The organism is Oceanobacillus limi (genome assembly GCF_900111445.1).
GTDB classification, from domain to species: domain Bacteria; phylum Bacillota; class Bacilli; order Bacillales; family Amphibacillaceae; genus Ornithinibacillus; species Ornithinibacillus limi.
The window spans coordinates 897-58,567 of record NZ_FOHE01000018.1 but is presented as its reverse complement, the minus strand read 5'-3'; the positions used below and the strand labels follow the sequence as shown (position 1 = coordinate 58,567).

Annotated in this window: 65 protein-coding genes and 1 pseudogene; 19 read left to right on the top strand and 47 right to left on the bottom strand. The window is 37.2% G+C overall.

All coding sequences use genetic code 11. The features are described 5' to 3' along the window. Positions 1-167: 167 nt before the first annotated feature. From BMX40_RS15940 to BMX40_RS15905, 8 genes are all read left to right on the top strand, one after another. The gene (locus BMX40_RS15940) at positions 168-629 is read left to right on the top strand and encodes a GrpB family protein (RefSeq protein ID WP_244513617.1); all 462 of its coding nucleotides are present in this window, start codon (positions 168-170) and stop codon (positions 627-629) included. A 197-nt stretch (positions 630-826) separates the two neighbouring features. Next, positions 827-1,300 carry a GNAT family N-acetyltransferase gene (locus BMX40_RS15935; RefSeq protein ID WP_090871750.1) on the top strand — a complete coding sequence of 158 codons (474 nt, stop codon included), beginning with the start codon at positions 827-829 and terminating at the stop codon, positions 1,298-1,300. 62 nt (positions 1,301-1,362) lie between these two features. Further along, positions 1,363-1,554 carry a hypothetical protein gene (locus tag BMX40_RS20390; protein ID WP_170840823.1) on the top strand — a complete coding sequence of 64 codons (192 nt, stop codon included), beginning with the start codon at positions 1,363-1,365 and terminating at the stop codon, positions 1,552-1,554. A gap of 246 nt (positions 1,555-1,800) precedes the next feature. Further along, the gene (locus BMX40_RS15925; RefSeq protein ID WP_244513615.1) at positions 1,801-2,148 is read left to right on the top strand and encodes a MazG nucleotide pyrophosphohydrolase domain-containing protein; all 348 of its coding nucleotides are present in this window, start codon (positions 1,801-1,803) and stop codon (positions 2,146-2,148) included. A 303-nt stretch (positions 2,149-2,451) separates the two neighbouring features. Further along, positions 2,452-3,144, top strand: a complete 693-nt coding sequence (locus BMX40_RS15920) for a response regulator transcription factor (RefSeq protein ID WP_090871745.1) — start codon at positions 2,452-2,454, stop codon at positions 3,142-3,144. 103 nt (positions 3,145-3,247) lie between these two features. Continuing rightward, on the top strand, positions 3,248-4,171 hold the full coding sequence (locus tag BMX40_RS15915; protein ID WP_090871743.1) for an ABC transporter ATP-binding protein: 924 nt from the start codon (positions 3,248-3,250) through the stop codon (positions 4,169-4,171). Then, on the top strand, positions 4,164-4,907 hold the full coding sequence (locus tag BMX40_RS15910) for an ABC transporter permease (protein ID WP_090871742.1): 744 nt from the start codon (positions 4,164-4,166) through the stop codon (positions 4,905-4,907). Before BMX40_RS15915 ends, BMX40_RS15910 begins: the two co-directional genes overlap by 8 nt. Before the next feature lie 18 nt (positions 4,908-4,925). Continuing rightward, positions 4,926-5,822 carry a sensor histidine kinase gene (locus BMX40_RS15905; RefSeq protein ID WP_090871739.1) on the top strand — a complete coding sequence of 299 codons (897 nt, stop codon included), beginning with the start codon at positions 4,926-4,928 and terminating at the stop codon, positions 5,820-5,822. Positions 5,823-6,054: 232 nt separating this feature from the next. Here BMX40_RS15905 and BMX40_RS15900 read toward each other — a convergent pair whose 3' ends face one another. The 3 genes from BMX40_RS15900 to BMX40_RS20960 form a co-directional block, all read right to left on the bottom strand. Next, complete coding sequence (locus BMX40_RS15900) at positions 6,055-6,456, bottom strand: hypothetical protein (protein ID WP_090871737.1); 402 nt, start codon at positions 6,454-6,456, stop codon at positions 6,055-6,057. Positions 6,457-6,576: 120 nt separating this feature from the next. Next, positions 6,577-6,930 carry a MerR family transcriptional regulator gene (locus BMX40_RS15895; protein WP_090871735.1) on the bottom strand — a complete coding sequence of 118 codons (354 nt, stop codon included), beginning with the start codon at positions 6,928-6,930 and terminating at the stop codon, positions 6,577-6,579. Positions 6,931-7,598: 668 nt separating this feature from the next. Continuing rightward, positions 7,599-7,679, bottom strand: a complete 81-nt coding sequence (locus BMX40_RS20960) for a putative holin-like toxin (RefSeq protein ID WP_425287866.1) — start codon at positions 7,677-7,679, stop codon at positions 7,599-7,601. Positions 7,680-8,031: 352 nt separating this feature from the next. On the opposite strand from BMX40_RS20960, the gene BMX40_RS20385 reads away from it, so the two are divergent. Continuing rightward, positions 8,032-8,199 carry a hypothetical protein gene (locus BMX40_RS20385; protein WP_170840822.1) on the top strand — a complete coding sequence of 56 codons (168 nt, stop codon included), beginning with the start codon at positions 8,032-8,034 and terminating at the stop codon, positions 8,197-8,199. 144 nt (positions 8,200-8,343) lie between these two features. On the opposite strand, the gene BMX40_RS15890 is transcribed toward BMX40_RS20385, so the two are convergent. Beyond that, positions 8,344-8,451 carry a YjcZ family sporulation protein gene (locus BMX40_RS15890; RefSeq protein WP_090871733.1) on the bottom strand — a complete coding sequence of 36 codons (108 nt, stop codon included), beginning with the start codon at positions 8,449-8,451 and terminating at the stop codon, positions 8,344-8,346. A gap of 231 nt (positions 8,452-8,682) precedes the next feature. On the opposite strand from BMX40_RS15890, the gene BMX40_RS20870 reads away from it, so the two are divergent. Continuing rightward, positions 8,683-8,922 carry a Parvovirus coat protein VP1-like protein gene (locus BMX40_RS20870; RefSeq protein ID WP_090871730.1) on the top strand — a complete coding sequence of 80 codons (240 nt, stop codon included), beginning with the start codon at positions 8,683-8,685 and terminating at the stop codon, positions 8,920-8,922. A gap of 504 nt (positions 8,923-9,426) precedes the next feature. Here BMX40_RS20870 and BMX40_RS15880 read toward each other — a convergent pair. The 11 genes from BMX40_RS15880 to BMX40_RS15830 all read right to left on the bottom strand — a co-directional run bounded on the left by BMX40_RS15880 (position 9,427) and on the right by BMX40_RS15830 (position 21,015). After that, positions 9,427-11,169 carry an acyl-CoA dehydrogenase family protein gene (locus BMX40_RS15880; protein WP_244513614.1) on the bottom strand — a complete coding sequence of 581 codons (1,743 nt, stop codon included), beginning with the start codon at positions 11,167-11,169 and terminating at the stop codon, positions 9,427-9,429. Positions 11,170-11,347: 178 nt separating this feature from the next. Then, on the bottom strand, positions 11,348-12,232 hold the full coding sequence (locus tag BMX40_RS15875; RefSeq protein WP_090871728.1) for a 3-hydroxyacyl-CoA dehydrogenase family protein: 885 nt from the start codon (positions 12,230-12,232) through the stop codon (positions 11,348-11,350). Positions 12,233-12,325: 93 nt separating this feature from the next. Continuing rightward, positions 12,326-13,927: a long-chain-fatty-acid--CoA ligase gene (locus BMX40_RS15870; protein ID WP_090871726.1), complete on the bottom strand. Its 1,602-nt coding sequence runs from the start codon at positions 13,925-13,927 to the stop codon at positions 12,326-12,328. A 105-nt stretch (positions 13,928-14,032) separates the two neighbouring features. Further along, entirely contained in the window at positions 14,033-15,007 is a 975-nt protein-coding gene (locus BMX40_RS15865) for a quinone oxidoreductase family protein (protein WP_090871724.1), read from the bottom strand. A gap of 20 nt (positions 15,008-15,027) precedes the next feature. Next, positions 15,028-15,783, bottom strand: a complete 756-nt coding sequence (locus BMX40_RS15860) for a 2-phosphosulfolactate phosphatase (protein ID WP_244513612.1) — start codon at positions 15,781-15,783, stop codon at positions 15,028-15,030. Positions 15,784-15,789: 6 nt separating this feature from the next. Continuing rightward, positions 15,790-16,857 (bottom strand): phosphotransferase family protein, encoded by a 1,068-nt coding sequence (locus BMX40_RS15855; protein ID WP_090871719.1) that lies wholly within the window; start codon positions 16,855-16,857, stop codon positions 15,790-15,792. A 20-nt stretch (positions 16,858-16,877) separates the two neighbouring features. Then, entirely contained in the window at positions 16,878-17,261 is a 384-nt protein-coding gene (locus BMX40_RS15850) for an acyl-CoA thioesterase (protein ID WP_244513610.1), read from the bottom strand. A 32-nt stretch (positions 17,262-17,293) separates the two neighbouring features. After that, complete coding sequence (locus BMX40_RS15845; protein WP_090871715.1) at positions 17,294-17,857, bottom strand: TetR/AcrR family transcriptional regulator; 564 nt, start codon at positions 17,855-17,857, stop codon at positions 17,294-17,296. A 58-nt stretch (positions 17,858-17,915) separates the two neighbouring features. Beyond that, complete coding sequence (locus BMX40_RS15840) at positions 17,916-18,686, bottom strand: SDR family oxidoreductase (protein WP_090871713.1); 771 nt, start codon at positions 18,684-18,686, stop codon at positions 17,916-17,918. A gap of 15 nt (positions 18,687-18,701) precedes the next feature. Next, positions 18,702-19,922: an acyl-CoA dehydrogenase gene (locus tag BMX40_RS15835; protein ID WP_090871711.1), complete on the bottom strand. Its 1,221-nt coding sequence runs from the start codon at positions 19,920-19,922 to the stop codon at positions 18,702-18,704. A gap of 175 nt (positions 19,923-20,097) precedes the next feature. Beyond that, on the bottom strand, positions 20,098-21,015 hold the full coding sequence (locus tag BMX40_RS15830; RefSeq protein ID WP_090871709.1) for a hypothetical protein: 918 nt from the start codon (positions 21,013-21,015) through the stop codon (positions 20,098-20,100). A 254-nt stretch (positions 21,016-21,269) separates the two neighbouring features. Between BMX40_RS15830 and BMX40_RS15825 the strand changes: the two genes are divergently transcribed. Further along, a complete protein-coding gene (locus BMX40_RS15825; RefSeq protein ID WP_090871707.1) occupies positions 21,270-21,509 on the top strand; it encodes a hypothetical protein in 240 nt (79 codons plus the stop codon). A gap of 149 nt (positions 21,510-21,658) precedes the next feature. Here the strand turns inward: BMX40_RS15825 and BMX40_RS15820 are convergent, their stop codons facing one another. Next, the gene (locus BMX40_RS15820) at positions 21,659-22,027 is read right to left on the bottom strand and encodes a hypothetical protein (RefSeq protein WP_090871705.1); all 369 of its coding nucleotides are present in this window, start codon (positions 22,025-22,027) and stop codon (positions 21,659-21,661) included. A gap of 297 nt (positions 22,028-22,324) precedes the next feature. On the opposite strand from BMX40_RS15820, the gene BMX40_RS15815 reads away from it, so the two are divergent. From BMX40_RS15815 to BMX40_RS15800, 4 genes and pseudogenes are all read left to right on the top strand, one after another. Beyond that, entirely contained in the window at positions 22,325-22,684 is a 360-nt protein-coding gene (locus tag BMX40_RS15815; RefSeq protein WP_090871703.1) for a hypothetical protein, read from the top strand. Between the two features lie 220 nt (positions 22,685-22,904). Next, positions 22,905-23,720, top strand: coding sequence for a pentapeptide repeat-containing protein (locus tag BMX40_RS15810; RefSeq protein WP_090871701.1), 816 nt, complete (start codon positions 22,905-22,907; stop codon positions 23,718-23,720). Between the two features lie 262 nt (positions 23,721-23,982). Then, positions 23,983-24,315 (top strand): annotated as a pseudogene (locus BMX40_RS15805) (GNAT family N-acetyltransferase); the annotation flags it as partial. Positions 24,316-24,410: 95 nt separating this feature from the next. Then, entirely contained in the window at positions 24,411-24,623 is a 213-nt protein-coding gene (locus BMX40_RS15800) for a hypothetical protein (RefSeq protein ID WP_090871699.1), read from the top strand. A gap of 88 nt (positions 24,624-24,711) precedes the next feature. On the opposite strand, the gene BMX40_RS15795 is transcribed toward BMX40_RS15800, so the two are convergent. The 9 genes from BMX40_RS15795 to BMX40_RS15755 form a co-directional block, all read right to left on the bottom strand. Further along, complete coding sequence (locus BMX40_RS15795; protein WP_090871697.1) at positions 24,712-25,392, bottom strand: DUF3888 domain-containing protein; 681 nt, start codon at positions 25,390-25,392, stop codon at positions 24,712-24,714. 99 nt (positions 25,393-25,491) lie between these two features. After that, positions 25,492-25,845 (bottom strand): hypothetical protein, encoded by a 354-nt coding sequence (locus BMX40_RS15790; protein WP_090871695.1) that lies wholly within the window; start codon positions 25,843-25,845, stop codon positions 25,492-25,494. 680 nt (positions 25,846-26,525) lie between these two features. After that, entirely contained in the window at positions 26,526-28,127 is a 1,602-nt protein-coding gene (locus BMX40_RS15785; protein ID WP_425287865.1) for a ribonuclease J, read from the bottom strand. Between the two features lie 171 nt (positions 28,128-28,298). Further along, positions 28,299-28,850, bottom strand: coding sequence for a hypothetical protein (locus tag BMX40_RS15780; RefSeq protein ID WP_090871690.1), 552 nt, complete (start codon positions 28,848-28,850; stop codon positions 28,299-28,301). 52 nt (positions 28,851-28,902) lie between these two features. Then, a complete protein-coding gene (locus BMX40_RS15775; RefSeq protein ID WP_244513606.1) occupies positions 28,903-29,472 on the bottom strand; it encodes an alpha/beta fold hydrolase in 570 nt (189 codons plus the stop codon). Positions 29,473-29,523: 51 nt separating this feature from the next. After that, positions 29,524-30,285, bottom strand: coding sequence for a hypothetical protein (locus BMX40_RS15770; protein WP_090871686.1), 762 nt, complete (start codon positions 30,283-30,285; stop codon positions 29,524-29,526). Positions 30,286-30,323: 38 nt separating this feature from the next. After that, entirely contained in the window at positions 30,324-30,920 is a 597-nt protein-coding gene (locus BMX40_RS15765) for a hypothetical protein (protein ID WP_090871684.1), read from the bottom strand. A 226-nt stretch (positions 30,921-31,146) separates the two neighbouring features. Next, positions 31,147-31,647 carry a DUF2798 domain-containing protein gene (locus BMX40_RS15760; RefSeq protein WP_090871681.1) on the bottom strand — a complete coding sequence of 167 codons (501 nt, stop codon included), beginning with the start codon at positions 31,645-31,647 and terminating at the stop codon, positions 31,147-31,149. Between the two features lie 256 nt (positions 31,648-31,903). After that, positions 31,904-32,281, bottom strand: a complete 378-nt coding sequence (locus tag BMX40_RS15755) for an SET domain-containing protein (protein ID WP_090871679.1) — start codon at positions 32,279-32,281, stop codon at positions 31,904-31,906. A gap of 232 nt (positions 32,282-32,513) precedes the next feature. Between BMX40_RS15755 and BMX40_RS20805 the strand changes: the two genes are divergently transcribed. Beyond that, complete coding sequence (locus BMX40_RS20805) at positions 32,514-32,636, top strand: hypothetical protein (protein ID WP_280139682.1); 123 nt, start codon at positions 32,514-32,516, stop codon at positions 32,634-32,636. Positions 32,637-32,646: 10 nt separating this feature from the next. Here the strand turns inward: BMX40_RS20805 and BMX40_RS15750 are convergent, their stop codons facing one another. From BMX40_RS15750 to BMX40_RS15725, 6 genes are all read right to left on the bottom strand, one after another. Beyond that, positions 32,647-33,150, bottom strand: coding sequence for a phosphoribosylanthranilate isomerase (locus tag BMX40_RS15750; RefSeq protein ID WP_090871677.1), 504 nt, complete (start codon positions 33,148-33,150; stop codon positions 32,647-32,649). Between the two features lie 37 nt (positions 33,151-33,187). Continuing rightward, on the bottom strand, positions 33,188-33,394 hold the full coding sequence (locus BMX40_RS15745) for a hypothetical protein (protein ID WP_090871675.1): 207 nt from the start codon (positions 33,392-33,394) through the stop codon (positions 33,188-33,190). Between the two features lie 63 nt (positions 33,395-33,457). Further along, complete coding sequence (locus tag BMX40_RS15740) at positions 33,458-33,943, bottom strand: AAA family ATPase (RefSeq protein ID WP_090871673.1); 486 nt, start codon at positions 33,941-33,943, stop codon at positions 33,458-33,460. A gap of 24 nt (positions 33,944-33,967) precedes the next feature. Continuing rightward, a complete protein-coding gene (locus BMX40_RS15735; protein ID WP_244513604.1) occupies positions 33,968-35,017 on the bottom strand; it encodes a serine hydrolase domain-containing protein in 1,050 nt (349 codons plus the stop codon). A gap of 173 nt (positions 35,018-35,190) precedes the next feature. Then, a complete protein-coding gene (locus tag BMX40_RS15730; protein ID WP_244513603.1) occupies positions 35,191-35,664 on the bottom strand; it encodes a GyrI-like domain-containing protein in 474 nt (157 codons plus the stop codon). A gap of 199 nt (positions 35,665-35,863) precedes the next feature. Then, positions 35,864-36,778: a class I SAM-dependent methyltransferase gene (locus BMX40_RS15725; RefSeq protein WP_090871669.1), complete on the bottom strand. Its 915-nt coding sequence runs from the start codon at positions 36,776-36,778 to the stop codon at positions 35,864-35,866. A 408-nt stretch (positions 36,779-37,186) separates the two neighbouring features. On the opposite strand from BMX40_RS15725, the gene BMX40_RS15720 reads away from it, so the two are divergent. Continuing rightward, entirely contained in the window at positions 37,187-37,477 is a 291-nt protein-coding gene (locus tag BMX40_RS15720) for an RNA polymerase alpha subunit C-terminal domain-containing protein (RefSeq protein ID WP_090871667.1), read from the top strand. 491 nt (positions 37,478-37,968) lie between these two features. Here the strand turns inward: BMX40_RS15720 and BMX40_RS15710 are convergent, their stop codons facing one another. The 7 genes from BMX40_RS15710 to BMX40_RS15680 form a co-directional block, all read right to left on the bottom strand. Beyond that, positions 37,969-38,760: a formate/nitrite transporter family protein gene (locus BMX40_RS15710; protein WP_090871663.1), complete on the bottom strand. Its 792-nt coding sequence runs from the start codon at positions 38,758-38,760 to the stop codon at positions 37,969-37,971. Between the two features lie 18 nt (positions 38,761-38,778). Further along, positions 38,779-39,756: an L-lactate dehydrogenase gene (locus BMX40_RS15705; protein ID WP_090871661.1), complete on the bottom strand. Its 978-nt coding sequence runs from the start codon at positions 39,754-39,756 to the stop codon at positions 38,779-38,781. A gap of 185 nt (positions 39,757-39,941) precedes the next feature. Further along, complete coding sequence (locus BMX40_RS15700; protein ID WP_244513601.1) at positions 39,942-42,524, bottom strand: heavy metal translocating P-type ATPase; 2,583 nt, start codon at positions 42,522-42,524, stop codon at positions 39,942-39,944. 15 nt (positions 42,525-42,539) lie between these two features. Beyond that, the gene (locus BMX40_RS15695) at positions 42,540-42,860 is read right to left on the bottom strand and encodes an ArsR/SmtB family transcription factor (protein ID WP_090871659.1); all 321 of its coding nucleotides are present in this window, start codon (positions 42,858-42,860) and stop codon (positions 42,540-42,542) included. 219 nt (positions 42,861-43,079) lie between these two features. Beyond that, complete coding sequence (locus BMX40_RS15690; RefSeq protein WP_090871657.1) at positions 43,080-44,000, bottom strand: cation diffusion facilitator family transporter; 921 nt, start codon at positions 43,998-44,000, stop codon at positions 43,080-43,082. Between the two features lie 93 nt (positions 44,001-44,093). Continuing rightward, positions 44,094-44,420, bottom strand: a complete 327-nt coding sequence (locus tag BMX40_RS15685) for an ArsR/SmtB family transcription factor (protein ID WP_090871655.1) — start codon at positions 44,418-44,420, stop codon at positions 44,094-44,096. A 355-nt stretch (positions 44,421-44,775) separates the two neighbouring features. Further along, positions 44,776-45,669, bottom strand: a complete 894-nt coding sequence (locus tag BMX40_RS15680; protein ID WP_090871653.1) for a 3-hydroxyacyl-CoA dehydrogenase — start codon at positions 45,667-45,669, stop codon at positions 44,776-44,778. Between the two features lie 146 nt (positions 45,670-45,815). Here BMX40_RS15680 and BMX40_RS15675 point away from each other — a divergent pair, with 146 nt between their 5' ends. Then, complete coding sequence (locus tag BMX40_RS15675; RefSeq protein WP_090871652.1) at positions 45,816-46,901, top strand: LuxR C-terminal-related transcriptional regulator; 1,086 nt, start codon at positions 45,816-45,818, stop codon at positions 46,899-46,901. Between the two features lie 468 nt (positions 46,902-47,369). On the opposite strand, the gene hmpA is transcribed toward BMX40_RS15675, so the two are convergent. The 6 genes from hmpA to BMX40_RS15645 all read right to left on the bottom strand — a co-directional run bounded on the left by hmpA (position 47,370) and on the right by BMX40_RS15645 (position 52,098). Continuing rightward, positions 47,370-48,647 (bottom strand): NO-inducible flavohemoprotein, encoded by a 1,278-nt coding sequence (hmpA, locus tag BMX40_RS15670; protein WP_280139681.1) that lies wholly within the window; start codon positions 48,645-48,647, stop codon positions 47,370-47,372. A gap of 543 nt (positions 48,648-49,190) precedes the next feature. Next, the gene (locus BMX40_RS15665) at positions 49,191-49,379 is read right to left on the bottom strand and encodes a DUF4177 domain-containing protein (RefSeq protein WP_090871648.1); all 189 of its coding nucleotides are present in this window, start codon (positions 49,377-49,379) and stop codon (positions 49,191-49,193) included. A 161-nt stretch (positions 49,380-49,540) separates the two neighbouring features. Beyond that, on the bottom strand, positions 49,541-50,290 hold the full coding sequence (locus tag BMX40_RS15660; RefSeq protein WP_090871646.1) for an ABC transporter permease: 750 nt from the start codon (positions 50,288-50,290) through the stop codon (positions 49,541-49,543). Then, positions 50,280-51,053, bottom strand: a complete 774-nt coding sequence (locus BMX40_RS15655) for an ABC transporter ATP-binding protein (RefSeq protein ID WP_090871644.1) — start codon at positions 51,051-51,053, stop codon at positions 50,280-50,282. The genes BMX40_RS15660 and BMX40_RS15655 overlap by 11 nt, the downstream gene beginning before the upstream one ends. 366 nt (positions 51,054-51,419) lie before the next feature. Continuing rightward, positions 51,420-51,758: a DUF1048 domain-containing protein gene (locus tag BMX40_RS15650; protein ID WP_090871642.1), complete on the bottom strand. Its 339-nt coding sequence runs from the start codon at positions 51,756-51,758 to the stop codon at positions 51,420-51,422. A gap of 1 nt (position 51,759) precedes the next feature. Then, positions 51,760-52,098 carry a PadR family transcriptional regulator gene (locus tag BMX40_RS15645; RefSeq protein WP_090871640.1) on the bottom strand — a complete coding sequence of 113 codons (339 nt, stop codon included), beginning with the start codon at positions 52,096-52,098 and terminating at the stop codon, positions 51,760-51,762. A gap of 291 nt (positions 52,099-52,389) precedes the next feature. Between BMX40_RS15645 and BMX40_RS15640 the strand changes: the two genes are divergently transcribed. Further along, the gene (locus BMX40_RS15640; RefSeq protein WP_090871638.1) at positions 52,390-53,136 is read left to right on the top strand and encodes an SDR family NAD(P)-dependent oxidoreductase; all 747 of its coding nucleotides are present in this window, start codon (positions 52,390-52,392) and stop codon (positions 53,134-53,136) included. Between the two features lie 212 nt (positions 53,137-53,348). Here the strand turns inward: BMX40_RS15640 and BMX40_RS15635 are convergent, their stop codons facing one another. The 3 genes from BMX40_RS15635 to BMX40_RS15625 form a co-directional block, all read right to left on the bottom strand. After that, entirely contained in the window at positions 53,349-54,524 is a 1,176-nt protein-coding gene (locus BMX40_RS15635; RefSeq protein WP_090871636.1) for a sugar ABC transporter permease, read from the bottom strand. Positions 54,525-54,537: 13 nt separating this feature from the next. Then, positions 54,538-56,058 carry a sugar ABC transporter ATP-binding protein gene (locus BMX40_RS15630; RefSeq protein ID WP_090871633.1) on the bottom strand — a complete coding sequence of 507 codons (1,521 nt, stop codon included), beginning with the start codon at positions 56,056-56,058 and terminating at the stop codon, positions 54,538-54,540. An 80-nt stretch (positions 56,059-56,138) separates the two neighbouring features. Further along, complete coding sequence (locus BMX40_RS15625; RefSeq protein WP_090871631.1) at positions 56,139-57,239, bottom strand: sugar ABC transporter substrate-binding protein; 1,101 nt, start codon at positions 57,237-57,239, stop codon at positions 56,139-56,141. Between the last annotated feature and the right edge of the window lie 432 nt (positions 57,240-57,671).

The window sequence follows — 57,671 nt, the reverse complement described above, 5'->3', positions numbered from 1 at the left end:
AGACTTTATAGGTTTGATAATGAAATAGGAAAAGAAGTTACTCATCTTAATTCTAATTTTATAATGTCTCGAATTATAAAAAACAGAAAAAGCTGCTCAAATAAATTGCATTTTTAAATGTTAGGAGTAAATAAAGGAGAAGTAAAGTTAGTAACTCATTCGCCAAATTGGAAAAAACTATTTTCCAAAGAGAAAGAAATGTTACAATCCATCATTGGAGAAAACATAAAGGACATCAGCATTTCGGAAGTACAGCTATTGAAGGTATAAATGCAAAACCTATCATCGATATACTCGTTGGAGTCGAATCTTTAGATGAAGTTGAGAAATTCGATAAAGAGAGATTAAAAGAAAACGGATATTACCATTTGTCGAAAGTAAGTCTTGAAGGAAAAGTAGTTTTTGCTAAATTCTCTAACTTAGATAACCTAACTAAAACACATATCATGCACATCGTTAAACATAACTGTACTTGGTGGAAAGAGCATACTTATTTTAGAGATTATCTTAATGAGCATCCTGAAAAAGCAAGAGAATACGAAGCTTTAAAGAAGAGACTGGCATTAAAATATCCTAATGAAGACGTTCATACACCGAAGAAAAGAAGAAGTTTGTTGATGATATACTAAGTAAATTATAATGTTTCTTCTTTAACAAACGGGGCTTTTTTTAATAAGATCAACTGCTGCTTGCACTAGAGAGGCAGATTAGTGGAATAAGATCTCATACATTTATTGTGATATAACAAGAATATATGTTCGTTAAAAAAGAAGACCAAGGTAGTCGGTATTATTATTTAAGAAGAAGTTTAAAAAGGGGTGGCTATATGAACAGGGTTACACTTAGAGAAATGCAAGAACGTGATCTTCCTATTTTCTTTGAACATCAGAAGGATCCTATCTCCAATAAAATGGCAGCTTTCACAGCTAAAGACCCAACGGATTGGAATCTGTTTTATAATCATTGGTATGGTACTCTAACTGACGGGACTATCATAAAGAGGACTATTATGCTAGAAAATGATGTTGTGGGTCACGTTCTCAGTTTTGAAATGTTCGGCGAACTTGAAGTGAGTTACTGGATTGATCGAACGTACTGGGGAAAGGGTATTGCAACCGAAGCACTTAAGCAGTTTTTGTCTTTAGTCACAATACGCCCCATCTACGCTCGTGCCGCAAAGGATAATATTGGATCAATACGAGTTCTTGAAAAATGTGGATTTGTAATTACTGATGAAGGCAAAGGGTTTGCTAATGCACGCAACAAAGAAATTGAAGAATTTATCTTTATTCGGAGATAATAATCCTAAATAATGTGCTATATTCTGTTCAGATTAAATGGGAACCAAATATACAGACAGAGATGGCAAAAAAAGAAGACGTGTTAGTTACACTGTTTTACACTTTTGATGAAAATATGCCTGAAAAACTTTATAAATATAGGGTCTGGTTCAATGGTAATGGCAATGCCACAATAATTAGCAATAACGAAGAAGAGGGATATGGTTCATTAGAAGAAGATTCTCTAAAACTAAAAAACATCTTATTGAACTAACTTTAGTTTTATAGAATCAACTGCTTCTTGCACTAGAGATGAACACCTTACTAAAAACATCTAAACGTGTGTAGTATCTGTATTTAATAGAAGTTGGCAGAACCCCTAAGCTAAAATTGATAATATACCTTACCAAACTTAAGTTTTTAAAGGAGCGTGGGTTCAGTTAAAGAAGTCGTTCGTCTGCCGAAAATTACGATAGCGGTCACAATTTTGCAAGAACATAACATTATAGGAGGCATTAACTTGGTAAAAGAAAACCCAAAACAATTAACATTCAATGAGTTACAGAGCTACCTAGCACATAAATACAAAGAAGGACGCACTTCATCTGCTTTGTTTATGAAACTGGTGGAAGAAATTGGCGAAGTAGCAGAGGTTCTAAACCAATTAGAAGGGCGAAAGAAAAATACAGGGAATACTTCTTTAGAAAAAGAATTAGTTGATGTTATCCATTACACGATGGCCATTGCAAGTATCAATCATATCGATTTAACAGAAGCAATTATTAAAAAGGATAAGCAAGCTGCCATTAAATATAATCAATCCCCAAATTTAGAAGAATTTTTAGAAATACAAAACAAAGAACGCTAATATCAAATATTCTTGTGAAAGATGAACCTTTTAATAGAAGATTGTTATTGCATTGTAGCATTTTCACCACGGTAATGAACTACTCCCCCCCTCCTGATCACTTCCTTTCCAAAATAGTAAAACCGGAAGTCACCTCCCCCCTTTTTCCGCCTGGCCAAAACCCTTCTGGCCATAAAAATTAAAAATCCATCAACCAACTTGGCCCCTTAACATCAACATCTGACCTAATATCCTGTTTTCGATACCTTGACAACTTTTCTATTTCAATGAATGATAGTGATAATAATAATGAGGGTGAATAAGATGAATGAATCCATAAATATTTTAATCATTGAAGATGATCAAGATATCAATCAATTACTCTGTAACATCGTCCGCAAAAATGGTTATACCCCTAAGCCAGCATATTCTGGGACAGAGGCGGAAATCTATTTAGAAAAAGATACATGGGATATGGTGTTATTAGATTTAATGCTTCCTGGCTTGACTGGTGAAGAGATACTCAAAAAAATTACAAAGGATAGTACGATTCCTGTGATTATCATTTCTGCCAAATTGGAAACACAAACAAAGATTGACACACTTAGGGCAGGTGCAGACGACTATATAACAAAGCCTTTTGATATAGAGGAGGTTTCAGCAAGGATCGAGTCCTGTTTAAGGAGATACCGGCAGATGGTGCATACACCCATCATCCATAAATTGCAACATAAAGATATTGTGATGGATACAGACGCAAAGAAAGTATCTGTCAGCGACAAGGAAATCAAATTAACTGCAATTGAATACGAAATCTTGCTTCTCCTGATGTCTTCTCCTAAAAAAGTTTTCACAAAAGCAAATTTGTTTGAGAGTATTTGGAACGAGGAATTTTATGGGGATGACAATACAATCAATGTTCATTTAAGCAATTTAAGAAATAAGCTTTCCAAAGCAAACCCAGATGAATCCTATATTGAAACCTTATGGGGAATGGGATACCGACTTCAATCTTAAGGTTTTCTTAAGAATTACCTTAATGCTTTCTTATGTTTTCCTTCTTATAGTAGATATAGATTCAACTTATGAAGAAACAGGAGATCTAGGGAGGAAAAGTTGTATGAATGAATATGTTCTGAAAACGAACGATTTATCGAAGAAATACCAAAATAAAATGGCCCTCAATAAAGTCAATTTATCCATTAAAAAGGGCACCATTTACGGTTTTATTGGGCAAAATGGAGCGGGTAAATCAACTTTAATCCGCCTTATCACAGGATTAGCCAATCCAACTTCGGGGACGTTTGAGCTATTTGAAAAGACGGATGGTCAAGCGCTGATTGAAGCACGAAAACGTATTGGAACAATCATTGAAGGCCCAGCACTATATCCGCACATGACAGCGCACGAAAACTTAGAAGCGCATCGATTGTTAAAAGGAATTCCTGGAAAAGATTGTGTTGATAAAACACTTGCCCTAGTTGGGTTACAGAACACAGGAAAAAAGAAAGCTAAGAATTTTTCATTAGGAATGAAGCAACGACTTGGTCTTGCTATCGCATTATTAGGAGATCCTGAATTTCTAATTCTTGACGAACCAATCAATGGATTGGATCCAATGGGTGTTGTTGAAATCCGGGAACTATTAAAGAAACTGAACCAAGCGTATGGAATTACAATCCTGATTTCAAGCCATATTTTAAGCGAATTACATTTATTAGCAACCCATTATGGAATCATCCATGACGGTGAACTATTGGAGCAATTATCTGCAACAGAGCTGAATGAGAAATGCCAGCAATATTTGCATATTAAAGTGGACAACCCTAACAAAGCGGCAACGATTATAGAAAGCCAGCTTTCAACCAATGATTTTGAGGTCATGCCAGATGGCTCCATCAAGTTGTTTGCACACGTGAACACGCCGGGGCTTGTGTCAAAAACGTTAACGAAGGAAGAATTAGTAATTGAACAGTTCATGCCAATGGGTGAAGATTTAGAAGCCTACTTTAGCAATCGTATTGGGGGTGTCGGCCATGAGTAATTTAATCAAAACAGAATGGTTTAAATTACGAAAAGACCGGTCCTTTCGCGTACTATCATGGATGCTAATTACAGCAGCTGTTTTATACCCTCTTCTAGAATTTGGCAACGCTAGCCTGCCGACTGTAGAGGATTACTACTTGAATAATGTTCTTGGAATCCACTCGGACATCGTTAAACTAATCCCGAGTATTTTAGCTGGCTTTTTTATTACAAGTGAATATTCCATGGGAACGATGAAAAGCATCGCATCTTCGGGAAAGAATCGCATCCAAATTTATTTTGCGAAACTTACGATGTTTGCCGTTGGAGCTATTTTTATCTCCATCATTTTACCGATTTTCATGACAGGGGCTAGTGCAATCTTTTTTGGTTTTACGGACATGCCAGACATAGCCTTTTATCTCCAAACAGTTGGTATCATCATGCTTTATGCAGCTGCTTTTGCTTCCATCATGGCGATATTCGCAACGATCTTTACTGACAGCGGAAAAACAATCGGTTTTCTACTCTTATTTTTCTTGTTGGTTGATTGGCCATTACAAGTATTAGCATCAAAGGTTCCATTCTTTGAGCCTATTGTGAATCATTCCATTTTTAAATTAGTATATGATATCGTACGATTTAATGAATTGGATCACAGTGAAGTTATTACTTTAGTAACTGTTCCAATATTGACATTCCTATTATCAGGAATTCTTGGAAGCCTTATTTTTCGAAACAAAGAAATTAAGTAAGAAAGGAGACGGGTGATCATGATTTATGTATCCATTATACTGACGGTTGCTTTCGTATTTGTCCTCACCCGTCTTTATTTCTTAAAAAAAGAAATCAAACGTACAACTGTTCAACTACACGAACGAAATCATCATGATTCAGGCAAGAAATTGACCTTGAGCTACTACGATAAAGACTTAGAAAGGCTTGCACAGGAAGTCAATAAGCAAATTGACGCGACCAGAAAAACAAAAGCCGAACAACGGATGACGGAAAATGAACTAAAACAAGCCATCTCCCATATTTCACATGATATCCGTACCCCAATGACTTCCATTTTAGGGTATGTTCAATTTTTGGAATCGGACGATCTTACTCCGGAAATGCGTAAAGAATACACCACTACCGTGAAAAACGGTGCGAAAAGACTAAAGGTTTTGCTGGAGGATTTTTTCGAACTCTCGGTTATTGAACAAGCAGATTATCCTGTAAAAGCGGAGAAAATAAAGTTAAACCAATTCGTTCTTGACGTGCTCTTAGGGTTTTATGAGGCATTCAATCAGAAAAACATTGAGCCCACGATTGATATTGCTGATACGGATCGTACAATCATGGCGGATCCTTCTGCTGTGAAACGAGTGATAGAAAATTTATTAACCAATGCAATTAGACACGCAAACGGACAGGTAGCCATCCAACTCCGTGATGAAGGTGATTTCGTGGAACTAACTATAAGTAATTCGGTTGACCAATTAAGTGAGCAGGATGTGACCCATATGTTCAACCGCTTCTACAAAGCAGACCAAACAAGAACTGGCAACGGAACAGGTCTTGGGTTACCGATTGCGAAAAGCTTAATGGAAAAAATGAATGGAAGCCTAACCGCTGAGTTAAAGGGAAATGAATTATTTATGAAGTGTAAGTGGAACACGTAAGGACAGCCCAAATTGACTGTCCTTTTTTCATTCTCCGTTTAGTGAGCAACTATTGCTGCCGATTCTATATATGGTGCGGTGTCGTGGAGCGCTCGTGTCCGGTGGTGGAGCGCTCTCGTCCGATAGTGGAGTACTCTAGCCCAATGATGCATCCCCCGTACTACAAACTAATCACTTGAAAAGCAACTATACTTTAGAAAACCACTTAGGTTAACAATTGAAACTTAACTCCCTATGGTGCAAATGGAAAGTACATAAACGCAACAAAGAATAACGAAAAATAACCAAATACAAACAGTAATAGACTAAATAGTACATCCAGCATGATTAAACTCCAGCGATGCCACGATTGTTGTTTTAAAGCAGCTTTGATCCAACGATAATTGATCATCCCAATTAGAAAACAACCTAGAGCTATATAACTCGGAGCTACCCATTGCCCTACTGCCTCAGCAGCTTCTCCCGTTCGAGATTCAAAATATCCAGATTGGAATTTAATGACCTGACTTACGACAATAAAAATAACTGCAAGAACCCCTGCCGTTCCACCAATCCATTTTTTCTCACGTTTCGTCGTTCCAATCAACAGACACGAAGCAACCACTGTAAATAGAATAAAAATGATATAGTCCATTAAAGAACAACTCCTTTCGACGATCCAATGTGTACACCTACTATATAATAAATATGAATCCATTTCGAATCCTATACGGGTTCATCTTTATTAGAATTTCCTTCCGCTTACTCTATTCATCTATAACCGATCTAAACTGCTGATTAATCCTTCAACCTGTAATCTTTTGTTCTTTAATTCCTTCTCTTGCTCTTGAATTTCCAACCGTTTCTTTTCTAATTTGAGCTTTACACCTTGAAGCAGTTGATCCGATCCACAACCATTTGTTCGTTTCATTTCAAAAAACGTTTGTACTTCTTTCAACGTCAATCCAAGTGATTGCATTTCTTTAATTGCCTGAAAGTCCTGGACATCTTTTTGTTGATAGCTTCGGTAGGAACTGTCCCGCTTAGGCACAATTAAACCTAGTTCTTCATAATGTCTGACCGTATCTTTTGTACTGTGAACAACTTGAATAAACTCACCTATTCTCATATTCCATCACCTTTTTTATAAAAGTATTGCCATGGGGTCAACCCCACCCTGTATGCTAAAAATAATAAAAACGGAGGTGTTGTAATCGTGGTCTCGAGTATATTGATATCACTTTATTGTTCCATTAGCATTTTAGGGGGAATTATCTACTATATTCATCATACAAAGAAAATGAATCAAAACCAAAAAATAACCTTGTTCTTCTTCTTGTGGAGTCATGTCTTTTTATTCTTAGTTGGGATATTCCATTCCCTCTATACTATCCATTATTCTCTTTACATCCTGGTAGCCGGCATCGTCATTTTCTCGAGAGTTAGGAATGGTGCCGTATTATTCCAAAAGAATAACTGGCGCCATCATGTAGTTACGTTTTTCATTCTGACCATCATTATTATATTATCTCTAAATGATTATTAAAGATCACGTAGACCAAGGACAGTGGACCAGGGGGACAGGAACCTCGTCCCACCACCTATATCAAGGAAAAACTAAACTCGCTGGGTTTCACATTTTTCCAAGATAAGGTATACTATAAATACAAAATCATATAATAAAAATGACCGTTTGGTGCTACGAACACCAAACAGTCATGTGCAATAGCCCTTCAGAGGGGCAGCTCACGTTAACAGGCGATATAACCACCCTAAACGCTTACCAGGCACGGGTGGTTATTTTTTTCGTTCTGACAGTATCGCAACAACTAACGTTGAAAATGAGATCATTAATACTAATGTCTCAAATACCGTCATCGCATCACCCCCTTTCCTAACATTGGTAAAAAGGGAGTGAGCCACCACCCAAGAAGCCTTATTGCACTTGTCTCTATCATACCAAATGAATGATAACCATAGTACGTCATACCGAAAATCAAGCCAAAATACCTAGAATTTTTTTGAGGGCTTATTGCCAGTTATATACGGGATAAAAAACATAAACGCACCCTATCCAAAATCTTTGTTAAAGACATTGGGACATTAAACCTGTCCCTGCGTCCCCGGGACAACAAACCTGTCCCCACGTCCCACCACCCCCCGTCCCACTGTGGCATCTTCCTTATTTTTGCATAGGATGGAATAGTAAAATATAGAAAGGAAGATTGTTATGTATTCAGCCTATCAGGTGCCTAGCTATCCTGTTGCTCCACATGGGCAACAACCTCAACCGATGCTTGTCCTTTTTCAGCCCGAACTTACTTCATTAAAAAGTACATTAACGAAAAAAGATGCCGAGTTTCTCAGTCTATGGTTTCATTTAAATCAAAAATGTTAATCAATACGGCCACGACAAGTCCCCTAAGAGAATTATCTTCTTAGGGGATTCTTTAGAGTGACCATCTGACAATAGAGTAAACAAGTAGGCAGGCACTACAAGGCGTAAAGTTGTAGTGCGCTTTTTCAAATATGGATTTGTTCCTTAATATCCACCATATCCTCCTACATAAGATGTCCCTACAATAATTAAAAGGATAAACAATACAACGATTAACGCAAAGCCTTCTCCGTATCCATAGCCTCCACTCATTGTTCAAACCTCCTTTTTCCCGTTATATTCCTAATCTATGAATCGTCTATTCCAAATGAAAGGGCAGGTATCGGAAATTTTGCTACATAAGTAATGGAAAAATACATAAATCCACGATCGTCCTATTCATTATGTCTATAGCAGCATGCTCTTGTGAACATAAATTATTATAACTGAACTAGAGAATCAAAAGACCTACGTCGATTTAAAAAGAGAAAGGAGGGATCGGCAATGCCATGTTTACCGGGTTATCGTTATTGCGGCCCTCGTTGTAGTGGCCCAGGTGCACCACTGAACCAGCTTGATGTTTTTTGTATACAACATGATGCCTGTTACCGTCAAGGGACACCTCGCAGAATATGTGACGATATATTTTTAAACCAACTTTATCCTTATACTATACGACGAGATAGGCTAGGTCGGGATGCTTCTATTATGTATCGGGCAATCTCGTATAAACAAGGGGGATAAAGACTATCTCACTTAATTGATATCCTCGTCGTCATGATCTACAACCACTCTTTTTTGTCCATTTTTTTTAAAGAAAAAGGTTTCATATAAAGAACCGCTCTCCTATTCGCTTGGATGGTTTCAAGCTACTCCTTGAACTTTGGTTTCCCATAAAATGTTCTTTCCATAGCTTTGCACTCCATTTGTATACGTGGTAAAAGTAAAATCAGCGGATACTCTTGGAGTTCCAAGCGGATGCTCTATATAGTTGCAACCTCTCCCTCTAATCATGGGTTGCAACATCCTTGGTACCTTCCAGCGATAATACGGAAATATTTCACCCATATCTTAACTGTAACAACTGTCGCAAACGAGTAGTCTGATATAAAAAACTTAAATATTTCATTTTTCCTGCTTCAAGCCATATTGATACCGTTGTATTTTTGATATGCCCAATGCCATCTGTTGCCGATACATTGTTCTATTGCTGTTTCGTACATAAGCTTTATCCCTTACTTAGTAAGTCTAAAAAACATATTCCCTTTTTTCATATACTTTTTCCGCTATGTTTCGATTTCGTTGTATTGAATTGGAAAATTGATGCGCGAGTAACATCTGATGAATTTGATCTTTCGTTTCTTTATCATTTTCCAATAGTTCCTGTTCCAGCTGTCTTACGATAAAGAACACTTGATTTAATGCCTCTTCAAGGGATGTTTCCATTAACATTGTCATGAAAGCTGAATCGTCCCCAGCAGCAATTCGTTTGTTTGTCCGCAATACTACCGACTCGGATGCATATAAATGAATGGCTAAATCGGAAAGCTTCATTAGAACTTCCTGTTGCGTATCCAATTGCTTCCCATACTTTCTTCGGGCAAATTCTACAAATACAAGATATATCGTTCGAATATCTGCTACAATCCCTTCCTTTGTAGACGAATCTTGTAGATTTATTCGTCGAAATGCATCTTGAACTGCTTGCTCATAAGGAAGCTCACCTTTCATCGATTTTTTTAAAAATTGACCTGTCAAAAGTAACCGATTTACTTCATTCGTTCCTTCAAAGATTCGATTAATTCGAGAATCTCGGTACATTTGCTCAATCCGATATTCACGAATAAACCCTGCACCACCATGTAATTGGACTCCTTCATCGACGGCATAATCAAGAGTCTCTGAACCGTAAACTTTACAAGCCGCACATTCTAATGCATATTCCGATAAGCCGGCTGCTACCTTTCGCTTATCCTCTTCTTGATCCAGTCCAGCTAATGCCGTTTCAAGCAAATAAGAAGTACGGAATTGTAACGATTCCGAAGTGAAAATCCGGGCCACGATTTTAGCTATTTTTTCCTTTGTTGCTCCAAATTCGCTAAGTGTTTGACCAAACTGTTTGCGTTCCAAAATATGTGCTATCGTATGCTTTAATGCATGTTTGGCCGCACCGGTACATGCAAAACCAAGGTTAAATCGACCAAGGTTCAACACCGTAAAGGCAATAATATGTCCCCTCCCCACTTCTCCGAGAAAATTTTCAACAGGAACCTCACAATCTTCTAAAATAACAGAGCGTGTGGATGAACCTTTAATCCCCATCTTTTTCTCTTCCGGCCCTAATGTAAGGCCCGGGAAATCCTTTTCTACGATAAATGCTGTAAAATGTTCTCCATCAACTTTCGCATAAACGATGAACGTATCGGAAAACTGGGCATTGGTAATATAAATTTTCGTACCATTTAATAGATAATGTGTTTTGGCTTCGTTTAAAACAGCTGTTGTTTTGCCTGACATCGCATCAGACCCGGCATCAGGCTCTGTTAAACAATACGCACCAATATATTCTCCACTTGCTAATTTGGGAAGGTACTTCTTCTTTTGTTTTTCTGTCCCGTAGTACGTAATCGGAAGCGTAGCAATACACGTATGATTCGAATGGGCAACACTATAACCTCCTGCACCACCAAGTGCCTCTCCTACAATTCCTTTACTGATTTTATCCAAACCAAGTCCACCAAATTCTTCGGGAATACTATGAGCAAGTAAACCCAAGTCACCAGCTTTTTTTAATAAATCTACGACAACATCAAATTTCTGAGCTTCAATTTCGTCATGATGAGGCTCTACCTCTTTGGCAATAAATTGATTTGCTGTCTTCTGAATCATTTGGTGTTCTTCTGTTAAATCCTCTGGAAAAAACGCTTGATTTTGATGTGTTTCACCTACTAAATAAGATCCTCCAACAATCCCTGCTTCGAGTTTATGCAAACAAACCCCTCCTATAAAGAAATCTTTAATCCGAGGGAGTTTTCCTTCCCCCACGGATTGTTAATGAATAAATCGAACATTTACGAGTTACCCGCCCCCCACCTAAACTTCTTCGCTTCCTTAGACTTCGAAAGTGTGGGCTTACTGCCTGTTACATGCTGGATAACGATATCTGTCTTTACTTGATTGCTTTTTCTATCGTATAGTCGTACCAGCCTTTACCGGTTTTACGTCCAAGATGACCAGCCTTCACTTTTTCTTCTACAACTTTAGCAGGTTTGTCATTTGGGTCACCTGTTTCCTGGTATAACTGCATATTGGCATAATAGCCAACATCGATTCCCGAAAGATCTGCAATCTCAAAGGGCCCTAGTGGATGACTTAACGCTTTTTTGGCAATCGTATCAATCGCTTTAAAATCCGCATAGCCATTTTCATATAAGTACATCGCTTCTTTGGAAAGCGCAAATAGGAGACGGTTCGCAATAAATCCATAGATTTCTTTTTCTAAAAGAACTCCTGTCCGTCCAATTTGCTCACAAAAATCCATCGCAGTTTGGGCTGTTTCCTTCGATGTTTTGTCACTCATCACTACTTCCACACAATCCATTACAAGTGGTGGAAAGAAGAAGTGCATGTTTAAAACGTTTTCTGGTCTTTTCGTAACATCTGCAATTTTGGAATTAACAATGGTTGAACTATTTGTTGCTAAAATAGCATGCTTTGGTACGATTTGATCAAGTTTAGCAAACACTTCTCGTTTTACATCTAGTTTTTCCACAACTGCTTCAATGACAAGGTCTGCATCCTCTGCTGCCATCTCGATACTTGTTGTCATATAGAGATTCGAAAAAGCATTAACCTTTTCCTTCTCCGTAATTTTTTCCTTTCGTACCCACCGAGTCATATGAACCTCTAATTGCTCTTTCGCCTTTTCTAACGACCTATCATCAATATCCTGGAGATAGGTTTCAAAACCTCCTAATGCACATAGCATGGCAATTTGGTGACCCATGGAACCGGCACCAATTACGGCTACTTTTTGAATTTTATTTATTTCCATTTGATATCCTCCTATCTTAACTAACTGGTTAGTATGTTTAACGGTATGCATTGTTAGGAACCGAATTGCCCCTAACAATGCTTAGACTAGTTATTACATGCTTTCTTCGCGAATCGCTCTCCGCAAAATTTTTCCGACGTTGGTTTTAGGTAGTTCATCTCTAAATTCAACCACACGTGGTACTTTATATGCCGCCATATTTTCTCGGCAATAAGCAATAAGTTCCTCTTGTGTACAGGATGCGCCTTCTTTTAAAACCACAACTGCTTTCACCGTTTCCCCGCGATATGCATCGGGAATACCAACGACCACAGCTTCCATCACAGCAGGGTGCTCGTAAATTACCTCTTCCACATCCCGTGGATATATATTAAAGCCCCCAGCAATGATGAGATCTTTTTTCCTGTCAATAATGTACACGTAACCGTCTTCATCAACACGAGCAATATCACCGGTATAAAGCCAACCATCACGAAGCGCATTCTCTGTTTCCTGCGGCATATTCCAATACCCTTTCATTACTTGCGGCCCTTTAATGATTACTTCACCTAACTCACCAACCGGAACCTCCTCCGTTCCTTCTGCCAAATCAACAATCTTGTATTCCGTAGATGGAATGCCAATCCCAATACTTCCCGGTTTTCTAGTTGAAAAGGAAGGATTACAATGCGTTACTGGTGAGCTTTCAGAAAGCCCATACCCTTCTAAAATTTTAGCACCTGTCTTTTTTTCAAAGGAACGAAGTAATTCACCAGGCATTGGTGCACTTCCACTATTACAGAGTCGAATGCTATCAATTCCGTATTGTTCTGCTTTTGGATGATTGGTGATTCCTACATACATGGTAGGAACTCCTGGGAAAGAGGTAGGTTGTAAGTTCTTAATTGTTTGTAGTACTTCCTCTAAATCAAATCGTGGAAGCATAATACTCATGGAGCCAGAATAAATGGAAAGATTCATACAGGATGTCATACCAAATACATGAAATAGAGGAATAACGGTGAGATACCGATCTTTCCCCGGTTCGATGACATCTTTAAAATATTCGTAAACCTGAACAACATTGGCAATTACATTACGATGGGTGAGCATTGCTCCTTTTGAACGGCCTGTTGTACCACCAGTATATTGCAATACGGCTACATCTTCTTGTGGGTCAATAGCAACAGGTTCTGGAAGTTTGGTTGCACTTTTTAGAAATTGGGTAAAACCTACAACAAGACCATCATCTGTGTCACGACCTTCTAAGTTCACTTTAATGATTCGTTTAACCGAGGTATGATCAAGGATTTGATTTAACACTGGTAGTAAAGGTTCATAAATAACAATGGTCTCTGCACCGGAATCCGTCAATATATGTTCTAGTTCTTTGCCAACAAGCATCGGGTTTACTTGGGTAACTGTACCGCCGGCAAGTAATGTACCATAATAACTAATCACATATTGTGGACAATTCGGAAGCATAATTGCCACACGATCACCCTTAACGAACTGATCCTCCTGTAGCACCGAAGCAAATGCACCAGTTTGGGCACCAAGTTCTTGATAACTAAACTCTTTTCCATAAAAATGAATTGCCTTATGGTCAGCATAATTCGCTATCGTACGCTGCAACATATCTGGTACCGAAATATTTGGTATTTCAATTTCCTTTGCTATGTGCTCTGGATACGCTTTTAACCAAACCTTTTCCATTCTAATTCCTCCTTTATTGATAACGCTTACATTAAGTTGAATAGCATATAGAAAACTTCTATCCTGTTCGAAGGGGGACGGCCCCCTTCGTCAACCAAGGTATTATTATACCGTCAACACGATTTTTCCTTTCGTTTTTCTTCCCTGCATTAAGGAATGCACATGCGCTGCTTCTGCCAGTGGAAACGTCCCACCAACCGTAACTTCTAGCTTTCCACTACTAACATAGCTTAATAGATCATGTAAACTCTGTTGAAATAACTTCGGCTTTTTCATAATTTGTGGTAAAAAGAAGCCAATCACTGACTGATTTCTTTTCATTAACGCGGATGGGTGAAAGGTAGTCTGCTCCCCACTAGCTGCACCATAAATTACTAAACGCCCAAAGGCGGCTAGACATTTTGTCGTTTGATGAAATACATCCCCTCCAACCATTTCGAGTGCAACATCGACCCCTTTTCCATCGGTAAGGTCACGGATCTGTTCTACCCAATTATCTTCTGTATAATTTACAAGATGATCTGCTCCCATTTCCTTAGCAAAGGTTAGCTTTTCTTCTGTACTTGCTGTAGCAATAACGGTTCCTGCACCAAATATTTTCGCTAATTGTACAGCTAATGAACCAACACCACCTGCTGCGGCGTGTACAAGGACAGTCTCTCCTTCTTCCAGGCGTCCCATCGTTTTTAAAATATGATAAGCACTCAACCCCTGAAGTGGCAATGCGACCGCTTTTTCAAAGGATACATCGTGAGGAATTGGAATTAAACTCCTCGCAGGAACCTGCACATACTCTGCATACCCACCAGACTCTAGTAACGTGACAACTCCAGAACCTTTTTCTACGCCTCGGACATTTTCACCTACTTCAGCTACGACACCAGCAACTTCAGTACCTGGAATAAATGGTAGTTTTGTAGGTACGACATATTTTCCTTCCCGCCGTGCCGTATCAGCATAATTTACCCCTATTGCTTTTACCTCTAGTAACACTTCATTTTCTCTCGGCACCGGTTGTTCCATTTCGATTACCTCTAGTACTTCAGGTCCGCCGTATTCTGTAAATTGTACTGCTTTCATTACTAACTCCTCCTCTAACCTTATTTTTTCATTTTTTGATGGTTATCTACTTTCTCTGCTACAACGATGCCATGACTATATTGTGGTACTGCAGATACAACATTTCTCTGACTAACGAATTCCAACTCTTCCGTTAGTCCAACGTTTTCTAACATTTTCCCAACGTGAGACTGCCTTAAAATAGGTAAAGCCTGATTCCCAATATTGGCATAAAAAAGCTGTGCTGCACGTGCACTATCGGTTAGATTGACAATATCATCACCGCTATTCCTTACTAAGTAATCAATGAAATAGCCTGCGCCATAAAAATCCTCCAGACAAAATCTGTTTCGAGACCCGGAACATACAATTACGATCGTTTCATTCTTATATTCTTTTCGCAGCGCTTGAGCAACAGATGCCCCATTTAGCAAGGAAGCTATATAGACCTTCCTTGCAGAGGCTGATTTACGAATAGCCATGGTTCCATTTGTAGTAGATAAAATCACTGTTTTCCCATGTACATGATGTTTTAAAAAAAGTGGATACGGATCCAAAAAACCATCAATCGTCTTGCCATTGTATTCTCCTACTAAGCAAACTTCTTCTGGAGAATAATTCATTGCTTCTGATCTCGCTTCTGCTTCATCCAATACCGGAATAACTTTCTTTGCCCCGTGGAAAAAGCAAGCTGCAATCGTCGAAGTTGCTAATAATACATCAAATACAACCGCAACCTTTTCTTCATTCATTTTGTCTCCTATTTCTTCCTTTTTCCAAAGAAGATGAACGTTCACAATATGTCACCCATCCTTTGCCGTAGTTAACGCATAATCAATCAAGTTTTGTACGAATTGATCAAAATGAGCAAATCGTGGATCACTCGTCTGTCCTCTTTTATATCGATAAAAAATTTGCTGACAAATCACTGCTAGTTTAAAATAGGCGAAAGTCATATAAAAGTGGATATTCGTTACATCTCGCCCACTTTTTCTAGCATAATCTTCGATGAATTCTTCACGAGTAAAGAACCCATCCCTTACCGTTACCGGTGGTTTACCTAAACCTCGTTTTAATATTTCTGGATCATCAGCTTGAATCCAATAACTCATCGCTGCTCCAAGATCTGCAAGTGGATCACCGATTGTTGTCATCTCCCAATCAAATAATCCCGTCATCTCGGTAAATTCGGAATCAAACATGGCATTATTTAACTTATAGTCATAATGAATGATTGTCGGTTCAGGAGATACCGGTATATTTTTTTCCAACCATTTAGTCAACCGATTAACATTCGGTATGTCATCTGTTCTTGCGCGTTCATAGCGTTTGATCCACCCTATAACCTGTCGTTCCATAAATCCATCTGGCTTAGAAATATTCACTAATTCCGTTTGCTTGTAATCTACATGATGTAATTCTACTAATTTATCTACCATAACCTTGGAGACTTGTTGACCCAAAGAAGGCTTATACGTAATGCCCTCGGGGAAATCCGTATCGAGAACAATCCCTTTTCTTCGTTCCATGATAAAAAAGGGGCTACCAACAATATCCTGGTTCTCTGAAAAAATATATGGTCGTGGTGCTACTGAATAGTGCGGATGTAAGCTAGACAAAATCGTATATTCTCTTCCCATATCATGGGCTTTTGGAGCAACCGGACCTAGTGGTGGCCGCCGTAACACTGCTTCCCAAGAACCAATGCGTAACAAATAGGTTAAATTAGAATGCCCTGCCCCAAATTGTTCAATCTCCAAATTTCCTTCTGGTACATTAGGAATATGTGCTTGGATGAAGTGAGCCAATGTCTCACGATTTAATTCTTCTCCTTTACGAACTTGAATCGTATCATTAAATGATGCACCCATCGAAATTCCTCCCTACATACTCAACAATAGGCTTGTAGTTTTGTTTTAAATGATTCAGGTACTTCAACGGATTGCTGGCGAAGCGTATCAAAATACACCAATGTTGCTTCTCCCCTCGCAATTAGATCCCCTGATTCTTTTTCATACATTTCACTTAGTAACGTCAAACTTTTCGTGCCTATGCGTGAAACGGAGGTGTCTATGTTTAAGGTTTGCCCGAAATAACCTTGCTGGATATAATCACATTTGGTTGATGCAAGTAGAAAAGCAAAATGTTTACTTTCAATATCAATTCCCAAGTTTTGCAAAAAGTTAATTCGCGTTTCTTCCATATAAATAAAATAACTCGCATTATTGATATGGCCTAATGCATCTGTTTCTCCAACACGTACACGAATTTCCACCTTCACACCTCCTCAACACAATATTAACTAGGCTATTTATCAATACCTGACAAGATCATCTGGGCAAAAATTTCTACTAATTCATCAGTGGATACTTCTCCATCTGGGTTAAACCAGTTATAGCTCCAATTGGTTACTCCTAATATGCCAAATGCAATAATATCTGGCCGAAGATCCTCCCGAAACTCTCCATTCTCGACACCATCTCGTACGACCTTTTCAATGTTTAAACGAAATTGCTCTCGTTGTGTTTTTATCTCATCAATATGATTTGCAGCTAAATGACGCATCTCTCGAAAAAACACACGTCCGCTCGCTCCTTTATCCTTGATATCTGCAATCAGCAAGTGGATTATTTTTGTCAGCTTTTCCCTTTGCTTAATGTAGTGGTTATCTAAAATTCGTTGCTGTCTCGCTAATAGATTGGTAATATAGTCAAGATGAATATCCATTAATAATTGCTCTTTACTAGCAAAGTAATAATAAAATGTACCTTTCGTAACCTCTAACGCATCAGCAATATCCTGGATAGACGTTTGATTGAATCCCTTTTTCTCAAAAAGCACAATGCTTTGCTCTGTAATTTTATCCTTCATATGAAATCCCCACTCTGTGTTTTTTAGTAACTTTTCACAACGTCTATCAAATTCACCTCTAAAAAGCGTGTGCACCACCGTCAACCGTAAGGATATCCCCACTCACATAATCAGAAGCTTTGGACGCTAGAAATAATGCAGCACCCTTTAGGTCAGATTCACTACCTAGGCGATTTAATGGTGTTCCTTCTAAGATCGCGTCTTTTCCGTGATCAATCAACACTTTAGACATTTTCGTTGGAAAGAATCCCGGTGCAATGGCGTTAACATTAATATTATACTGCCCCCATTTAACTGCTAAATCTTTCGTAAAGGTCATAATTGCACCCTTGCTCGTGTTATAGCCAATCGTCTGCATAAATGGAGGGGTACCTCCAAATCCAGCAATGGAAGCAATATTTATAATTTTGCCTTGCTCCTGTTTGATCATGATTTTGCCCACCTCTTGACTCATTAAAAAAGTCCCGGTTACATTGACATCGATAACTTTTTGCCATGCTTCAACTGGCATATCTTCGACTGGTGCTCCCCATGTTGCTCCACTATTATTTACTAAAATATCAATCGACCCAAAACGTTCAACACTTTCCTCAACCAATTGTTTGACATCTTCCGGATTCGTCACGTCACATTTAATAGCTAAAGCATCTACGCCTAACTGTTTGATTTCCTCACTCATCGCTTTACACGCTTCAAGCTTTCGCGAACAAACCACTACATTTGCACCGGCTTCGGCAAAACCTTTGGCAATTTGTGCTCCCAATCCTCGACCACCACCAGTTACGATTGCTGTCTTTCCATCTAGTTTAAATAAATCCAAAATATGCATGTGATTTACTCCCCTTTATAATGTAATTGTTTCATATTTTCGTAGTTCCAAATTTGCGATTTGCCTACGATGAACCTCATCCGGTCCGTCAGCTAACCGTAGGGTTCGAGCATTTACCCATTGGGCTGCAAGTGTAAAATCATCGCTAACCCCAGCAGCACCGAAGGCTTGAATCGCTCGATCGATAACACGTAACGCCATACTTGGTGCAACGACCTTAATCATAGCAATTTCCGTTTTTGCCTCTTTATTACCGACTGTATCCATCATATAAGCTGCTTTTAAGGTTAATAGCCGTGCTTGCTCAATATCTATCCGGGACTCTGCAATCCATTCTTGAATAACACCTTGACGGGCTAAACTTTTTCCAAAAGCTTCCCTATTTTGTACACGCTTACATAATTCTTCAAGTGCTCGTTCTGCTGCACCAATCAGCCGCATACAATGGTGAATTCGTCCAGGACCGAGTCGACCTTGAGCAATCGCAAAGCCTTTTCCCTCTCCCCAAATCATATTGGATGCTGGAACTCGAACATGATCGTAGCTAATTTCTGCGTGTCCATGTGGTGCATGGTCATAACCAAAGACAGAAAGCATTCGTTCCACTTTTACTCCTGGTGTATCAAGTGGGACAAGAATCATCGATTGCTGTTCATGTTTGGCAGCATTGGGATCTGTTTTTCCCATAACTATTGCAATTTTACAGCGAGGATCTCCTGCACCAGATGACCACCATTTGCGCCCATTAATAACATAATCATCACCGTCACGAATAATACTAGCTTCTATATTCGTTGCATCACTAGAGGCTACATCCGGTTCTGTCATAGAAAAGCAGGAACGAATTTCCCCTCGAAGCAATGGTTCTAGCCATTGTCTTTTTTGATAGTCGGTTCCATAGCGGTCTATAACCTCCATATTTCCTGTATCTGGTGCATTACAGTTAAATACTTCGGGCCCAATCATCGAGCGTCCCATTATTTCACACAGCGGTGCATATTCAAGATTAGAAAGACCAGCACCATTATTACTGTCTGGTAAAAATAAATTCCATAACCCTTGAGATTTCGCTTTTTGCTTTAATTCTTCCATTATAGGTGGAACACTGGACCAGCGACTCTCTTGTAAATTTAGCTGTTGTTCATACACTTTTTCGTTTGGATAAACATATGATTCCATAAAGTTTTCTAGCTCTTGTTGCAATTTCAGTACTTTATCAGAATATGAAAAATCCATCCACTCACCTCAAATTAACACACTGACCGTACAGTATGTTCAGAATATTATAGTTATTATAAACAATAAGAAAAATAAAAGCAACCTTTTCGAACCAAAAAGGTGCCAGTTCCCCATAATACTAGCAATCTAGTAAAGTAAGACTGACACCTTCATCTTTTTTCATTTTCTCAATCTAGTTATGATTAAAAACAACCCTTTCAAATTCATCCCCATTACTGTAGACCACACGAATCACCAACTGCATTTCTTCGGATGCTTCTATCTCATTCAAATGAAATAAACGAGTCATCGGGTCGGATTCGTGTTCATCGGTTACAACCATTTCCTCTTCCTCAACCAATGTTTCATCTTCGTACTTAAGAAGATATGCCTCATCAACTTCTACAGATGATTCATTTACCTTATGCTGAAATAGCGTTATATTAACCATATCCTCATATAAGTCAATATCGGTTTGAATCGATCCATACTGTCTTGATCCGAAGTGTCCTAGATCTTCGGTGTGAATATCGCTACTTTTGAGACTTTCATCGCTTGATACAGAAACGAAGTATTGAATGGTATGTTGATTCCTTCTTTCTTCATATTCTCGTTTGCTCATTTCTTCTAGGGAGTTCGTATTGGAATTTAGAATGGTATTATTCCACATTGGCTCCAATTCTATATCGAAAGGAACTTGTGCTCGAAACACTCCTTGTTCTAATTCTTCTGCTGGAACCGATATAAATTCCTCATCTTCATCTTCACCCAGGCTGTAATTAAAGATAACCTCCCCATCACGAGGCATTTCCTTGACCTGCCAATTAAAAGCGGCTTCCGATTGCCCACCTGTCATCTTTTCTTCATCCACTTCCATCTCAATCTTACTAATCCAGCTTTGTTCTTCTCTCATATCATTTATTTCACTTTGGATACGATTAGTTTGATCATTTACATTTCGTAAAATATCTTCTTGTACGTGTCCCAACGTCTGAACTTGATTCTCTAACTCATCTAATTTCGTTAACAATCCAAAATTCGTCAACAAACTAATCACCAAAGCCACGACAACAAATATTCGAAAAAACTTTATGTACTTGTTCTGATCCATACTTCTCCCCCATTTTCGTCACTACGTTTACTTTTCTAAAAATATCTCTATTACCGCTTTATTTGACCAACAAAGAAAAAGGACTTCCTCAATCATATTAACATAACAATAATGGGTTATGATTAGAAATTTCTAAATAAATGCATAACAAATCGACCGCGGTACCATTTCCTTTTTCAATAAATCTAATTCATTTCTGTAAGTATAATTGTTGATGGAAAGCAAAAATTAAATAAAAAATGAGGTGATGTTACTTGAATCATGATCAAGATTACGATAGAGATTTTGACCGCGAAGATCATTTAAGCACAGATAATTTAAGACATATCTTACAAAGCTCACATGATATGGAAGTAAAGCTGATGAGAAAATATTTAATTGCTTCAGACCGAATCCATGGTAATCCAGAGTTGAAAGAGCGACTTCAGAATTTTGCAGAGGGAAACGCTAAACGGACTGATCAATTATTGGAGGAACTGAAGAATTTACAATAACGGATCAAACTAGGCTCCAAAAAGACCGATTCCATTTACGGAATCGGTCTTCGATTACATACGTCTTCGAAAGTTACTTCATTCTATTTTGATATCCTTTAACATATCAACCATTTAAAAGTTGAGTTAAAAATATAGTCAACGTTCCATCAATTAAACGTAACAAATAAAGGTACAATCGAAATTACAACAAAACTAATCGGAAGCACACGTAATAACTTCATGTCCGAAGCTTTACTAGTTTCCCGCTCCGAATTCTCATCTTCTTTTTTTAATTCCAACCAAATTACAAATAGAATCGAGGCCGCATTTCCAAATTTCCGAAGAGCATCCGATTCAATTCCTAAATCGGAGTATATATAAAGTAAGGAACCGCCTACAAAAGCCCCTATAATAAAGAGCAAAATATATCGAACCACTTTACCTGGACAAAAGGATTCCGCTAAAAAACCTCTTGCCATAAGAAATATCATTCCAGAAATAATAACTACTACAATTATAGTAGTAAATAACTCCATATCCATCCCCCTAAATACCGTTAATCTCCCAAAAAGCTGCTTTGTCAGGGAAACGACCCTCAGCCAACTATTTTCCATGCCTGCTTCGCTTTGTAAATTCAATAACTCTTACCTATATACTAACATAATATTCAAAATATATTATAATAAAATAACAAGCTACTTAATGGAGTTGGATTAGCTTATATATAAAAACAGAATGAATTAGTATTTCATACGAGGGCTGAACCACAACAAGGAGATCTTTTTTACCATCGGGGGCAGGATTGTTTAACAAGGTTTGAAGGGAGAAGTATTATGAAGAAATCAATTAAACTTCTTATTATTGGGATTTTAGGGATACTTTTACTATTTATGGTTATAGAAATAGCTTCTTTCTATTCTGCATCAAAGACCAAGAACCAAATGCCAATTGAGATGGTAGCTTTCAATAATTTAACTGATGAAGAAAGTGCGTTAATTCCTGTAAGCCCAAAGGATTCAACTGTAAAAAAAGTACTTGTAAATGATGATATCAAAGCATCAATTGATATAAATTATGACAAAGACCAAGTTTATTCTGTTACTTTTAATAACACGAAGACGGATACCAATGGAAACCTTGTAGTCTTTGTTGATTTAAATAAAAAAAGTTCTCGGAAAAGGGTTTACCAGTAAATAAAAGAGCGTCTTTTTGCGTTAACAGGGCAATACTTAAAGAAAGTGTTTCTTTTGTGTCACCTTCTTTTGTGTTTAAATCTTGATTTTATTTTTTGAATATTATGTTAGTATTTAGTTAGAAGTTATTAAGCTAACATGCCAGGTCAATAAAAGAAGACTTTAACTATTAAATTCACAAAGCAAAAAAATAAATGTGTGTTATAGGAAGTGCTGTGAAATGTTTAATGAATTAAAATCGGATTGTGAAAATTGTTTTGGATTATGTTGTGTAGCGTTACCTTATGGAAAATCATCTGATTTTCCTTATAACAAAGATGTTGGAGATCCTTGCCGTAATTTATGTTCAAATAACTTGTGCACTATACACGAACAATTGAGGGAGAAAGGCTTTCGTGGTTGTGTTTCTTATGAGTGTTTTGGAGCTGGTCAGCATGTTTCACAGTCGATTTATAAAGGTAAAGATTGGCGTGAAGAATCTGAACATGCAGAGGAAATGTTTGCTGTATTTCCTCTTGTTCAACAGCTGTATGAAATGCTCTGGTATCTCCAACAAACTCTTACTTTAAAGGAAACACTATCGATACAAAATTGCCTGCAAAAGATTTATGAAGAAACGATTGAACTAACCATAAAAAAGCCAGAAGAAATTTTAAAAATTGATATAACAGCACATAGAAGCAAGGTCAACGCTCTGTTAATAGAGTCAAGTGAAATGTATAGAGCAAACTGGAATAACAAAGGTAAAAAGAACGGTTTAAAGAAAAAGCCAGACTATTTAGGGGCGAATTTAAAGGGGTTAAATCTACAAGGCGAAGATTTTCGTGGGAAACTAATGATAGCGGCAAATTTAAGCCAAAGTGATTTGAGGAGAACTGATTTTATTGGCGCTGACCTTAGAGACGCTGATTTAAGTGGTGCTGACTTGTCTGAAGTTCTCTTTATTACACAGTCACAAATCAATTCAGCAGTTGGAGATGTTCATACTAAAATACCAAGTTATTTAGAAAGACCAAGGCATTGGATTGAATTGTAAGGTTGAACTTGAACAACAACGAAAAACTTTTACAATTTCAGTTTACTCTTCTAACAAATGAAACGATCAATAATAGAATTATCTACATAAAAACTCGGAGGTGTTATACATGAATATATCAATAGTTAGAGCATCTTCAGAACATACAAAAGAGATAAGTAAAATTTGTTCCATAGGCTGGCGGCAAACTGTTCAAGGGATTTATAGTGAGGAATATCAAAATAAAAATGTAGAATATTAGTATAACCATAAACGAGTTCATGAGGATATTATGAAAGGAACATATACTCACGTAGCAATCGCAGATGACAAGGTTGTAGGAACAATTGGTGGAACCATATCTGAGCCAGATATCAGTGAAATTTATGTTTTTTATATCGATGAATCGTATAGATATAAAGGAATTGGCACAAAGCTCCTAAATGCATTTACAACAGAACATATAAAAAAAGGAGCAACTGAACAATATGTTTCTGTACAAGAAGGCAATAAACTAGGCATACCCTTTTACGAGTCACGTGGTTTTAAACAAAGTGATGAAGACAAACGCTATTGGAGAAAACTAACGGTTGCAATAGCCAAACCACAGGGATGATCAAAACAGTAGACCTGTTTATTTTAAGTTATTTATTAGATAGAAAATAGCACTAAGTGCAATGTTGCATTAATTTTTATTAGGAGCGCACGCTCTTGAGCAATTCAATCGAAACAAGGAGTGCAGAAGAAATGAGATATTTATTATATGGAACAATTGGATTGGTAATAGTATTTTTTATACTAAACTTGATTGGTTATAATGCTTATTATTTTATTGGCGGCTCTATTGAATGGGCGACACGTTATGTATTACCTTGGATAGCGTTATATTGGTTTGTTCAATTTGTTAAAACCAAAAGGGAGTAAAACCCCTTATTCAAGTATTTGGTGATTATATTAGCACAACACAAAGTTTCAATGAAATACATGATTAAGTTAATCTATGATGAAGGATCTATCGCAATTCTAACTTTGACCATTCCTCTTCAGGGATGTCCCTATGCTTGTAATCAGAAACATGAATCTCACTCCCTTTTATTCGAAAGGTTATCGTTTCTTCTCCATATGGAGGGTTATGAGCACCTTCAAATGTTTGAACTTGTACAGTTACATAATAAACATTTTCTGTTTCATCTTTCTTTATTTTAATAACTTTCTCAAAACCCATGTACCAAAGTTTAGGCTTATAGTGTTCTTTTATCGCTTTCGCTATTGGATCCATTAGCTGTTCAATTAAAACCTCTTTTAATAGTGTCTTTGGTACAGGTATTCGGTCTATTTTCTTTCGTTTTATATCGGTAATCTCCCACATACCATTTGGTCCTTGTTCAACCTGATAGAGAACATTGGTACCGTCTTTTTTCCAAATGTGGATATATCCACTATCTCCTTTTGTGTAAAAGCGAGGTTCACCGATCCACTCTTTCTCTTGTTCCAAAATTCTGAAGTAAAGGTGCGCTAGTGGAGTAATTTTATCACCAAGTTGATTAAACGAGCCAATAGAATGGATTTCGTACCCTGACAGGTCGATACCAAAATCTTTGTCAATCGTATCCTTTGGTTCTTCCGCTTGTACGGGATAAGACAATAAAACACTTATAAAACTAATCACAATGACAGCAGTTAATTTATTCATTTGATTCACCTCATCTATATAATTTCACAGTTGAGGTGATTTATTAATTCAGTCTATAATTCTATTTTGTGATGCAAACATAATACTGCGAGAAATTCTTTAAGGATTTAATTCTTTTAAAATCACATTTTCGGACTTCCCATCCCATTTAATACGGATCTTAACGTCTGCTACATTAGGAGAATAATTGAATGAAACATTTTGTTTATTTATTCCACCATCAGTAAGATAAATATTTGTAGTTAATAAGGATGTCCTCTGTTCAATAGATATGTTGACTTTTTCTTCTGGTGGAGGTTTTTCTCCACTATAAACGATTACCATTGTTTCATTTCTTCCATAATTAACCTTCCAATTTTCACTTTCTCCAGCATAAGACTGATTAGCCTCCGAACAAGATGTTACAAACAAGATGATGATAACGAAAAATAGATAAAAATTTCTTTGAAACATAAAACCCTCCTAACTTTACTACACTTCTTCGACTAAAAAGATATGACAGTTTTTAGAGCCTCCTAACATTCGATATCAATCTTAAAAGGTTAGTTGATTATAAAATTGGCAATTAGCCCGATTAGTATCATCAAGAACATTGCACCGAATAAACAAACACCTATTATCTTAATAGGCAAGGGCAATTTTCCTCTTTTATTAATTGGGTAACCTTGAATATGATTCATATGTTCCATTGCGTCATTAAAAGGCTTATTGGGTCCTTTGTTCTGTTTATGTATGATGCTTCTCTCCTTCCACTATCCTTCCATTAGTTAAATAAGCTTTCATTCAGAGTTACTGTCCAACTTCTCTACTATAGTTGATTATTATTAATAAAGGGACAATCATTATGACGATTCCTGTAGCTTTTTAAAGTAATAATTATATTATAATATTCTGTCATCAAATTGTATACATGGGTGATTTTGGTGTTATTCAGCATGATAACATTCATTAAAACAATTCCATCAATAAAATCGCACAATGAATTCGTTTGTGAATTATTGTGCGATTTCCCTGTTAATTAACCAGTGTACTCCTCTAAACGGAACCGGTTATCTATATTTGGTGCCACTTCTTCTTTTTTTACTTACCTCATGAACTTCATCTGTTGTAACGATAATTTCTCTCAACCCACTTTATACTTCAATCAATATCGGCACAATCATCGGCTCTTTCTTCGTGCGACTATAAATAAATTCTCGGATTGATCTTTTTAGTTGTTTTTTCACTCCATTACGTGAGTACTTTTTCCCTTCTTGGAGCTCGTTTAGGTTCTTTTTCGTAAGCTTAATAAGGTCTTTACGGAATTCGGAAAACCTTTTATCCATAAATCCTCGTGAAAAGGTTTCCGGCTCAGCCAATAGCTTCCCATCCGCTTTACTCATCGTTAAAATGATCATGAGCATTCCATCTTCTGAAATTTGTCTACGATCACGTAGGACGAATTCCATCGTGCCGACCTCTCCACCATCTACATACGTATTGCCAGCTGGTATTTTCGTGGTTTGATGGGCCTTGGTATTTTCAATTTCAACCACATCTCCATTATTTAAAATAAAAGTGTTGCCCTTTTCCACGCCAACCGATTCAGCGAGCATTCGGTGATGGTGTAACATTCTATGTTCCCCGTGAATTGGAATGAAATATTTTGGTTTCATTAATGTGAGCATCAGTTTTAAATCTTCTTGGTAGCCATGTCCAGAAACATGCATGCCAGAAGTACTTCCTGAACCATAAATGACATTTGCTCCAAGCTCATATAAATTATCAACGATGCTCGTTACATTTTTTTCATTACCCGGGATTGGACCTGCTGCAAGAATCACCGTATCTCCAGGTAATATATCGACGCCCCGGAAGTTTCCAGTCGACAAACGAGCAAGCGCTGCTAGTGATTCTCCTTGGCTTCCCGTACATAGGATGGTCACCTTTTCTGGCGGCAAGTCATTAATCTCCTTTTGATCGATTAACATCCCATCTGGAACGGTTAAATAGCCACGATCCATCGCAACTTTCACAACATTTACCATCGATCTCCCAAGCAATGCCAGCTTTCGATTGGTTTTTTGCGCTGCATTTACGACTTGCTGAATCCGACTAACATTCGATGCAAAGGTAGAAACAACAATTTTATACTCCGCCTTCATAAACGTGACATCTAAGTGTTCTGCTACCATTTGTTCCGATGGAGTCCACCCTTTGCGTTCTGCATTGGTGCTCTCCGACAATAAAAGTAAAACTCCTTCTTCACCAATACGAGCAATTTTATGAAAATCGGAGTGTTCTTTATTGGCAGGTGTTAAATCGAACTTAAAATCACCTGTATGTACAATATTCCCTTCCGGCGTATGAAAAACAACTCCAAAGCAATCTGGGATACTATGGTTCACTTTGAAAAAGTTTATTTTCATCTCGCCAATGTTAAGGTCGGAGTTAGAATCTATTTCGACCAGTTTACTTTCTCGTAAGATCTTATGCTCTTTTAATTTGAGTTCGATTAAGCCTAGTGTGAAACGAGATGCATAAACAGGTACATTGATATTTTTTAAGAAAAATGGGATCCCACCAATATGATCTTCATGACCATGGGTGACAATTAAAGCTTTGACTTTTTCTATATTTTCTACCAAATAGGTGGTGTCCGCGATAATCAAATCAATTCCTAACAAACTCTCATCCGGAAATTTATTGCCACAATCAATAATCACAATATCGTTGCCATATTCAATTGCATACATATTTTTTCCAATTTCATTCAAACCGCCCAATGCGAAAATAGATACTGCCGTCTGATTTGCACTCAAATTTATAGCCTCCCACTTATTTTTTTCATAGTATTCCCTTTGAGGTACCTATTATAAGTGGAGGATGGTTTTCATTTCCTTTTTGATTGAACAGGGAAAATTAACTCAAACTTTCCTTCCCCTGATGAACACCTGATAAAATTCATATAAAAACAAACCTTTTGTTAACAGTAAGATTGCCATCATAGGCTTGGCTAGAAATGGGAAAAAGAAAAAACAGATTCCTGCAATGAAAAATAATGACATCATTGCTTTATACACTTTTTCTAATCTCCGCATCGAATCGTATCTACCGACTTCACCATCTAATCCTTCCAAAAAAGCGGAAATAATATAAAATACCATAAACATCCCCGCTATCATGCAGAAGAGCCCTGCAATAGCTATAAATGATAGGAGTGCCGATGACATCCCCAGCTTCACTGGTGAGTTTCCAGTAACATTCAATAGGAAAAAGACACTACTATAAACAACCATAAAGATGACATACGGCTTTAGCTTTACAAGGCGCTTATGCTCTCTCCCAAGCTCCTTTAGACCAAAAAATATGGAAATATACCCAATTACATTCGTTATGGAATATGTAATCCCGATATCTAGAAAGCTTAAATTAGTTTTAAAAAATATGAACAGGAATCCAAAAAATATATTAATCATAAACGCTATCTCCTTGTTAGGGGCCAAAAACTCTATTGAACGACAATACCATCTACGTCATTGATAAGCTTTTTATATCCTGCAATAATTCAGGTAAGCCATTATGGAATAAGTGCTGTGTCCCTTCGAGTTGGCGTTTTTGTGCTTGTGGAAGTTTTTTTGCGTATGCTAAATGGTGTGCAAAGGGTACGATTTCCTCATCTCGGCTATGATAAAGGAATAGTTGTGGTACATCTTTGAAGTGTTGTTCGAAATCATTTTGGAGGACAAAGTCCTTCAGCTGCCAATTTTCGTCCATTCCCCAGTAAGGCGCTGCAATAACAAATAAGCCAGTGATTTTTGCGGTATATGATTCTTCTGATAAGTACTTTAAAAGAACAGATCCACCTAACGAGTGCCCAACTAAAATAACTTCTCCAGTAAGAGAATGAAGCTCATTTTCAACTTGCTTCTTCCACTCAAGATACGCCGGTTGCTCTGGTGACGGCATGTTTGGATAGACAAAATTGAAATCGTGCTTTAATGCTTTTTCTAAATATGCTATTAAGTTACTACTTCCTTGATTCGCTCCTTGAGGACCAGCACTATGAATGAATAGCACCGTTGTACTCAACGGTATCACTCCTTCCTTGTGATGTATAGCATCTATAATGAAGCTACCATCAAATTCTAATTATTCTATTTTCCAATTGACAGTAAAACTCCCCTTTACGTCATCACCTATTATTACGATTCGATAAACACCTGATTGGTCAGCGTAATATTGTAGCTCATTTTCATTTCTTTCCTTCATTCCAATTTTTCTATCATTCTCGTTTAACATATAGAGGCCATGGCCTCCTCCATTTTCATTGTTGAAGGTAGTATAAAACGTTAATGTATCCCCTTCCCGTAATGGAATGGGAATTTCATGTTTTCCATTAAAGTTATCAAACGTTGCTTCAAAAGTAGAGGAAGAACTTACTTCTTTCCAGCCTTCTTTTTCTGTAAAATCAATATTTATTATGATAAATAGCGGGATAAGGACAACAATGGAAAATCCATAGGTGAAAATATTAGAACTTTGTGCCAAACGATTCCCGAAATATAATATAAGAGAACATATTAGTCCCATTACACCCATCAAGAGCATAAACACATTCATTGGATTAACCATAAAAATCAAATAACCGAAAGCCATATACAAAATAATTTTTATGGTATTCCTGTTGTTTAAAAACTTAAATACGAGATAATCAATCACATATGTAAATAAACTAAAACCAACAACCCATGGAAAGAAATCAGAAATTCCATTAGCAAATTCATACATATCATCGACATCAGATGATAGCAATAAAAATAATGACATGATAGATAATAAGAACCCTGCTCCAGCTAACTTTTCAAATATATTATGAATTGATTTTACCAGAGTTTGACGGTTAGAAACCACTTTCCGACCTCCCTTCCAACTAAGTACAGTTATCCGAATTACATTTGGGTTGAATAATCATAAAAGGTAACATAGCTTTTAAAGCTATTCAAAAAATCTCCATAAAGATTATCAAATTGACGATTCAGCTGTTTTTTAGAGGCAAATTTATCATTCTGCAATTTAATAATCTGGTCTTCTACTGATTCTAATTGTCTCATGCATTGAACCAGATATTCTTTTTCTTCATTCTCATAATCCTCTTGCACGAAGAGGTTAAACAATGTATCTTTAACATTTTCTACCTCGAATAGCATTGTGCTTAAATCAATTTCATCCATGGGTACAGGATCCTTACTCATTAACCATTCTTTTTCAAAAAACGAAAGAATAGCTTCTGTTCGATGTATGGTTAGGTTTGGGTATTTGTTCTCCAAATCAGCCTCCAAATCTTCTTCGTAAGAATCTCTAAAATCATTTAAAATAGTTTCATAACTCTTACCGTCAAATGATATAAAGTACGGTTGATATGCATAATTTTTATGAATACTAAATGGAGAGTATGGAAAAAGCCAAGTCATGAAACCAACAAAAACCACAATGATACCCATTACTCCGGCAATACGCCACAAGATGCGTTTTTTCTTGTTACTCATAAAATTCCCCTTTGGTTGTTATTCTATATTTTCAATATTAACATACGATTCAAAAATGATATCTCATTTTTATTGGGAATATTGAACGCGAGGATTATTTATGAAACTTTACCCGAGGAAAATTGTTGGTCATTGGTGAATCCTTATTGTACAGATAAGCGGGATAAGAAAAAAAGCCGATAAGTTTCATCAACTCCATCGGCATTGTAATATATTTAACATTCGATTAATTTACTGCTTCTACTTTTCTTCCCTGTCTTGCGTGTAATTTTTTCATCGCAAACCTCGCTATTGGCTGTGCGATTAACAATTCAATCCAAAATGCAATACCAAAGTTTCGAAACCAACTGTGGAAGAAAGTTTGAAAAGGCTCCAAACTAATTTGTTTCATCCCAACCCAGGTACCAATAATCGTAAGTAGAATCGACAGGATCGTGACGTTTAATAAGGTATTTAATAGTATCCGAGCATTAAATCCGTCTGTTTTTCCTACAAATATTGGCATCATTTTATGAACAAGCGGTTCTGCAACCAATCTTACTAATAAAACAACGATAACCCATAAAAACGGAACAATCTTTAAGGTTTCTAAATAATTACTTATACTGAACCCTTGTTCCATTTCCATAATGATAGGCGCGATTGTGTTTACTGAAATTATTGAAATAATCAATAAAAATAAGATACCTTCTTTTGGATTTTGAGGCAGTCTGTCTTCTTTATCCATATAGTTACCCTGTATCATAATGACATATATTTTTGGCCAATTTCATGAACCAATATCTCTACACACTGATTTAATCATTTTACCATGATGCAAAATCATTTCTAGTCTTGTTTTATTTTAAAATTTGTGAGCAATGAACAAGCCATTCCTAATGACAGGTATAGAAATTTCGCAAAAGCAAAGAGCTTAGGATCTCCCCAAGCTCTTAATACGGATAATATACACCTATTTCAAGGCTTCATGACACACAGCCATATTATTCCTGATCAAACCAAAGCAATTCTTTATCGTCAGCATAACCGTTATAATTAATTAGAATTTCATCGCCCGCTTTTATATCTGTATAAGCATAAAAGTCAAATGTATCATTGTCAAAATTAATCTCATAAACCGCATTCGGTTCATAAGAATGGTTGAACAACATTCCGTAGCCTAAAAGGATAGCAGTATGATTTATCCCGTACTCAAATGCATAATCAGCAAGTAAGGTTTTCTCAATATGTTCATGCTGGTCGTTTGGATAAGAAATTACAGGAGCTTCATGTAAAAGCACACCTTTTTTAATATCACATGTAGCAAATACCCCTCTATTAAATTCTCCATCACTTACTGACGATGTTTTTATTTCAATCATGGTGCCACCTACTCTCTTTTCATTTAACCTTTCCAACTATAACATTAATTTTCATTTTGTGCTTTGAGGGAATATATAATTTACATCTTAAAATAGAAATAAAGCCTTATCTACTTTGATTATTTTTTACAAACTGTATAAACCAATACAATGCGATCCAAGGTAATATGTACCAAGTGCTCCACTCGAACAAATGGATCAAAATTCCGAAGCCATCATAACTTAGCCAACGATGTATAATACGATGAAAACGAATGCGCCGTACAAAGAATACTTAATCGAAACCAACCTCTCTCTCTCCTCTGATTATATGCAAATTACGTTAACCATCTCTAAAGCAATGTTTTCAGCTTAACGTCAAAGTTTCAATCACGTTCAATCATACTTCTCAAATAATCTATTTTTCTAAAATCCTTATTATTATTTTTATCTGATCGATAACTATCTTTTGATGAAGACTCGTAAACAGATAAATATTGCTTCGGATTTAGTAAATAATACTGTACCCCACCAGCTTGATGTATCTCTAAATCCTCTAATTCTATTCCTGCAAAAGTTGGTAACGTGTCAATAATACCAAACTCAACGGATAACCCATCTTTTAAAAATTCATGTTCATGCAAATCAATCAAGCGATAGTCCATCGAATTCATGACATCCATAATATCATTCCAGTTATGGATAGATACTTCTGGTGGCACTTCCCATCCCCTTTTGTCACCGGGTACATGGATGTCTAAATCCTGGGCATCCCAATTCTTTCCTGTCACAACTTCTAAACCAACTGACCCCATTAACAATGGGATAATTTTAATTTCATTTAGTTTTTCTGCAATATTAATAAATGAATTAAGCTTGTCCTTCTCCATTTTCTCCTCCACTTTTCCCGTAAAATTTACCAGCCGCCTATTTATCTTCTTGGCAGCTAAACGAATAATTTAAATGAAGATAATCACTACTCACTTTAGGAAGTCCACCGACTTCATAACATCGATCACTCGCAAGGCGAATTTCCTTACTATTGAAATACGATTGAGCGCATATTAACGATAACACGGAAATAAACAATGACATTCCGATACTTGCTATTAAGATCTTAGTTCTTTCTTTCAAAAAATCCCCTCCTATGTATTTCCTGTGCCAAACTTTTATACCCTTAACCAAAATTTGAATGAGTTAAAGGGAAACGTTTTTATTATCCGATATTCGAATTACCTTATCATGATAAGAACGCAATCTCTCCTCAAAGTTAGCTCGATCCCTTTCAAAATCACGCGTCCATTTAAACATCATCTTTAGCATGTGTGTATTGGGTATGTAGTTACACTTCTCAAGGCCGAGGTTTTGCTTAATAAAACGAGTTAAAATCCTTATCCTCCGCTTCCAAAGTGGTGGATCCAAAAATATGATCGTATCAGACATTTCTAGCAGACATCGGTAGGATTTACGGTCGACCCCTTCAACGATCCATTGTTCATTTTTGTCTATTTCCATAATAACTTCTACCTGTTCGGAAGTTGTCCGTTTATACCTTCCCTCGTCGGTTTGTTTGTAGACAACTTGATCCAACTCATACCAAGGTATGTTTAGCTTTTTTGATAATTCCTTTGCCAGCGTAGTTTTTCCACTTGCTACAATCCCAATTATGTATATTTTTTTCATCGAATCTCCACCGGTTCAGTTGTTCTATTTTTCATTTCTCCTGCTGAATCTGGCTAAACTGGAAGCTACTATATTTCCAAAGGATTGAATGTCTTTAACATAATCAAAATCCTTACTTTCGTTTAAACTATTATACATTCGAACAGCGACTGCATTGAACTTAGGAATAACTAGACAAGAACATCCAGATGCTCCTAATATTTGGTAGGAACCATAAGGTAAATTTGAGCCTAATTCGTTATATTCATAAGTTACATCGTCATCTTTTATCCACCAGAAAAAACCGAATTTCGGAAAGGTAGAGGGAACAGAGTTTGGACTTTGAACCGATGTAGCAAGGTCAAAAACCTCCCTTGGAAGCACCTGTCTTCCTTCAAATCTCCCTTTATTTAAATGTAAATTACCCCATGTGGCCAATTCCCTTGCATTTACATATAAATTTCTTTCATCTCCTATATTGGAGCCGATTCTTAATGTCGGATAGCTTTTAGGGGAAGTGACATCACAAACTAAATGACGTTCCCCTTCTGTTACCCATCCCGTATTTTCTAATTTTAGTTGTTTACATACTTTTTCTGATATCCATTCATTAACAGTAAACCCTGTAGCCTTGTACAAAACTTTTGCTAATAGATCTGGTCTTTTCCCCTCGAGATTTGTTCCTAAATCAAACACTCGGAACACATTATTCTCTCTAAATTTCAGCCCTGTGGAACGTGTGACTAAATGTCTTATCGTTGTTTCTCCAAGAATTTCAGGATCGTACTCATTTAAATAATCACGTAATTTATCATCAAGCTTTAAATAGCCTTCCTTTACTGCGATCGCTAATGCTAGGCCAATATAAGTTACTCTAACGGAATATACATTAAAACGTGAAGCAGCATCGATTTCTCTTGCTCCCTGTTCAAAGTGATGTGTCCCAGCGTACCATTCGTGCATAATCCTATCGTCTTGTAAAATTACCAACGCAGCACCAGAAGCACCCATTTCCTCTTTTATGTTCTCTGTATATGAAGTAATTTCTTTAAAGCCTGTAAAACCATTCTCGCAAGAAGCCCCTTTTATCTTCAAAATTCAATCCCCCTAAACAATCGGATCACATAAAGTGAATCTTTAATCAGTGGGGATTCTCTTCATCCCCAACTGATTATTAGATGAACGAATCGGACATTTACTGGCAGTTGATCCCCCACTTATTCTCTGGGTTTTACCTCGTAGGTTTGAAGTGGGGGTCTTACTGCCAGTTACATGCGGGATAAATCAACCTGATCCTCTGCTTCACTCCATGAAGAATAAATTTCTAGTGTCCAATTGCTAGGTTTTCTTTGGTGATCGTTCGATTCAATCCATTGATGCAAATGAGAATATACGCCAAATATCTGCGAAGCGTGCCCTTGAAAATGCAATATGGCATACTTTTGAGGAGGAACAGTAAGTGTAACCATCCCCTTGGGAATCGCTTCATAATCATGAACCTCAAAACATACCCAATATCCATCATCCGCTTCGGAAGTTTCTTGCGGTTTGAAAGCACCTATTAATTGAACGGGTTCTACGAGTCTATGAATCTCATTTTTCCGCCGAACTAATTCCAACGAAGCCTTCGGAATTTCTTTCCCAAATTCCTCCATCGAATCACATATCACACGGAATCCAACTAACTTCTTGGCTCCAATTTCTCGAACCCCTTTTATCGTTATTGCATCTTGTTTCGTCAATGAATGTTCCTCCTTTTTTATCGATGTTTCGTAATCATCTCGAAGCAATCCATCTCTACCAGCATTATACATTAAATTAAATTTATTTTAAAAATTAAAATTAATCGCTAGTTAATATGCGATGTTATTTGAATGTCGCATTGAAGTAGTAAAAGGCTCTCAATGACAATGATCATTGAGAGCCTTTTACAGTAGAAAATTATTTCTTTACAGCATGGATAAAATGGATTGTCTCAAACGCAGACAAATAATCTGTCCTATTTTTAAAGAAAAGCTCATTTATCTTAGTTGGTGTTAAATGTTCATATATTAGTAAACCCGATTTTTCTAACATATTCTCTATTTCATCATAAGTGAAACCCGATTTCATTGGCTCTCCACTTGCTGAAGCCAATTTCACCATATTTTCAACTCTATTATATATCCCCTTTTCTTTAAAGAGTTTTTCATCTGCATAATCAAAAACAATAGAGCTACCTGGTGGGACGTTAGCAAATAAATGCTTAATCAAGGCCTCATTTTCCTCTTTAGTTAAATAATATGAGACACCTAAAAGGCTAAAGAAAGTTTTTTTGTTATTAAATCCTTCATTTACTAAATCTTGATAGGAAAATTCAGTAGTAAAGTCCATAGAAACAAAATGAAGATTATTCGGGACATTAAGTTTAGCATCCTCTAACTTTTTCTTTTTAAATTCCTGTGTATCAGGATGATCAATTTCATATACCTGTAAGCTGTTTTTCAACTCTGGATTTCGGAAACAGAAAGTATCTAGACCAGCTCCAAGTATAACATATTGATTTACCCCCAATTTAATTTCATTTAGTAGTACTTTTTCACAATAGGCATACCGCGCTAAGGATGTTGGAGAAAGTTGTACCTGTGTAATCCATTTTAAAATTTCCTCTGAATCATCTTTAAATTTTTGCTCCATATCTCTGTTGAAAAACTGAATACCGTTAATCATATTTCTGCTGATAGCTGAAAACTCTTCTTCGGAAATTAATTTGTGTACCATAAAATCATCAAATATTTTGGGTGTGTCATATTTATTATGATACGCACGACCGAAAGCCGATACTAAGGAAGTTAAACTGGATTCATTTTGTTTCATACCATATTTCCTCCCATATAAAAAAGAATAAGATTCCCCTGGCCAGGAGAATCTTATTATACTAAATAAATTGGTAACTGTAAATTATAGCACAAATAAATAATTTTGTCAAATTAAACACTCGGTGGAAGTGGATATTTTTAAAAATACTAATTCGACTCACAAGTGCACTAGGAAAGAAGCAAATCTTATCCAATAATAAAGTAGCTTGCGAATTTATCTAATACAAATGAATAGTGGAGCAAAGTGTAAAATTCATCTGAATCTATGACAAAATAATTATAGATATTGTGAAGAAATATTTTTAAACTATAGCTTAACAAGATCATACAAAGTTTTGTCAGACTGTAAAACTAAATGTAAAATAAGAAGTATAATTAAATTGGATACAGTGTAGGAGGGGTTGTTTTGACAGCAGAAAAAAGCTTAAGGGTTTGTGAAAAAGGTCATAAGTATTACAAGAGTAGTGATTGTCCAAGTTGTCCTACTTGTGATAAAGAGAATAAACCTAAAAGTGGATTCCTATCGAAACTAAGTTCACCTGCTAGAAACGCCTTAGTTCAGGAAGGAATTGATACTTTACAAAAACTCTCAAAGTACACCGAAAAAGAAATTCTAAAACTCCATGGTATTGGACCTGCTTCCATACCAATTATGAGAACTTCATTAGAAGAAGTAGGTTTATCATTTAAAGGGTAATATTGTATTTTACTATGAATATCAACAAAGATTGTGAAATCGTGTACTTACAGAGGGCTCGTTCAGGAGCTGTTTTTATGTAAAGTGAGGAGATGAATTATGATTAGTTTATTAGAAAACTTATTTCAAATATCGGCAATAATACTACTCCTTTGTTCATTCTATTATTACAGACACTTTAAAAAGATTAAGAGGGAAAGAAAACTAACTTTACTTGAACGTTCAATCTATATTACAACCCAAGCTGCAATTTATCTTTGTGCAGGTAGTTATCTACTTCTGTTTTTAGATAGGAATTTTGGTTAGTAGTTATTCAACAAACGAGTGATCTAGTGAAAGAAGCCTAATCCAATAGCAAAGGAGCTTGTTTTAATTCAAGCTCCTTTGCTATTGGATTTATGTTTATGGCTGATATCTACTTCTGGATTTACTGTAAGATTTAGCTTGACACAACTCATAATAAACTCGTCACAATTAATATGCCTCTTATGCTATTTAGTATCGTATTTACTAATGGAAGATTTATTGGCATAAAAATACATCCATGCCATAAAACCTCCACCACCAATCAAGTTTCCTATAGTTACTGGAATAAGGTTGTGAATGATCCCTTGAAATGTAACAGAACTTGGGTCATCAATTACATATGAAATCGCAAATGTACACATGTTCGCAATGCTATGTTCATAGCCGGAAATAAAAAAACAAAAGACTAAAAACACCATAATAAATATCTTCGTTCCGTCTCCTTTCATTCCCATCGGAAGAAAGAATGCAAGGCAAACGAGCCAGTTACAAAGAATTCCTCTAAACAGTAATTCCGTCGTGGAAAATTGCGTTTTATTCTCTGCGATAGTTAATAAAAATGAATTTACCGATTCATCTTGAAACAACCCTGTGATTGATATAAGTACAGCAAAAAATATTGCACCAATGATGTTTCCAACATAACTATACGCCCACATCTGTCCGACCACTTTCCATGTCATCTTTTTCCGTAAGGCTGCAAACGTATAATAAAAGGTATCTCCTGTAAATAAATCCCCGCCACCATAGGCAATTAGAATAATTGCTACCCCAAATGTGATCGCAGCAATAGGAAAAGCAATTGGCGATTGCTCTACAAAAAAGAAATTTCCCGTACGAAAGGCAACAATCACTCCAAACCCAATAAACATACTAGCTAATACAGCCCTTAATAAATAGATAAGGGAACTCGTTTGAAATAGGTCTTGTCGTGCCAGTGCTAATTTTTCAATCTTCAAGAGTGGCTCTGCTTCCATTTCATTTCACCACGCTACTTAGTTGTTTGGTTTCACTTCATCAAAATGAGGTGCTAGTATCTGCTTTAGCGTATTGGCACTGTTATGAAATCGTTGTTTTTCCTCTTCACTTAAGTCTAGCTCCATAATCTCGCGAATTCCATTCCGATTAATGACCGCTGGCACACCAATATAAACATGATCTTCTCCGTAATGACCATTCATGTGCGCCGATACAGTTAGGATGGAGTTTTCATTGGAGAATATTGCCTTCGTTATTCGAGCTAATCCCATGGCAATACCGTAATACGTAGCACCTTTGCTTTTTATAATTTCATAAGCAGCGTCACGTACTCGAATGAAAATATCATCCAAATCCTCTTTCTTATAGTTGTCATTTCTTTCAATAAATTTCATGATTGGAATTGCACCGATGTATGCTGAGTTATAAACAGGTAACTCGCTATCCCCATGCTCCCCAATGATATAGGCATGAACATTTTTTGGTGCTACATTGAAATAATCTCCTAATAAATACCGAAAACGAGCCGTATCTAAAATGGTGCCTGATCCGATCACACGCTCACTTGGCAAGCCACTATACTTCCATGTTGCATAGGTTAAAATATCGACTGGATTTGTTGCTACTAGGAAAATTCCATCGAATCCACTAGCCATGACGGCATCTACTATTTCTTTAAATATTTTTAAATTCTTATCAACTAAATCCAAACGTGTCTCCCCTGGCTTTTGGTTAGCCCCTGCACAAATGACAACCAAATCAACATTACTACAATCTTCATATGTTCCATATTTGATAAGCGTTGGATTCGTTGTAAAGGCCTTCCCATGATTTAAATCAATAACATCTCCTTTTGCCTTGTCTTCATTTAAGTCAATCATGATTAACTCATTTGCAATTCCTTGATTCATTAAGGCAAAAGCGTAACTCGATCCAACAAAACCGGTTCCAATTAAAGCAACCCGACTGATCCGATCACTTATGTTCTCACTCATCGTCTACCCACTCCTTACAAATTAGAGTCATGTTTTCTAGTTTCTTCTCTATAGAAAGAAATATTCCCATTACTTTACGTGCACAGAGCTTCTTTAAATTTTAAATAGATGTCGTATGGGATTGTCATCTTTCCAACCTATACAACTAGGGAGCTGTTCAATTACCACATGAACAGCTCCCCAATTTATCCTCTAACCTTTAGAAGACGTAATGCATTTAAAATAACGATTACCGCTGCACCTGTGTCGCTTAACACAGCCATCCAAAGTGTCAGCCAACCTGGGAAGATAAGCAGTAAAGCGATCAGCTTTATTAAAATGGAAAACCAGATATTTTGCTTAATAATCGCTAATGCCTTTCTACTTAGTTTAACGGTATGCGGCAATTTCTCTAGATTATCTGCCATTAATACAATATCGGCTGTTTCCATTGCCGTATCAGTACCTGCACCACCCATTGCAATACCTAAATCGGATGTCGCAAGTGCTGGCGCATCATTGATCCCGTCACCAACCATCGCTACCTTATGCCCTTCACGTTGTAGCTGCTGGATAGCCTGCACCTTATTTTCTGGTAATAATTCCGCAAAATAGCGGTTCACGTTTGTTTCCTTTGAAATCATTTTAGCCGTACCTTCATTATCACCGGTAAGCATTACCAACTGATTTACACCTACACGCTTCAGACCATCTAATGCCTTCACAGTCGTATGCCGAAGCGTATCGGATACAGAAATAATACCCAATATTTCTTGATCTGTACCGATAATAACTACTGTTTTGCCCTGACTTTGTATCGTTTCTACCTCTTTGCGCAGATCCTCTGATGCTAGGTTCAACTCCTCAAACAATCGTAAATTTGCAGCATAGTGAATCTTACCATCAATGGTTGCTTGAACACCTTTTCCGACAATGCTTTTGAATGCTTCTCCACTTCTCGGCTGAATCCCTTGATCTTTTGCATAGGTAACAATCGTGTTCGCTATTGGATGGGTAGAATAATCTTCTAACGTAAACGCAATGGAAATAAGGGCTTCCTCTGAAATCGTGAATGGATTAACTTCCGAAACCTTTGGCTTTCCTTCTGTTAATGTTCCCGTTTTATCAAACGCAACGGCATCAATGGACCCAGCTGATTCTAGAAAGGTTCCACCTTTGATCAACACACCGTTCTTTGCTGCATTTCCAATTGCGGATACAATGGCAACCGGCGTTGATATTACCAATGCACAAGGGCAAGCAACTACTAATAAGGCAAGGCCTTTGTATACCCACTCGCTCCATGTACCGAAATCAAATAAGGGTGGGAATACAATTACCATTAAGGCGATCGCAAAAACAACCGGCGTATAAATACTTGCAAACTTATCAATAAAAGCTTCTGTCGGTGCTTTCTGTTCCTGTGCTTCTTCAACTAAATGAATGATTTTTGAAATGGTGGTGTCCTCTACTAGTTTCGTCACTTTAACTTCGAGAGAACCACTTTCATTAATTGTTCCTGCATATACAGTGTCTCCAGTTTGTTTATCCACAGGAATAGATTCTCCTGTGATCGGCGCTTGATTGACACTTGTTTCTCCCTGAATAATTTCACCGTCTAACGGAATTCGATCCCCCGGTTTAATGACAATAACATCACCAATGGAAACCTCCTCAACTGGCCTTTTTATTAATTCAGGACCCACTTTAACCCACGCTTCTGGTGGCGCTAAATCCATTAAGTTTCGAATGGACTTTCTTGTTTGTTCAATGGATCTATTTTGCAGAACATTACCAAGTGCAAATAACCATACAACGGTCGCCCCTTCAAACCATTCTCCAATTAATGCGGCGCCTATCGCTGCGGCTGACATGAGAACATTCATATCTAATGAACCGCTCTTTATTGCATAAAAAGCGCTTTTTGCTGGTTTGTATCCACTAACAACGATAGCTGCAGCATACAATAACGTGGTGATGACTTCGGGCACCCCATTGAATGACCCAATAAATCCTAAAACGATTAACATACCTGTAAATGTAATGAACCCATAGCCATCTTTATTTTTCTTTGCCTCCGAACGGTTTTTGTTATTGGAAAGCAACGAAGCCTTATACCCAATTTTAGAAACCTCTGAAACAATATCTTCCACACTATTTTCATGTGCTACTTTCATTTTCCCCGTAGAAAAACTTACACTGACATGATGAACAGCTGGATTGTCATTTAAATGATTTTCGATGCTTTTGGCACAACTACTACAATCCATTCCAACAATATCATACGTTCTAATATTATTGTTTTGTTTCAACGGTTCAGCTTGAAAGCCTAGTTTTTCCACTTCATTTGGTACATGGTCCAAGGAAAGTGCATTGCTTCCAATTACTTGTAATTTCTCTGTATTGTAATTGACTTTAACCTCCTGGACACCCTTTAATCCCCGTAAACCTTTTTCCACCGTTTTTGCGCAGGAAGGGCAATCCATACCATGGATGCGGTATTCAACCTTTTCCCCGGCTGCATCTGTATGGTGATGCATTTCGTCCTCAGCATTCCCACAACAGCTAATTGAATTTGGAACATTACTATTACAACAAGTTGTTGATTCTGTTTCTTTCTCCGTTGCTAGACTATCTTTATCAGAAGCCGCCTCCTTGCTACTGCAACAACAATCCTTTTCTTTCGCAGGAACAGCACGCGCTTCTTTATTTGAACTATCGCCACAGGATTGGTTTTTCTTGGGAATTACTTGTTCGATTTCATTTGAACCACAACATTTATTTGACACCTTGTTCCCTCCTTTCTAGCCTATATGGTTTTCACAGCAAGCAACATCATTTTCAACCTCTTCAAGAACACCATCAATCGTTGTTAATAAATCTCTCATCTTTTGATTACGCAGACCATAATAAACATATTTTCCCTCTTGGCGCCCTACGATAATGCCACAGCCTTTTAAACACGCAAGATGCTGCGAGATATTCGATTGATTGCCTTTTATTTCTTCCACTATTTGAGATACTGTTTTCTCACTATCCTTTATACATTCAAGTATTTGAATTCTAGTTTTATGGGATAAGCCGTGTAAAAACTTTATTTTTGTATCCAGATTAACCTTTAGCATGGTTTACCTCCCATTATATTAGTTCATACTAATATGTTTGTAATTATCATATTAGCAATGTCTAATATGTGTGTCAAAATGAAACTTGTACTTATGTTCCTGTTTTCGTATAAATTGTAGGTTGACAGTACTTTATAAAAGCTTTGCTTATTATTAAAGAGGCTTCCCTTATTATTTGGAAACCTCTTCTAATAATTACCTATTATCATACACAATAAACTAATCATGTTCATGGTGACACATTAATACATCTTCATGAGGATGATCATCATTTTCTAATTGAATGGTCACATGGCCAATTCCTTTGTGTTCTAATTCATGTTCGATCATTCTCAGTATATTTTGGCATTCAAGAACAGATAACCCTCCATCTACCACTGCATGACAGGAGAGCGCATTTTGCCCACTTGTAATACTCCACACATGTAAATCATGAATACTACAAATCCCGGGTACATTTTCCATCGTATCGATAATTACGTCTAAATCTATATTCTTAGGCGTTCCTTCCATTAACACATGAACCGCATCCTTTGTCACTCGCCAGCCACTTATTAAAACAAGAACAGCTACGATCACACTTGCTAGTGGATCTGCCCAGCCCCAGCCGAAAAACATAATGAGTAATGCAGCTGATACTGCTCCTACCGATCCAAGCAAATCACCTAATACGTGAAGAAAAGCTGCTCGTAAATTTAAGTTGTCTTCTGTGTCCCCACGCATCAATATCCATGCAACAAAGATATTCACGACCAAGCCAATACTAGCAATTATGAGCATTCCAGTCGACGCAACTTCAGGAGGTTCGATAAACCGTTCATATGCTTCATAAAATATATAAAGTGAAATGAGGATTAGCGTAACTCCATTGAATACTGCTGCTAATATTTCGAAGCGTTTATATCCATACGTTTTCGAGTAGTTAGCTACTTTCTCTCCTAAAGTAAATGCCAATAAACCTACTCCGAGCGAAATGGAATCACTTAACATATGGCCAGCATCCGATAATAAAGCAAGGCTGTTCGTCAAAAATCCCCCAATTGCCTCAATCACCATATAGCTTGTAATGATAATAAAACTAATCATTAATGCTTTTTTATTCGCGCCATGTGTATGATCATGTCCATGATCGTGTCCCATTTGCCATTCCTCCCTTATAATTAATATATGAACATATATACATGTACCAATATTCAGAAGATAAATTAGTATTTCTTCATAGGTTATCTAACATCAATGATGGCATGCGTGATTGATTGTTTCCTTTAGCATGTTCATCACATGCTCATCATCATGAGAATAATATAAGGTGGTACCTTCTCTTCGGTATTTTACCAAGCGCAAATTTTTCAAGAAGCGTAATTGGTGAGACACAGTCGATTGTCTTAAGTTCAGTGATTCAGCAATTCCATTAACGGAGTATTCCTTTTGAAATAGTAAATTCAGGATTCGAATTCTTGTTGGATCTCCTAAAGCCTTAAACGTTTGCGATACGACAAACAAGGTTTCTTGGTCCAGATCTTTCGTATCTATCTCATTGTTTGCCTTCTTTTCTTCCATATAAATCCCTCACTTTAAACGGTTTACTTTAAATATATGTATATATTAGTATATGTTCATATTTTAAGATTAGTGCGTATAATTGTCAATATTATATAAAATATAAAACTATGCTTAATGAATGTTAAGTTGAAAATGTCCTTATATAGGGAACCATTTGTAGTGATAATCATTCTTTCATTTAACAATTGAAGCAAAAAATTATATGTAAAATTAGCTCAATGTTACGGAAAGATTCAAAAAAAATCCGAACAAAATCATTCTTTGGCGAGAACGAATCATTGTTCAGATTTATTTTGGGACCGAGACAGTATTGTCCCAATCTCGTTTGAAATAATAACTTGATACTAGCGTTCTAGTTTTGTTTTAAGAAATTAGGATCTGAATATTCTGGGTTTGGATATTTGTAGAAACCTTCTCCACTCGATATTCCCATTTTTCCTTTATCTATCATTTCTGCCTTCAGTTTATCTGCAATCACTCCATATGATGGATCTTGCTCAGAACGTGCTCTGTTTAAATTATATGGCGTCTCCATACCAACCACATCTAAAATACCGAATGGCCCTCTTGGGGAACCAGTTGAAATCATCCAGTTTTTATCAATTGTATGTGGGTCTGCGACGTCATTGGCCCACAACGTTAACCCTGCATTTAAGAATGGAACCAATAATGTATTTAAAATATAACCTGGCTGTTCTTTTTTTAGCACAAAAGGAATCATTCCAATAGAACGTGCGAAATCTGTCACTGCTTCCACATATTGATGGTCTGTCCCTGCATGTCCCATAATCTCAGCCGTATTATTTTGCCAAATAGAGTTCGCAAAGTGTAGCGCTAAAAACTTCTCTGGTCTACCCGTAAATTCTGCAAAGTCACTAGGTAACATTGTAGAAGAGTTTGAAACGAACACTGTTCGCTCAGGTGCAACAGCTGCAAGCTTTTGATAGAAGTCTTGTTTAATATCTACACGCTCAGGAACAGCTTCAATTACTAAATCAACATCTTTCATTGCCTCAGCTAAATCAGAACTGAAAGATAAATGCCCCAATGCTGCTTCTGCTTTTCCCTCATCTTTGAAAAAGTCAGCATACACACCTTGTAACTTATTTACACGATCTTTTCCTGCATTAATTGCATCGTCGTTAATATCGTATACGTTTACATTATAACCAAAAAATGCAGATTGGAATGCAATTTGACTACCTAAAACACCACTACCAGCAACCATAATTTTATTAAAGTCCATAGCTATTCTCCTTTTAGTCTTAATCGTTGATCATTTTTTCTTGAATTATTACTTCACTATTTTATTCTACAAGACTATTATGTCATAATAAACATAGATTTATATGTAATTACGACAAAAACTAACATACGAATGTAGGGTTCTGAATGAAGAAAATCGATTTGCAATATTTATTGCTATATAAAATACATCGAGTTGAGATAATGAAAAGCTCTATGATATTAGTAGAAAATAGTGCAGAAATAAATAAAACACAAAAGCAGCAACTTCGTAAATTAATTTCTGTTTTTATTGCATTTTTAATGATGCAGATGAAAAATAAAAAAATTGAAGAAGAATCTTTACATTATTGGGTACAAATGCATAGTAACGATATACCGACCACCAAATCAAATGTATTCCAAAAGATTCTCACAGAATCATTTCAAAGCGTCTTAACTCAACTCAACCACCCTTATGAAGAAGAACTAATTTCCTTTCATAACAAGTTGCTTAACAAGATAACATCTTTGTATTTAGATTGGGTACAAACTCCCCCTGAAAATACCGAGAATAAACAAATTTATATGAAACAGTTAGATACATTTAGTGAAATTCTTATTCAGTGTAATGGTACGGATGATCTACCTTTCCTTTTAAAACGGGCAGAAGATATATTTGCTTTTAAACGATGTGTATTTTTAAGTTATAATCCTTGGTTAAAGGAGTTTTCAGGAGCCATCGGTGAAGAACTACCAAAGGTACAATTATTGCGAGGAAAAATTGAATCGGAACCAGTCTTTGCACTAAAAAAACCATTATTTCTAAAAAAGCCAGATCCCTATGTACAACAAACTGCGATCGACTTATTTAATCTATCTTCTATTATTTTTATTCCGATCATTTACGAACAACAATTATATGGTTGGCTTACGTTAGATCAACAGGGAGAGGCTTTTGATTGTCCTAAAATAAAACTGGATGCATTAGAACAAGTTGGCATTCGTATTGGTATGTATTTATCTCGCAAGCAACTTGGTGATCGTTTTAAATATCCATTAGACCATACAGAGAAGGAATTAGCCATTCTTCATCTGCTATCAGAGGGATACAGTAACAAAGAAATGGCCGAACTGATGTTTCTAAGTGAATATACGATACGTGATTACATACAAAAACTGATGATTAAACTCAAAGCCAAAAATCGAACACAAATCGTAACGATGGCTTTTCGAATGGGGTTAGTTGATTAAATTAGTGTCAGAGTAAAATTAAAATAAGATTGACTAAACAATCGCCTATAGTACAGGTGAATCGAACAACGTCATTTCGAAAGTGACGTTGTTCTTTATTTAGTTGACTAATATTACCAAGAATGATAGAGGTAAGAAAAACGAGCACGAATCTCAAAACCTCTATCTATAGTCATATTTTCTTCATTTGTTCTCCTCCTGTTCAATAATTTCTATCCAACAACATGAGTAGATAGCTACTTGCACAAAGAAAGAATGCAACTTGTGTTGTGATATAAATGAAAAGTTCTGAAACAGTTAGTTTTCTTTCTCACTTTATCTTCTTAAAAATATCTATAATAATCGAGCTAACATACGAGCATTATTACTGCCGAGGTTTGGAATATCTTCTCTAATAAAATTATCAAAATAGATACCAGACAAAAAAACCAGGTAGCTGCAATAGCTCCTGGCTCTGGCTCCTTCTCATTACTCCAAACTCCCCATTGGTCCAAAAAATTCAAAGTGTATATTCTTATCTGTAACTCCAAGACTCTTTAGCGATGCATTCACTGACTTCATAAATGGAACTGGTCCACAGAAGTAAAAGCTTGTATCGTTATGTGGTACATTTTCTCTTAGCCATTCCTTCGTTACAAACCCTTCTATGTCAAATGCTTGTGTCTCACGATCTTCCTCTGTTGGCGAATCATAGAAAAATACGACGTTTACATTTCCTTTTTCTGCTACGCGTTTCACTTCATCACGAAGAGCATGCACTCGTCCATTTCCAGTTGCATGGATGAAAGTAACTGGTCGCTCAGGCTGTAAATCAACCACCGTATTCAACATACTCATCATTGGTGTTAGTCCCACACCTCCACTTAGTAAGACAAGCGGCGTGTCCTTACCTGTATCCAAGTAGAAATCTCCTGCTGGTGCACTTACTTGAATGGTATCCCCTTCATTCATCTTTTCATGAAGGTAGTTTGAGACAATACCATCAGGAGTCTCATTGCCCGTTTCTCTCTTCACACTAATTCGATAATAATCTTTCCCAGCTGCATCGGATAAACTGTATTGTCGAATGTGAGTAAATTTTTCTTCTTCAATTTCCAACTTCACACTAATGTACTGTCCAGCTTCAAAGGATGGGAGCATCTGTTTATCCTCTGGTTTAAGATAGAAGGATGTAATTACCTCACTCTCCACGACCTTACGATCAACGACAAAGGACTTAAACCCATCCCAACCTCCATGCTGGTTTTTAGCGTCTTGATACATTTGCGCCTCCACACTAATAAATACATCAGCTATGGTATTATAAGCTTGCTCCCACGCATCTAAAATTTCATCTGTAGCAGCTTGCCCTAGAACTGTTTTAATTGCTCCTAAAAGATGTTCCCCTACAATTGGATAATGCTCTGGCTTAATTCCTAAACTACGATGTTTATGGGCAATTTGAGTTACCACTGGAACTATTGCCTCCAAATTGTCTATGTACTGTGCAGCTGCATAGACAGTGGAAGCTAATGCCTTTTGTTGTCTACCTTGTTTTTGATTTGCATGATTAAAAATGTTTAATAACTCCGGGTGAGCCTCAAACATTTGTTGATAAAATACCGTTGTAATTTTTTCCCCGTGTTGTTCGAGTACCGGGACGGTAGATTTGATGATTTCGATTGTTTTACTATCCATTTCTGCCACTCCCTTAGTTGATGTTACGTGTTTTTCACTATTTACACCGTAATTATAAGGAAAAGGCAAAAATGAATGAGTGACTTAAATCACACGTAAGAGAATTTCCGTTAGAAAGTTTGATATTTAATGACGAAGTTCAAGAATAATGGATCGGTAAGTTTAAACCTTCTTAAATGGTAAAAAAGGCATGCCATATGCAAACCTAACCGTACTTCACTATAAGTTAGCAAAATCTATAAACAAGAAAGTTAAAGAGCAACGCTAATCAATCAGCGTTGCTCTTTTCACAAAATGTTCAAGAAGTGACACCGGCTTCACGTTCGAAGTTCCCAGTAATCCGTTTATGCTCGTGCGGAAAGTGATTTAGTACGACTTCTCGATTAGTGGTTGCTCCTCAATCCACTTCTGCAAGGTACAAATAACCGGTCCCTTATGAGGGAAATAGCGGAGAAAATTGGAAACTAATCTATAAGTAGTGTTAACCAAGTCCGAGACCGTACCATCACCGTTCAGTAATATGTTCGAATGAGCTTTACAGGAAAAGTTTTGTTCGCCACTATCATATTAAAGCTCCCTCTAGTAATTTATCCGAAAACTGAAAACCTGCCATTAAGTAAGTGATCTTTCAAAAATGATTTCAAAATGAGAAGCAGAACCGTATCCTTTCGTTGCTGGAGCGAAGATTTGGATAAATCTCCATCCCTCTTTCGCATATCTAGTAATAATATCTTGATAATCTTCTTTAGGTTTATTATTCCATGAATTAAGTTCAATTTTAACAAATTTGTATTCGTACATTATTGATCCTCCTCATATTTAATTGTCTTCTTTATCTCTACGGATCAAGTCGATTTATAGTTTCCATATTTTCATTAATTGTTGTCCCGGATGTAAGCGACATTCCATGTGAAAGCAAATCCACTCGACTGACTTTTAGCTTGTTAATACTAACGGTGTACTTACCCTAACTGGCGTTTAAATACTTTACTGGAAATCAAGTAAGCGATGAACATGATCCCAACACACCAAGTAAGCGCGATCCAGATGTCATTGCCAACAGTTCCTTCATACAAGAGGGCACGAACCGAATTCACGATTGAAGTCACTGGCTGGTTCTCAGCAAATGCACGAACAACTTTTGGCATGGTTTCAGTAGGGACAAAAGCCGAACTGATAAAAGGCAGGAAAATCAACGGATACGAGTATGCTGTTGCCCCTTCCATAGACCTTGCTGTTAGTCCAGGAATAACCGCCAACCACGTCAGTGCCAGCGTAAACAACCCGAGAATCCCAACTACTGCGAGCCATTCCAATATATCCGCGTTAGAACGAAATCCCATTAAGAGCGCAACGAGTATAACTACAACGACAGTAAGTGCATTGGAAACAAGCGAGGTCAACACGTGAGCCCACAATACCGATGAGCGCTTGATGGGCATGGTAATAAAACGCGCCATTAACCCGCTCTTTACATCCGTAAATAGCCGTAAGGAAGTGTAAGCGACGCCGGATGCGATCGTAATCAGCAAGATTCCCGGTAATAAATAATTGACGTAGTTAACCGTCCCTGTCTCTATAGCGCCACCAAATACATAAACAAATAGCAACATCATCATAATTGGCGTAATTGCCACCGTTATAATCGTGTCCGGACTACGCATGATATTGCGCATTAAACGCCCTAATAATACCCCTGTTTTACTTTTCATTTACATCTCCTCCTTTTTTGCTAATGATTTCGAGGAAAATTTCCTCCAACGTCGGCTGTTTTTCAATGTATTCCACTTTCGTTGGCGGGAACATCTCCTTTAGTTCGGTAAGAGTACCAGTCGTGATGATTTTTCCATCATGCAGTATAGCAATACGCTCAGCCAGTTGTTCGGCTTCCTCCAGATACTGCGTCGTAAGCAAAATGGTTGTTCCACCACCAGCAAGCTCCTTGACGGTCCCCCATACTTCCTTCCGCGCTTCTGGGTCAAGCCCTGTGGTTGGTTCATCGAGAAAAATGACTGCTGGATTCCCTATCAGGCTCATGGCGATATCGAGCCGGCGTTTCATCCCGCCAGAATAATTGTCTGCACGGCGGTTGGCTGCATCGGTCAGACTGAATTTTGCAAGCAGATTGTCAGCAACTTGAGCTGGATTGGAAACTCCCCGCAACTTGGCGACCATTATCAAATTTTCCCGCCCAGTTTGCATGCCATCTAAAGCTGCAAATTGTCCTGTAAGACTGATACTTTTACGAACATGATCCGGTTTACGCTGAACATCAAAGTCGCAAACACTCACCTCACCACCGTCTGGCTTCATCAGCGTGGAAAGGATATTGACTGTCGTTGTCTTGCCCGCTCCATTTGAACCCAGTAGTGCGAAAATTTCACCACGCCGTACTTCAACATCCACCCCCTTTAGGACTTCCTTGTCTTTAAATGATTTTGTTAATCCTTTTATAGAAATCGCTGCATTGCTCATCTATTTTTTCCTCCTTATAAAATGCGTAGCAAGGCTACTTTCCGAAGATTTGGGTCTTTTTCTGAAAACAAGCTGGTTTTTCACCATTAGACAAGGATCCCCCTTGCAGATTTACATTACTTTTTCAAGCTACTTAGTATGACTGGTAATCTGTATTACATACTACTGAGTTAAAAATAAAACTGAATAGTAAGGTGACAATTCACATGTTAACCAGCTATTCAGTAGGTATGATCTATTGAAATTCCTGTTCGATCCTTCATGATACCCTGATTTAGATATTCACTATTAAAATAAGTCCAGGGCATAAACAACAATTGGGAATTACCTTGTTCGTTTCTTTTTAGTTGAAAACCCACTAGATTATTAGTCACGACCAATCTTATCGTTCAACTTCGTACGATATTTATCCTTCCAAGTTTTCGCGTCCCTCACTAGTTCATCACAAAAAGCTGCCACGTCTTCACCCGTGAGGTCAGTGACTTTCTTACCTTCTGCTGCACCTTCCTCAAACAGATCGAGAATGCCATTAAAGATACGGCTGATGTCCTTCCAGTCGGTGGGACCACCAGCAGTCCACATATACTTTTGGATAGCGTTGTAAGCGTTGCGGTATTCACTTGGAAGTTCCTTCGCACGCGCCTCCATCGCCTTCCACTCTCGCTTATCAGCTAAACTTCCAATAATTTTTTCTATAAAACTCATGTTACCCTCTCCTTTTGATTTCTTTTGATTTAAGTTCGTTTATTTTGTTTGAGACGAAATCCCATTTTTCCCAAAAAGTGTCGAGTTTCTCTTTTCCTGCTTCGTTTAGTGTGTAAAATTTTCTCGGCGGCCCTACGGTGGATCGCTTTTTTTCAATGTCCACCAGATTGTGTTTCTCAAGTCGCATCGTTATTGTATATACTGTGCCTTCAACGACATCAGTGAAGCCAAGCTCTCGCAAATGCTGCGTGATTTCATAGCCATATGTTTCGCCACGGCTAATGATCTCAAGCACACATCCCTCCAAAACCCCTTTCAGCATTTCTGTGATATGTTCCAACTAACCACCTCCTCATTTGTGTTTCACCATATTTTTTAGTATTCTGTACCATAGGTATTTAGTATGACTGGTATTTAGTATTACTTATTACTGGTATATAGTATCGCAGAATAGTGTTGATTGTCAAGAACAAACTAATTCGTCAATTGAGCCATTTATCCTTCAATTCTTGACCACGTAAGTCAACTACGTAATAATCGATTAAAGTTGCAACTTATCAATAAATTCTAATCTTTAAATATACTGAAATGTTCGATGCCAGCTTTGTATAATTACCAAAGGAGTGAGTATATGCCGAACTTGAAGAATCATGTCATTCTTATTACTGGAGCTAATAGAGGGCAGGGAAAAGCGATTGCTCAGCACCTTGCCACATTAGGAGCAATGGTGGGAGTCGGTGCTCGGAACTATGATGAAGCTAAAGCAGTGGCTAAGGAAATTGGAGAAGATCAAGCCTTCCCGGTAAAGTTAGATGTCACAAAAGAATTAGAATGGAAATTAGCAGTCGATATGATAACAAAAAGATTCCATCGGATAGATGTGTTAGTAAATAATGCTGGCCATTTAATACGTAAACCATTTACAGATACTTCGCTGGATGATTACCAACAGTTAATTCATGTGAATCAAATTGGAGTATTTATGGGGATGCAAGCAGTTATTCCGCAAATGGAAAAGCAGCAAAAGGGCTCGATTATAAATAACGTATCTATTTCTGCCTTTGCACCAATTAGCAAATCTTCTGCATATGCTGCAACGAAAGCATCTGTAGTTGCAATGTCAAAAGCTGCAGCTATTGAATTAGGTTCAAAAGGAATTCGGGTTAATATGGTCCATCCGGGTGGTATCGAAACAGAAATGGCAACTCAAGGCAATGATGTTCCAACTTTTTACGACTCTGTACCACTCGGACGTATTGGACAACCAATTGAAATTGCTCGGGCTATAGCATTTCTAGCCTCTGATGAAAGCTCTTATTGCACGGGTACAGAAATTGTAGTTGATGGCGGAATGACGTTGGGTACTGCAGATGAGTAAAACAGGTATTAGCCTGTCGAAAAAGTAGAGGACGTGAAAACATGAATCATAACCATAAATTCTTTGGCATCTTTAAGTACAATTCTTTCATCCCAACAAAAATGACCAACAAATTGTTGGTCATTTTACTATTACTAACTATAAACACTAAAATAGTTACTTCTTTTAAACTACACAATTTCTCTCTATCTAATAAACTTCCTTCAAATAAATTAAGCCCTCTGTCTACGAGTCATTACATCAAAAATAACAGCTAAGGCAAGTACGCCACCACGTATAATATACTGTGGTGCAATACCGACACCCATCAAGTTCATTCCGTTGGTTAGGGTAGCCATTACAACCGCTCCGATCACGGCTCCGGTAACTTTACCAACTCCACCTGCAGCAGAAACACCCCCTACGAAGGCTGCTGCAATGGCATCGAGTTCAAATAACGTACCCGCTGTGGTTGTAGCCGATTGCAGGCGTGATGTGAATAAAATACCTGAAAGGGCTGACAGCATCCCCATTGAACCAAATACAAGGAACGTGATTTTCTTTACATTGATACCGCTTAAATGTGCTGCTTCTGGGTTACTACCGACCGCATAAATATGCCTTCCGATGACCGTCTTGGTTGTAATAAAATGATAGACAAACACAACAAGTAAAATAATCATTACGGTCCAAGAGAAGCCATTATACCCGGCTAAGAGCCACGTAATATAGGCAATAATTGCTGAAACAAATACCAACTGGATTATAAAAATTTCTTTCGATACGACTTCAAAATTATATTTGATCTTATTTCTACGATTCTTTACCGCACTATAAATATAAAAGATGATTCCCAAAGCACCCACAATTAACGAAAGCAAATGAAGGCCACCTACTTGGGCGATCGATGGAATATATCCATTACCGATCGCATTAAACGCTTCATTTTCCACAACAATGGTACCTGACTTTTCAGTCGCTAACAGGATTGCTCCTCGGTAAATAAGCCAACCAGCTAGTGTGGCAACGAAAGCAGGTATTCCTACTTTTGCTACTAAAAACCCGGTAACAGATCCGGCACAAATTCCTAGAATCAAAATAATAGGAATAACAATATACACCGGTAATCCAACATACATCAATAATATGGCTGCAATCGCACCGAGAAAACCGGCTAAAAATCCAATTGATAAATCAATATGACGGATGACAATAACCAGCATCACACCGACTGCCAACACAGCAATATATCCTGCTGAATCGAGTAGATTACTAATATTTCGGGAAGACATAAATAGTCCATTTGTAAGAATCGTAAATGTAATCATGATAATAATTAAGGCTATGTACATCCCATAATCTCGAATGTTCTCCTTAATTAGTTGCTTCGCTTCATTGAACAATCTCATTAAGCTCTACCTCCTATTGCGTTGCAAGTTGCATAATCTTTTCTTGGTCTGCTTCCTCTGATGACAACTCACCTTTGATCTCACCTTCTGCCATGACATAAACCCGGTCACTCATTCCTAATACCTCACCGAGCTCTGATGAAATCATTATGATGCTCATCCCTGCTTCAATTAGCTCATTCATAACGGAATAAATCTCGAATTTAGCACCAACGTCAATTCCTCGTGTTGGTTCATCTAGTATTAATAGCTTCGGACTGACGAATAGCCATTTTCCTAACGAAACCTTTTGCTGATTCCCACCACTTAAATTACCAACAAGTTGCTGGATATTCGGTGTCTTAATCGTTAATGATTCTTTGTATTCTTCCGCAATTTTTATTTCTTCATTTTCATTGACGACACCACGTGAGGAAATGCCAGAAAGATTCCCGACGGATATATTATTTTTGATATCCTGTAATAAAAACAATCCGTCTCCCTTTCTATCTTCGGTTACATAAGCAATTCCTGCTTTAATCGCATCGCTTGTATGCTTCAATTTTGCTGGCTTGCCATGAACAAATAAATCCCCAGCTAATTTATAAGACTCCGAATTCCCAAAAATACTGCGGGCTAGCTCTGTTCTTCCAGCCCCCATTAGACCAGCTAAACCAACAATTTCCCCTTTTCGTACATTGAAATTAACATCTTTTGCTACATATCGACCAAGCTGTGGTGCATATGCAGACCAGTTAACCAATTCCAGAACTTTGTCACCAAATTCCTTCTTCGCCCGCTTCGGATAAATATCCTCAATTTCTCGACCGACCATGTTTTTAATAATCGCAGCTTCGGTAATTTCTCCTTTCGAACCATCTAACGTGCAAATCGTTTCACCATCACGTATTACCGTTGCTTTATCGGCAATTGCAATAACCTCTTTCAGCTTGTGCGAGATCATGATGCACGTAATCCCTTGCTTTTTCAACTCACGTAGTAGATTCAAAAGGTTTTCACTGTCATCTTCATTAAGTGCCGCAGTCGGCTCATCCAAAATAAGTAGCTTGACCTCTTTACTCAATGCTTTTGCAATTTCGACTAATTGTTGTTTCCCTACACCTAAATCTTTAATTAAAACTTCTGGATTTACTTTTAAATTCACTTTTTCTAGCATTTTTCTCGAATCATCGATAGCTTTATTCCAGTCCAGTACGCCACCTTTTTGTATTTCATTTCCGATATAGATATTTTCATAGACAGCTAGATCAGGAAAAAGTGCCAGCTCCTGATAAATAATCGCAATTCCTGCATCGACACTATCATTGATTTTGTTAAAACGCTGAACACTACCATCAAACACAATGTCTCCCTCGTAATTCCCATAGGGATAAACACCGCTAAGCACTTTCATCAATGTCGATTTACCGGCACCATTTTCTCCCACTAGACAATGAATTTCTCCTTTTTCCACTTTAAAATTGACATTAGAGAGCGCTTTGACACCTGTAAATTCTTTCGATATCTGCTTCATTTCCAAAATAGATTCGCTCATCGGTATGCCTCCTTAACCCGAACGCTTTACAATGGCGTAATAGTGTTAGACGAATATCTAACACTATTACGTAAAAGCTATTAATCTAATCCTTCAAATTCGTCTGCTTCATAGTAGCCAGAATCAATTAGCTCACTCTGAACGTTTTCTTGATCCACAACAATGACATCCGTTTGTTTTGCTTTTACATCAATAGAACCATTGTCATAGGAACCAGTTGTCTCTGGTGTGTCGCCATCAAGAACATCAACAGCCATTCCCATTGCATCTTCAACTAGTGTACGAACGTCTTTGAAAACTGTCATCGATTGCTTGCCATCAATTACATATTGGATGGATGCTTTTTCCGCATCTTGTCCAGTAACCACATAATTCGTTACTTCCCCATCGGAAGCAAATACGTCTGCAATGGAACGAGCTGTTCCATCATTAGGTGCAAGGATGGATACGTCTCCTTTAAGATCAGCACCTACTGCTGTTAGATGTGTTTGTGCTTTGTTTTTTGCTTCGTTTGGATCCCATTCTGTTGTAACCTGACCCAAGATCTTACCTAACTCATCACGCGTTAATTCTGCTTTATCCTGTAATGCTTCTGCCTCACTTGAGTTAGCAATGACAAACGTGCCATCTGCAATTTTAGGTTGAAGTACATTCCATGCACCTTCGAAGAATAAGAATGCATTATTATCCGAAGCAGCACCAGCATATAGATATAGTGGGTTGCCAGTTCCTTCTGCATTATCAATTAAATATTGTCCTTGTGCTTCCCCTACGGCAATACTGTCAAAGGTCACATAGTAATCAACCGCATCTGTATCGGTAATCAAGCGGTCATAAGATATAACTGTTATTCCTTCTTCTTTTGCTAATTCAACCCCAGCACCTGCTGCTCCTGCATCATGTGGAGCAACAATTAATACATCAATTCCTTTATTAATTAATGTTTCGATATTTTCTTTTTCCTTCGCAGAAGATCCTTGGCTGAATAAAATTTCAGTAGTATAATCGGAATCCTCTAATGCCTCTTTAAATCGTTCTTCATCCTGAACCCATCTAGGTTCATCCTTTGTCGGTAATACAATTCCAACACTTACTTCTCCTCCACTGCTACATGCTGAAATAAGAAGAACAGTCATGATTGCAACAAATAACATGGAAAATAATCTTAATCCTTTTTTCATCTTCTCAAACCCCTTTTTTGAAAATTTTTATCTTATAGAAAAAATATATCACCGTTATCATCTAATGAAAACGCTTACTAATAGCACTAATTTGTTATTCATCTGTAATTTTTTAATATTAAAAATTTGCTAGTAGAATAAAGGGATTGTGCAGCCTTGTGGCGAAAGAAGTTTTTCAATGTGGAAATTTTCATGCACCTCAAACGAATATGGGGGGAGCGCGATGATTGATGAAGATAGCATGGAAGAGCGTATAAGCGATATCTACCAGATGTATTATTTGGATGTATATCGGTTTCTGGTTAGTTTTTCTGGAAATCAAATGGTGGAATGAGTGAAGCAAACACGATCTAAACAACTGATTTACTGGAAATAGCGGAATGAGGATCCACATACGGCCACCAAGCTAGCGATTTACTAGAAATAGCGGAA

What these genes read in the sequence shown, in the direction of transcription:
- BMX40_RS15740 (WP_090871673.1), bottom strand. Translation starts at nt 33,943, where the DNA reads ATGAAAAAAATATACATAATTGGGATTGTAGCAAGTGGAAAAACTACG.
- BMX40_RS20960 (WP_425287866.1), bottom strand. Translation starts at nt 7,679, where the DNA reads ATGACGGTATTTGAGACATTAGTATTAATGATCTCATTTTCAACGTTA.
- BMX40_RS15845 (WP_090871715.1), bottom strand. Translation starts at nt 17,857, where the DNA reads ATGAAGGATAAAATTACAGAGCAAAGCATTGTGCTTTTTGAGAAAAAG.
- BMX40_RS15855 (WP_090871719.1), bottom strand. Translation starts at nt 16,857, where the DNA reads ATGGGTGCATCATTTAATGATACGATTCAAGTTCGTAAAGGAGAAGAA.
- BMX40_RS15870 (WP_090871726.1), bottom strand. Translation starts at nt 13,927, where the DNA reads ATGGAAAAGGTTTGGTTAAAAGCGTATCCAGAGCACATAGCAAAGGAA.
- BMX40_RS15685 (WP_090871655.1), bottom strand. Translation starts at nt 44,420, where the DNA reads ATGGAAGAAAAGAAGGCAAACAATGAGATAGATACGAAAGATCTGGAC.
- BMX40_RS15795 (WP_090871697.1), bottom strand. Translation starts at nt 25,392, where the DNA reads ATGAATAAATTAACTGCTGTCATTGTGATTAGTTTTATAAGTGTTTTA.
- BMX40_RS15890 (WP_090871733.1), bottom strand. Translation starts at nt 8,451, where the DNA reads ATGAGTGGAGGCTATGGATACGGAGAAGGCTTTGCGTTAATCGTTGTA.
- BMX40_RS15935 (WP_090871750.1), top strand. Translation starts at nt 827, where the DNA reads ATGAACAGGGTTACACTTAGAGAAATGCAAGAACGTGATCTTCCTATT.
- BMX40_RS20870 (WP_090871730.1), top strand. Translation starts at nt 8,683, where the DNA reads ATGCCATGTTTACCGGGTTATCGTTATTGCGGCCCTCGTTGTAGTGGC.
- BMX40_RS15865 (WP_090871724.1), bottom strand. Translation starts at nt 15,007, where the DNA reads ATGAAAGCAGTACAATTTACAGAATACGGCGGACCTGAAGTACTAGAG.
- BMX40_RS15790 (WP_090871695.1), bottom strand. Translation starts at nt 25,845, where the DNA reads ATGTTTCAAAGAAATTTTTATCTATTTTTCGTTATCATCATCTTGTTT.
- BMX40_RS15640 (WP_090871638.1), top strand. Translation starts at nt 52,390, where the DNA reads ATGCCGAACTTGAAGAATCATGTCATTCTTATTACTGGAGCTAATAGA.
- BMX40_RS20805 (WP_280139682.1), top strand. Translation starts at nt 32,514, where the DNA reads ATGTATAATACGATGAAAACGAATGCGCCGTACAAAGAATACTTAATC.
- BMX40_RS15820 (WP_090871705.1), bottom strand. Translation starts at nt 22,027, where the DNA reads ATGGAGTTATTTACTACTATAATTGTAGTAGTTATTATTTCTGGAATG.
- BMX40_RS15760 (WP_090871681.1), bottom strand. Translation starts at nt 31,647, where the DNA reads ATGGATAAAGAAGACAGACTGCCTCAAAATCCAAAAGAAGGTATCTTA.
- BMX40_RS15750 (WP_090871677.1), bottom strand. Translation starts at nt 33,150, where the DNA reads ATGGAGAAGGACAAGCTTAATTCATTTATTAATATTGCAGAAAAACTA.
- BMX40_RS15785 (WP_425287865.1), bottom strand. Translation starts at nt 28,127, where the DNA reads ATGTATGCAATTGAATATGGCAACGATATTGTGATTATTGATTGTGGC.
- BMX40_RS15635 (WP_090871636.1), bottom strand. Translation starts at nt 54,524, where the DNA reads ATGAGATTGTTCAATGAAGCGAAGCAACTAATTAAGGAGAACATTCGA.
- BMX40_RS20390 (WP_170840823.1), top strand. Translation starts at nt 1,363, where the DNA reads ATGGCAAAAAAAGAAGACGTGTTAGTTACACTGTTTTACACTTTTGAT.
- BMX40_RS15725 (WP_090871669.1), bottom strand. Translation starts at nt 36,778, where the DNA reads ATGAAACAAAATGAATCCAGTTTAACTTCCTTAGTATCGGCTTTCGGT.
- BMX40_RS15875 (WP_090871728.1), bottom strand. Translation starts at nt 12,232, where the DNA reads ATGGAAATAAATAAAATTCAAAAAGTAGCCGTAATTGGTGCCGGTTCC.
- BMX40_RS15705 (WP_090871661.1), bottom strand. Translation starts at nt 39,756, where the DNA reads ATGAGTGAGAACATAAGTGATCGGATCAGTCGGGTTGCTTTAATTGGA.
- BMX40_RS15675 (WP_090871652.1), top strand. Translation starts at nt 45,816, where the DNA reads ATGAAGAAAATCGATTTGCAATATTTATTGCTATATAAAATACATCGA.
- BMX40_RS15695 (WP_090871659.1), bottom strand. Translation starts at nt 42,860, where the DNA reads ATGCTAAAGGTTAATCTGGATACAAAAATAAAGTTTTTACACGGCTTA.
- BMX40_RS15780 (WP_090871690.1), bottom strand. Translation starts at nt 28,850, where the DNA reads ATGATTAATATATTTTTTGGATTCCTGTTCATATTTTTTAAAACTAAT.
- BMX40_RS15910 (WP_090871742.1), top strand. Translation starts at nt 4,164, where the DNA reads ATGAGTAATTTAATCAAAACAGAATGGTTTAAATTACGAAAAGACCGG.
- BMX40_RS15690 (WP_090871657.1), bottom strand. Translation starts at nt 44,000, where the DNA reads ATGGGACACGATCATGGACATGATCATACACATGGCGCGAATAAAAAA.
- BMX40_RS15810 (WP_090871701.1), top strand. Translation starts at nt 22,905, where the DNA reads ATGTTTAATGAATTAAAATCGGATTGTGAAAATTGTTTTGGATTATGT.
- BMX40_RS15900 (WP_090871737.1), bottom strand. Translation starts at nt 6,456, where the DNA reads ATGGACTATATCATTTTTATTCTATTTACAGTGGTTGCTTCGTGTCTG.
- BMX40_RS15765 (WP_090871684.1), bottom strand. Translation starts at nt 30,920, where the DNA reads ATGAGTAACAAGAAAAAACGCATCTTGTGGCGTATTGCCGGAGTAATG.
- BMX40_RS15830 (WP_090871709.1), bottom strand. Translation starts at nt 21,015, where the DNA reads ATGGATCAGAACAAGTACATAAAGTTTTTTCGAATATTTGTTGTCGTG.
- BMX40_RS15895 (WP_090871735.1), bottom strand. Translation starts at nt 6,930, where the DNA reads ATGAGAATAGGTGAGTTTATTCAAGTTGTTCACAGTACAAAAGATACG.
- BMX40_RS15660 (WP_090871646.1), bottom strand. Translation starts at nt 50,290, where the DNA reads ATGAAAAGTAAAACAGGGGTATTATTAGGGCGTTTAATGCGCAATATC.
- BMX40_RS15905 (WP_090871739.1), top strand. Translation starts at nt 4,926, where the DNA reads ATGATTTATGTATCCATTATACTGACGGTTGCTTTCGTATTTGTCCTC.
- BMX40_RS15630 (WP_090871633.1), bottom strand. Translation starts at nt 56,058, where the DNA reads ATGAGCGAATCTATTTTGGAAATGAAGCAGATATCGAAAGAATTTACA.
- BMX40_RS15755 (WP_090871679.1), bottom strand. Translation starts at nt 32,281, where the DNA reads ATGATTGAAATAAAAACATCGTCAGTAAGTGATGGAGAATTTAATAGA.
- BMX40_RS15665 (WP_090871648.1), bottom strand. Translation starts at nt 49,379, where the DNA reads ATGTACGAATACAAATTTGTTAAAATTGAACTTAATTCATGGAATAAT.
- BMX40_RS15840 (WP_090871713.1), bottom strand. Translation starts at nt 18,686, where the DNA reads ATGCATATTTTGGATTTATTTAAACTAGATGGAAAGACAGCAATCGTA.
- BMX40_RS15650 (WP_090871642.1), bottom strand. Translation starts at nt 51,758, where the DNA reads ATGAGTTTTATAGAAAAAATTATTGGAAGTTTAGCTGATAAGCGAGAG.
- BMX40_RS15815 (WP_090871703.1), top strand. Translation starts at nt 22,325, where the DNA reads ATGAAGAAATCAATTAAACTTCTTATTATTGGGATTTTAGGGATACTT.
- BMX40_RS15710 (WP_090871663.1), bottom strand. Translation starts at nt 38,760, where the DNA reads ATGGAAGCAGAGCCACTCTTGAAGATTGAAAAATTAGCACTGGCACGA.
- BMX40_RS15835 (WP_090871711.1), bottom strand. Translation starts at nt 19,922, where the DNA reads ATGGATTTTTCATATTCTGATAAAGTACTGAAATTGCAACAAGAGCTA.
- BMX40_RS15655 (WP_090871644.1), bottom strand. Translation starts at nt 51,053, where the DNA reads ATGAGCAATGCAGCGATTTCTATAAAAGGATTAACAAAATCATTTAAA.
- BMX40_RS15680 (WP_090871653.1), bottom strand. Translation starts at nt 45,669, where the DNA reads ATGGACTTTAATAAAATTATGGTTGCTGGTAGTGGTGTTTTAGGTAGT.
- BMX40_RS15915 (WP_090871743.1), top strand. Translation starts at nt 3,248, where the DNA reads ATGAATGAATATGTTCTGAAAACGAACGATTTATCGAAGAAATACCAA.
- BMX40_RS20385 (WP_170840822.1), top strand. Translation starts at nt 8,032, where the DNA reads ATGTATTCAGCCTATCAGGTGCCTAGCTATCCTGTTGCTCCACATGGG.
- BMX40_RS15625 (WP_090871631.1), bottom strand. Translation starts at nt 57,239, where the DNA reads ATGAAAAAAGGATTAAGATTATTTTCCATGTTATTTGTTGCAATCATG.
- BMX40_RS15920 (WP_090871745.1), top strand. Translation starts at nt 2,452, where the DNA reads ATGAATGAATCCATAAATATTTTAATCATTGAAGATGATCAAGATATC.